Origin of the sequence: Desulfococcus sp. (genome assembly GCF_041737845.1) — a bacterium.
Taxonomy (GTDB): domain Bacteria; phylum Desulfobacterota; class Desulfobacteria; order Desulfobacterales; family Desulfococcaceae; genus Desulfococcus.
In genome coordinates, this window is record NZ_JBGSQX010000025.1 from 1 (window position 1) to 57,671 (window position 57,671).

At 60.2% G+C, this 57,671-nt stretch carries 51 protein-coding genes (1 of these 51 running past the window's edge); 13 read left to right on the forward strand and 38 right to left on the reverse strand.

The features are described from left to right. The 7 genes from ACEW8N_RS02945 to ACEW8N_RS02975 form a co-directional block, all read right to left on the reverse strand. A partial coding sequence (locus ACEW8N_RS02945) for an ATP-binding cassette domain-containing protein (protein ID WP_373498303.1) occupies positions 1-491 on the reverse strand: 491 nt, incomplete at its 3' end. Further along, positions 484-1,521, reverse strand: coding sequence for an ABC transporter ATP-binding protein (locus ACEW8N_RS02950; protein ID WP_373498304.1), 1,038 nt, complete (start codon positions 1,519-1,521; stop codon positions 484-486). The genes ACEW8N_RS02950 and ACEW8N_RS02945, both read right to left, overlap by 8 nt. Next, positions 1,518-2,519: an ABC transporter permease gene (locus tag ACEW8N_RS02955; RefSeq protein WP_373498305.1), complete on the reverse strand. Its 1,002-nt coding sequence runs from the start codon at positions 2,517-2,519 to the stop codon at positions 1,518-1,520. The genes ACEW8N_RS02950 and ACEW8N_RS02955 overlap by 4 nt, the downstream gene beginning before the upstream one ends. Position 2,520: 1 nt before the next feature. Continuing rightward, entirely contained in the window at positions 2,521-3,441 is a 921-nt protein-coding gene (locus tag ACEW8N_RS02960) for an ABC transporter permease (protein WP_373498306.1), read from the reverse strand. Between the two features lie 13 nt (positions 3,442-3,454). Next, the gene (locus tag ACEW8N_RS02965; RefSeq protein ID WP_373498307.1) at positions 3,455-4,939 is read right to left on the reverse strand and encodes an ABC transporter substrate-binding protein; all 1,485 of its coding nucleotides are present in this window, start codon (positions 4,937-4,939) and stop codon (positions 3,455-3,457) included. A 195-nt stretch (positions 4,940-5,134) separates the two neighbouring features. Then, entirely contained in the window at positions 5,135-6,418 is a 1,284-nt protein-coding gene (locus ACEW8N_RS02970) for an FAD-dependent oxidoreductase (protein WP_373498308.1), read from the reverse strand. Positions 6,419-6,644: 226 nt separating this feature from the next. After that, a complete protein-coding gene (locus ACEW8N_RS02975) occupies positions 6,645-6,857 on the reverse strand; it encodes a hypothetical protein (protein WP_373498309.1) in 213 nt (70 codons plus the stop codon). Between the two features lie 478 nt (positions 6,858-7,335). Here ACEW8N_RS02975 and ACEW8N_RS02980 point away from each other — a divergent pair, with 478 nt between their 5' ends. Beyond that, a complete protein-coding gene (locus tag ACEW8N_RS02980) occupies positions 7,336-7,548 on the forward strand; it encodes a dodecin family protein (protein WP_373498310.1) in 213 nt (70 codons plus the stop codon). Between the two features lie 156 nt (positions 7,549-7,704). On the opposite strand, the gene ACEW8N_RS02985 is transcribed toward ACEW8N_RS02980, so the two are convergent. Further along, positions 7,705-8,145 carry a flavodoxin domain-containing protein gene (locus tag ACEW8N_RS02985; RefSeq protein ID WP_373498311.1) on the reverse strand — a complete coding sequence of 147 codons (441 nt, stop codon included), beginning with the start codon at positions 8,143-8,145 and terminating at the stop codon, positions 7,705-7,707. Between the two features lie 417 nt (positions 8,146-8,562). Between ACEW8N_RS02985 and ACEW8N_RS02990 the strand changes: the two genes are divergently transcribed. From ACEW8N_RS02990 to ACEW8N_RS03010, 5 genes are all read left to right on the forward strand, one after another. Then, on the forward strand, positions 8,563-8,835 hold the full coding sequence (locus ACEW8N_RS02990) for an HU family DNA-binding protein (RefSeq protein ID WP_373498312.1): 273 nt from the start codon (positions 8,563-8,565) through the stop codon (positions 8,833-8,835). A gap of 40 nt (positions 8,836-8,875) precedes the next feature. Next, entirely contained in the window at positions 8,876-9,319 is a 444-nt protein-coding gene (locus tag ACEW8N_RS02995) for an Lrp/AsnC family transcriptional regulator (RefSeq protein WP_373498313.1), read from the forward strand. Positions 9,320-9,451: 132 nt separating this feature from the next. Continuing rightward, a complete protein-coding gene (gene lipB, locus ACEW8N_RS03000) occupies positions 9,452-10,171 on the forward strand; it encodes a lipoyl(octanoyl) transferase LipB (RefSeq protein ID WP_373498314.1) in 720 nt (239 codons plus the stop codon). Next, a complete protein-coding gene (gene lipA, locus ACEW8N_RS03005; protein WP_373498315.1) occupies positions 10,168-11,055 on the forward strand; it encodes a lipoyl synthase in 888 nt (295 codons plus the stop codon). The genes lipB and lipA overlap by 4 nt, the downstream gene beginning before the upstream one ends. 274 nt (positions 11,056-11,329) lie before the next feature. Then, a complete protein-coding gene (locus ACEW8N_RS03010; protein WP_373498316.1) occupies positions 11,330-15,001 on the forward strand; it encodes an AAA domain-containing protein in 3,672 nt (1,223 codons plus the stop codon). 74 nt (positions 15,002-15,075) lie between these two features. On the opposite strand, the gene ACEW8N_RS03015 is transcribed toward ACEW8N_RS03010, so the two are convergent. From ACEW8N_RS03015 to groES, 4 genes are all read right to left on the reverse strand, one after another. Beyond that, entirely contained in the window at positions 15,076-15,609 is a 534-nt protein-coding gene (locus tag ACEW8N_RS03015) for a hypothetical protein (protein WP_373498317.1), read from the reverse strand. Between the two features lie 158 nt (positions 15,610-15,767). After that, positions 15,768-16,166, reverse strand: a complete 399-nt coding sequence (locus ACEW8N_RS03020; protein ID WP_373498318.1) for a Rieske (2Fe-2S) protein — start codon at positions 16,164-16,166, stop codon at positions 15,768-15,770. A gap of 155 nt (positions 16,167-16,321) precedes the next feature. After that, the gene (gene groL / locus ACEW8N_RS03025) at positions 16,322-17,950 is read right to left on the reverse strand and encodes a chaperonin GroEL (protein ID WP_373498319.1); all 1,629 of its coding nucleotides are present in this window, start codon (positions 17,948-17,950) and stop codon (positions 16,322-16,324) included. A gap of 28 nt (positions 17,951-17,978) precedes the next feature. Next, a complete protein-coding gene (gene groES, locus ACEW8N_RS03030) occupies positions 17,979-18,266 on the reverse strand; it encodes a co-chaperone GroES (protein ID WP_373498320.1) in 288 nt (95 codons plus the stop codon). Positions 18,267-18,613: 347 nt separating this feature from the next. Between groES and ACEW8N_RS03035 the strand changes: the two genes are divergently transcribed. Next, positions 18,614-20,674, forward strand: a complete 2,061-nt coding sequence (locus ACEW8N_RS03035) for an AsmA family protein (RefSeq protein WP_373498321.1) — start codon at positions 18,614-18,616, stop codon at positions 20,672-20,674. 4 nt (positions 20,675-20,678) lie between these two features. Here ACEW8N_RS03035 and ACEW8N_RS03040 read toward each other — a convergent pair whose 3' ends face one another. The 4 genes from ACEW8N_RS03040 to ACEW8N_RS03055 form a co-directional block, all read right to left on the reverse strand. Then, entirely contained in the window at positions 20,679-21,203 is a 525-nt protein-coding gene (locus tag ACEW8N_RS03040) for a HyaD/HybD family hydrogenase maturation endopeptidase (RefSeq protein ID WP_373498322.1), read from the reverse strand. A 135-nt stretch (positions 21,204-21,338) separates the two neighbouring features. Next, entirely contained in the window at positions 21,339-23,636 is a 2,298-nt protein-coding gene (locus ACEW8N_RS03045; RefSeq protein WP_373498323.1) for a nickel-dependent hydrogenase large subunit, read from the reverse strand. Between the two features lie 78 nt (positions 23,637-23,714). Beyond that, positions 23,715-24,806, reverse strand: a complete 1,092-nt coding sequence (locus tag ACEW8N_RS03050) for a hydrogenase small subunit (protein WP_373498324.1) — start codon at positions 24,804-24,806, stop codon at positions 23,715-23,717. A 363-nt stretch (positions 24,807-25,169) separates the two neighbouring features. Then, a complete protein-coding gene (locus ACEW8N_RS03055) occupies positions 25,170-26,234 on the reverse strand; it encodes an ATP-binding protein (protein ID WP_373498325.1) in 1,065 nt (354 codons plus the stop codon). A gap of 330 nt (positions 26,235-26,564) precedes the next feature. On the opposite strand from ACEW8N_RS03055, the gene ACEW8N_RS03060 reads away from it, so the two are divergent. After that, positions 26,565-28,229 carry a DEAD/DEAH box helicase gene (locus ACEW8N_RS03060; protein ID WP_373498326.1) on the forward strand — a complete coding sequence of 555 codons (1,665 nt, stop codon included), beginning with the start codon at positions 26,565-26,567 and terminating at the stop codon, positions 28,227-28,229. A 19-nt stretch (positions 28,230-28,248) separates the two neighbouring features. Here the strand turns inward: ACEW8N_RS03060 and hisF are convergent, their stop codons facing one another. Further along, positions 28,249-29,823, reverse strand: a complete 1,575-nt coding sequence (gene hisF / locus ACEW8N_RS03065) for an imidazole glycerol phosphate synthase subunit HisF (RefSeq protein WP_373498327.1) — start codon at positions 29,821-29,823, stop codon at positions 28,249-28,251. Between the two features lie 196 nt (positions 29,824-30,019). Here hisF and ACEW8N_RS03070 point away from each other — a divergent pair, with 196 nt between their 5' ends. Next, on the forward strand, positions 30,020-30,490 hold the full coding sequence (locus ACEW8N_RS03070) for an MFS transporter permease (RefSeq protein ID WP_373498328.1): 471 nt from the start codon (positions 30,020-30,022) through the stop codon (positions 30,488-30,490). A 245-nt stretch (positions 30,491-30,735) separates the two neighbouring features. Continuing rightward, a complete protein-coding gene (locus ACEW8N_RS03075) occupies positions 30,736-32,088 on the forward strand; it encodes a GAF domain-containing sensor histidine kinase (RefSeq protein ID WP_373498329.1) in 1,353 nt (450 codons plus the stop codon). 56 nt (positions 32,089-32,144) lie between these two features. Here the strand turns inward: ACEW8N_RS03075 and ACEW8N_RS03080 are convergent, their stop codons facing one another. From ACEW8N_RS03080 to divK, 14 genes are all read right to left on the reverse strand, one after another. Beyond that, positions 32,145-32,801, reverse strand: a complete 657-nt coding sequence (locus ACEW8N_RS03080) for a response regulator (RefSeq protein WP_373498330.1) — start codon at positions 32,799-32,801, stop codon at positions 32,145-32,147. 61 nt (positions 32,802-32,862) lie between these two features. Then, positions 32,863-34,008: a sensor histidine kinase gene (locus ACEW8N_RS03085; RefSeq protein ID WP_373498331.1), complete on the reverse strand. Its 1,146-nt coding sequence runs from the start codon at positions 34,006-34,008 to the stop codon at positions 32,863-32,865. Continuing rightward, complete coding sequence (locus tag ACEW8N_RS03090) at positions 33,995-35,497, reverse strand: PAS domain S-box protein (protein ID WP_373498332.1); 1,503 nt, start codon at positions 35,495-35,497, stop codon at positions 33,995-33,997. Before ACEW8N_RS03090 ends, ACEW8N_RS03085 begins: the two co-directional genes overlap by 14 nt. A 72-nt stretch (positions 35,498-35,569) precedes the next feature. Further along, entirely contained in the window at positions 35,570-37,051 is a 1,482-nt protein-coding gene (locus tag ACEW8N_RS03095; protein ID WP_373498333.1) for a response regulator, read from the reverse strand. A gap of 254 nt (positions 37,052-37,305) precedes the next feature. Beyond that, positions 37,306-37,710, reverse strand: coding sequence for a response regulator transcription factor (locus ACEW8N_RS03100; RefSeq protein ID WP_373498334.1), 405 nt, complete (start codon positions 37,708-37,710; stop codon positions 37,306-37,308). Between the two features lie 43 nt (positions 37,711-37,753). Then, complete coding sequence (locus ACEW8N_RS03105) at positions 37,754-38,677, reverse strand: universal stress protein (RefSeq protein ID WP_373498335.1); 924 nt, start codon at positions 38,675-38,677, stop codon at positions 37,754-37,756. 3 nt (positions 38,678-38,680) lie between these two features. Continuing rightward, a complete protein-coding gene (locus tag ACEW8N_RS03110; RefSeq protein WP_373498336.1) occupies positions 38,681-39,220 on the reverse strand; it encodes a hypothetical protein in 540 nt (179 codons plus the stop codon). Between the two features lie 9 nt (positions 39,221-39,229). After that, positions 39,230-40,624 (reverse strand): sulfate respiration complex iron-sulfur protein HmcF, encoded by a 1,395-nt coding sequence (hmcF, locus tag ACEW8N_RS03115; protein ID WP_373498337.1) that lies wholly within the window; start codon positions 40,622-40,624, stop codon positions 39,230-39,232. Positions 40,625-40,702: 78 nt separating this feature from the next. Continuing rightward, positions 40,703-41,392 (reverse strand): sulfate respiration complex protein HmcE, encoded by a 690-nt coding sequence (hmcE, locus tag ACEW8N_RS03120; RefSeq protein ID WP_373498338.1) that lies wholly within the window; start codon positions 41,390-41,392, stop codon positions 40,703-40,705. Between the two features lie 25 nt (positions 41,393-41,417). Continuing rightward, the gene (hmcD, locus tag ACEW8N_RS03125; RefSeq protein WP_373498339.1) at positions 41,418-41,549 is read right to left on the reverse strand and encodes a sulfate respiration complex protein HmcD; all 132 of its coding nucleotides are present in this window, start codon (positions 41,547-41,549) and stop codon (positions 41,418-41,420) included. Between the two features lie 24 nt (positions 41,550-41,573). After that, positions 41,574-42,803 (reverse strand): sulfate respiration complex protein HmcC, encoded by a 1,230-nt coding sequence (gene hmcC / locus ACEW8N_RS03130; protein ID WP_373498340.1) that lies wholly within the window; start codon positions 42,801-42,803, stop codon positions 41,574-41,576. Continuing rightward, entirely contained in the window at positions 42,803-43,876 is a 1,074-nt protein-coding gene (gene hmcB / locus ACEW8N_RS03135; protein WP_373498341.1) for a sulfate respiration complex iron-sulfur protein HmcB, read from the reverse strand. The genes hmcC and hmcB overlap by 1 nt, the downstream gene beginning before the upstream one ends. Before the next feature lie 115 nt (positions 43,877-43,991). Next, positions 43,992-45,632 (reverse strand): sulfate respiration complex hexadecaheme cytochrome HmcA, encoded by a 1,641-nt coding sequence (hmcA, locus tag ACEW8N_RS03140; protein WP_373498342.1) that lies wholly within the window; start codon positions 45,630-45,632, stop codon positions 43,992-43,994. Between the two features lie 562 nt (positions 45,633-46,194). Continuing rightward, entirely contained in the window at positions 46,195-46,548 is a 354-nt protein-coding gene (gene divK / locus ACEW8N_RS03145; RefSeq protein WP_373498343.1) for a DVU0259 family response regulator domain-containing protein, read from the reverse strand. A 366-nt stretch (positions 46,549-46,914) separates the two neighbouring features. Between divK and ACEW8N_RS03150 the strand changes: the two genes are divergently transcribed. The 3 genes from ACEW8N_RS03150 to ACEW8N_RS03160 all read left to right on the forward strand — a co-directional run bounded on the left by ACEW8N_RS03150 (position 46,915) and on the right by ACEW8N_RS03160 (position 50,757). Next, the gene (locus tag ACEW8N_RS03150) at positions 46,915-48,828 is read left to right on the forward strand and encodes an MFS transporter (RefSeq protein WP_373498344.1); all 1,914 of its coding nucleotides are present in this window, start codon (positions 46,915-46,917) and stop codon (positions 48,826-48,828) included. Between the two features lie 76 nt (positions 48,829-48,904). After that, positions 48,905-49,792, forward strand: coding sequence for an NAD(+)/NADH kinase (locus tag ACEW8N_RS03155; protein ID WP_373498345.1), 888 nt, complete (start codon positions 48,905-48,907; stop codon positions 49,790-49,792). A gap of 8 nt (positions 49,793-49,800) precedes the next feature. Continuing rightward, on the forward strand, positions 49,801-50,757 hold the full coding sequence (locus ACEW8N_RS03160) for a hypothetical protein (protein ID WP_373498346.1): 957 nt from the start codon (positions 49,801-49,803) through the stop codon (positions 50,755-50,757). 36 nt (positions 50,758-50,793) lie between these two features. Here the strand turns inward: ACEW8N_RS03160 and ACEW8N_RS03165 are convergent, their stop codons facing one another. The 7 genes from ACEW8N_RS03165 to ACEW8N_RS03195 form a co-directional block, all read right to left on the reverse strand. Further along, on the reverse strand, positions 50,794-51,192 hold the full coding sequence (locus ACEW8N_RS03165) for an NINE protein (protein WP_373498347.1): 399 nt from the start codon (positions 51,190-51,192) through the stop codon (positions 50,794-50,796). A 129-nt stretch (positions 51,193-51,321) separates the two neighbouring features. Beyond that, the gene (tmcA, locus tag ACEW8N_RS03170) at positions 51,322-51,717 is read right to left on the reverse strand and encodes an acidic tetraheme cytochrome c3 TmcA (RefSeq protein WP_373498348.1); all 396 of its coding nucleotides are present in this window, start codon (positions 51,715-51,717) and stop codon (positions 51,322-51,324) included. 68 nt (positions 51,718-51,785) lie between these two features. Then, positions 51,786-53,123, reverse strand: a complete 1,338-nt coding sequence (gene tmcB / locus ACEW8N_RS03175) for an electron transfer complex ferredoxin TmcB (RefSeq protein ID WP_373498349.1) — start codon at positions 53,121-53,123, stop codon at positions 51,786-51,788. 44 nt (positions 53,124-53,167) lie between these two features. Then, positions 53,168-53,827 carry a TmcC family electron transfer complex membrane anchor subunit gene (gene tmcC, locus ACEW8N_RS03180; protein WP_373498350.1) on the reverse strand — a complete coding sequence of 220 codons (660 nt, stop codon included), beginning with the start codon at positions 53,825-53,827 and terminating at the stop codon, positions 53,168-53,170. Between the two features lie 14 nt (positions 53,828-53,841). After that, on the reverse strand, positions 53,842-55,119 hold the full coding sequence (gene tmcD, locus ACEW8N_RS03185; protein ID WP_373498351.1) for an electron transfer complex subunit TmcD: 1,278 nt from the start codon (positions 55,117-55,119) through the stop codon (positions 53,842-53,844). A gap of 839 nt (positions 55,120-55,958) precedes the next feature. Continuing rightward, positions 55,959-56,612 carry a class I SAM-dependent methyltransferase gene (locus ACEW8N_RS03190; protein WP_373498352.1) on the reverse strand — a complete coding sequence of 218 codons (654 nt, stop codon included), beginning with the start codon at positions 56,610-56,612 and terminating at the stop codon, positions 55,959-55,961. 132 nt (positions 56,613-56,744) lie between these two features. Further along, positions 56,745-57,671, reverse strand: the 3' portion of a protein-coding gene (locus ACEW8N_RS03195; RefSeq protein WP_373498353.1) for a DNA translocase FtsK. The gene runs 1,389 nt beyond the window's last position; the window shows 927 of its 2,316 coding nt (coding positions 1,390-2,316); its start codon lies beyond the right edge, outside the window; its stop codon occupies positions 56,745-56,747.

Below are 57,671 nucleotides of genomic sequence, written 5' to 3' on the forward strand. Positions count from 1 at the left end.
AATCCGACGAGTTCGAGCAGCAGGGCGACACGGTCCGCCGCATCGGCGGCGCCGGCGCAGATGCGGTGGACGATCAGGGGCTCGGCGATGATGTCGGCGATGCGCATCCGGGGGTTGAGGCTGGCGTAGGGGTCCTGGAAGACCAACTGCATGTGGCGGCGCATGGGCCGGAGGTCCTGTTTCCGGGCGTGGGTAATCTCCCGCCCCCGGAAAAAAATCCTGCCGGCCGCCAGGGGGACCCGCCGCAGGACGGCCCTTCCCGTGGTACTTTTGCCCGAACCCGACTCGCCCACCAGCCCCAGGGTCTCGCCAGGATAGATCTCGAAGGAGACCTGGTTGACGGCATGCACCACCCGCCGGCTCCGGCCCCAGAACCCGCCGCGGCCGCCGTCGAACCTGACGGTGAGCCCCTCGACGCGGACCAGGGGGTCGGGTGCCGCGGCCGGTCTCGCGTTTTCCTCCGCCAGGAAAACCGTCTCGGCACTATTCATGTCCGCCCTCCGCTCGATCCGGCGCCCCTGATTCTCCCGATTCCGACGGCTCCCCGGAGGTGCACCAGCAGGCCGCGTGGTGACCGTCGCCGTGGGGCCGGATCCGGGGCCGGTTCACGCAGCATTCCCCGGCCCGGGCGCACCTCGGGAAAAAGGCGCACCCCTCCGGCGGCGAGATCAGGTCGGGGGGCACCCCCTCGATGGTGATCATCCGCTCGGTGTAGTCCTCCAGGCTGGGCGTCGCCCTCAGGAGCCCCCGGGTGTAGGGATGGACGGGATGGTGGAAGATGGCGTCGACCGGGCCGACCTCGACGATCTCCCCGGCATACATCACCGCCACCCGGTTGCAGAGCTGGGCGACAACCCCCAGGTCGTGGGAGATCAGGATCACCGACAGGTTGAGCCGAGACTGGAGGTCGGCCATGAGTTCGAGGATCTGGGCCTGGATGGTGACGTCCAGGGCGGTGGTCGGCTCGTCTGCGATGAGAAGCTCCGGCTCGCAGGCCATGGCCATGGCGATCATGACCCGCTGGCGCATGCCGCCCGAGAATTCGTCGGGATACTGCTTCAGCCGCTTCTCCGGGGCGCTGATGTTCACGAGGGAGAGCAGCTCGACGGCCCGTGCCTTCGCCCGGGCGCCGCTCATCCCCAGGTGGTGCCGCAGCACCTCGCAGATCTGGGCGCCCACGGTGAAGACCGGGTTCAGGGAGGTCATGGGGTCCTGGAAGATCATGGAGATCTCTTTTCCCCTCACCTGCCTCAGATAGGCCGCCCCGCCCCGCCCGAAAAAGGAGCGCCCCTTCCAGCGGACGTCGCCCGCCACGATCTCGCCGGGGGTCTGGACGAGCCCCATGGCCGCCTGAACGGTGACGCTCTTCCCGGAGCCCGATTCCCCCACCAGCCCCAGGGTCTCGCCCGGCGCCACATGGAGGCTGACCCCCCGGACCGCCCGAACGACGCCGCTGCGGGTGGTGAAGCGGACCTTGAGCCCCTCGATCTCCAGCAGAGGCATCTGCGGTCCGCCGGTCATGGGGAAACCTCCGTCCGGCCCGCGCCGGCCCGCTCCAGGCGCTTCCGCTCGCGCCGCTTCCGGACGGCCTCCTTCCGGGCGAACTGCTTCTCGCGCTCCTGGGGATCTGAAATCAGGCGCATCCAGCTCGCCACCAGGTTGACGGCGAGCACCGTAACGGAGATGGCGATCCCCGGCATGGTGACGAGCCACCAGGCCCGGAAGATGTAGTCCTTGCCTGCGGCGACGTCCAGCCCCCATGAGGTTGCCGGCGGCTGGATCCCCAGGCCCAGGAAGGAAAGCGCCGCCTCGGCCAGGACGATGCGGGCGAATTCCAGGATGGCCAGGGTGATGAGGGGCGAGGTAAGGTTGGGGAGGATGTGCCGGAAGATCACCCGTGCCGCGCTGCAGCCCAGGATCTCGGCCGCCTCCACGTAGGGGGTCCTCCGGACCGATAGCACGCTGCTGCGGGTCATGCGGCCGAAAACCATCCAGCCGTTCAGGGCCAGAACCACGATGACCGTGGTCATGCTCGGGCCGATCACCGCCAGGATGATCAGGGCCAGGAGGAGCCCGGGAAAGGCCACCTGGGTATCGATCCACCGCATGATGAAGCTGTCGGTCCGTCCGCCGAAATACCCGGCGAGAAGGCCCATGACCACCCCGAAGCTCCCGGCCGTCAATACCACCATGACGCCCACCAGGAGGGAGACCCGGGAGCCCCAGATCACCCGGGACAGGACATCGCGGCCCAGGTGGTCGGTGCCCAGGAGATGGGACGACGACCCCTTTTCCGCCCACGCGGGCGGCTTGAGGCGGTTTCTCAGATCCTGGGCCGCGGGGTCGCGGGGGGCGACGGCGGGGGCCAGGAGCGCCATGAGTACCAGGGCGCCGATGAGGAGGACCCCGGCAAAGCCGGCCTTGTCCCGCCAGAGTTCGAGGGCCAGTGCCCGGAGCTTCCGACGCCGGTCGTCTCCCCTGCCGCCCGTCACGGGGCGTGGATCGCTGTTTTGTTCCATCCTACGCCAGCTTCAGTCTGGGATCGATGATCGTGTAGACCACGTCCATGGCAATGTTGATGAGGACCACCGTGACCGCCACGGTGAAGACGATGGCCTGGAGCAGGATGAGGTCCTCCCGCTCAATGGCCTGGATGGCGGTCAGACCGAGCCCCGGCCAGGCGAAAACGGTCTCCACCACGACCGAATACCCGGCGACGGCCCGGATCAGCTCCCACCCGCAGAGGGTGACCACCGGCAGCCCCGCGTTGCGGAGGGCATGGACCCCGACAACGCGGCGGAATGGAAGCCCTTTGGCCGTCGCGGTCTTGACGTACTGGCGGTTCAGTTCGTCGATCATGGCAGACCTCACGATCATCACCATCCTTGCCAGGGCCGGCAGGGCCAGGGTCACGGCCGGCATGATCATGTGGGCCGGGGTGGCGATGCCCGATGTGGGCAGCCACTTCAACTGGACGGCGAAGACGACGATGAGCAGCAGGCCGAGCCAGAACTGGGGGATGGACAGGCCGATGAGGCTGAAAAAAACCGTGAGCCGGTCGGATATCCCCCCCGGCCGGAGCGCGGCGATGATCCCCAGGGGGATCGAGAGCACGCAGGCCAGGCCGATTCCCAGGAAGGCCAGGTGAAGGGTCAGGGGCAGCTTTTCGAGGACGATCTCCATGGCCGGGCGGTGCTGCCACAGGGATTCCCCGAAATCGAGGCGGGCCAGGCCTGCCAGGAAATCGGCGAACTGGACCGGTATGGGTCGATCGAGGCCGAGCTGCCGCTCGAATGCCGCCCGCTGCTCGGCGGTGGCCTCGAGGGGCAGCATGACCTTCACCGGGTCCCCCACCATCCGGGTTACGACGAAGACGATCACCGTCACGCCGAAAATGACGACGGCGCCGTGCCAGATGCGCTTCAGGATGTATCGGCCCATGCAGGCGCGCTCCTTATTTTTTGAGCTTCATCTCGGCGACCAGGAGCTTGGCGTCTACCCGCCCCGGCCACGCAAGGCGGGTGCTCAGCCCGTAGATGTCCTCGATGTTGAGCAGCCAAACGAAATAGGCCTGGTCATGGGCGCGTTTGACCGCCTGGTGATAGAGCCCGGCGCGTTTGGCCGCGTCGGTTTCCGTCCGGGCCCGGTCGATGAGGGATGCCAGTAGGGCATCCGTGTTGGACGAGCCGATGCCGCCGGCCTTGTAGTAGGCGGAAAAGCTCTTGTCCGCGTCCAGCAGCTCGTTGGAGCTCACGACGAAGATCCCGTCCCCCCGGGTCTTGCGGTCGAAGAGGCGGTTCAGGTATTCGTTGAACTCGAAGATGCGGACCTTGGTCGTGAGCCCCACGGCGTCCCAGTAGGCGGAGACCGCCTCCACGAGTTCGCGGTCCTTGAGCCAGCGCCCCGCCGTGCCGATGAGCTCCACTTCGGCGCCGACCACACCGGCCTCCTTGAGCAGGGCGTGGGCCTTGGCCGGATCATAGGGATAGGGCCCCACATCTGTATTGAATCCGAAAAACGACGGGCTGAGGAGCTGCCCCTGGGCGACCTGGGCAAATCCCTCGAAGAGCCCCTCGGCCAGGGCCTGTTTGTCGACCGCGTAGTTGAGGGCCTGGCGCACCCGGGGGTCCTTGGTGATGCCGCCGTCGGCGTTGAGGATGATGATGGGGTGTTCAAGCCCCAGGATATTGATCTTCTGGGGCACCTGCGCGGTGAATTCGGGCATGAGGTTGGTGATGAGGTCGAACTCTCCCGCAGAGAGGCCGGCCAGGCGGGTTCCAGGCTCGGAGACGAACCGGTAGGTCACCTTTTCGATGGCGGGCGCGCCGCCCCAGTATACCCCGTTGCGCTCCAGAAGGATGTGCTGGCCCCGCCGCCATTCGACAAACCGGTAGGGCCCCGTGCCCACGGGCGCCTCGGCGAATTTGGCGTCCCTGGAATGGGCCACGGGGACCATCTTCATCCAGTACAGCCGCGACGGCAGGATCGGGTCCGGACCGTCGGTTGTGATCCGGACGGTGAGATCGTCCACCTTCACGGCCGTCTTGATGGTGTTGAAAAAGGACATCTGCTCCGAATTGAACTTCGGATCGATGGTCCGCAGGATGCTGTAGACCACGGTATCGGCGTTGAAAGGCTCACCGTTGTGGAAGGTGACGCCGGCCCTCAGCTTGACCTCCCAGATCGACGGTTCGACCAGGGAGGGCGGCGCCGCTGCCAGCCCCGCCACGAGCTCCCCGGCGGGCGTCCGCTGCAGGAGGGTCTCGTAGATGTTGTCGTTAACGGCCCGCTCGCCCCCATCCTCGCGGAGCTGAGGATCCAGGGTCGTCGGTTCGGAGCCCAGGGCGATGACGATGCCGTCGGCGCAGGCCGCCGCCGGCTGAAGGCAGACAGCCGCGGCGAGTATCCAAAGAAATACAATCCTCTTCAATCCTGTCATCTTCTCCTCCTCTTGCATCCTTGACGGTTCCGCAAAAAGGCCGATATCTGCGTTACGCCTATCCCTCATCACTGCGGCGTACTGCAAGTACGTCGCATTCCTCGGGATTCGCAAGCCTTGATCTCGGCCTTTTTGCGAAACCGTCTGAAAATTGACTTTTTACGAATGCATCAAGTATGATATGTGCGTTACGCTTCATCCCTTCCGCGGCGAGAACACCCCCAGGAGCCCGGAGCGGTCCACCCGCTCCGCAATCCGGTCCGGGCGGGTGGCGTAAAGCCCCCGCGCCTTCATCTCCTCGAAAAGAACCGACCCGGAAAAGGTGAATTTTTTGGCAAGTTCCCCCTTCTCCCGCATCTGGACGCGCACCTCGTGGATGGCATATCCGATGGCCAGGCTCTCGGGAAGCACCAGCGGGGTTTCGCCCCGGGCGTGCCGCACCGCGTTGTATCCGGCCAGGGTGCCGGTGCAGATCGCTTCGGTATGCCCCACCAGCAACCCCGCCTTTTCTCCGGCGCAGAACAGGTTCTCCAGGCCCGCCACCCGGAGGGCGTCATCCCGGGGGGACATGCCCAGGTAGCGGACGGAATTGCCCATGCCGCCCGCATACGGGTCTTCATACCGGGCGTTCTCGAAGCCGGGAATCTCCCGCAGGACGGCCAGGGGAAAAAACGGGCTCATGAGCTTGGCGTGGCCGGTGTCGAGCAGGATGACATTCTCTTCAAACGCCGCCATGGCGTATTGCTGGCAGGCCTTCATCGCCAGTTTTCCCGACAGCCGGAGTTCGGGGGGAAGGGGGACGACGACCACCCCATGGGTGTTGAGCCTCTGGAGAAGCCCGGGGGCCAGGGATTCCTTGTGCAGCTTGCACGAACCGCTCATGGCGCCGGTCTGGCCGCCCTTTTGGCCGTCCATCTCCAGGATCCCGGCCTTTGCCGCCACGCTCACCCGTCCGCCAAAGCTGTGGCACCGGAGCACGCACATGGCGCAGCCGTTGCCGTATCGGGTACAGTTGGCCGGCGGGCCGGCCGTTCCCGTGGTTTCCACGAATACGTCGCCCGGGATGCGGACGGTCTCGCCCCCTTTTTTCCCGGTGACGGCGACGATCCGGCCGCCGTCCCGCTCGACGCCGGTGATCCGCGTCTCGAACCGGAGATCGATAGCGTTGGCCGCGAGCAGGCGGCGCACAATGGGCTCCATGGTGCCCACATTGTAAAGGGAGGCGTGGGCATGGCCGGGAAACTCGACCTCCCGGTGCAGCAGGTTCCCGTCAATGGCCGTAAAAAGGCCCCCTCCGCCCAGGGCGATCATCTCCTCGGTCGCCGTGAACCTGCCGTTGTTGCGCATGATGCCGCCCACCAGGCCGGTGCCCAGAAGCATATCGGTGCGCTCGATCAGCACCGCCCCGGCGCCCTGGGATCCGGCGGCCAGCGCGGCGGCGCATCCCGCCCATCCGCCGCCGATAATGACGACCTTCACTGTTGTGGCTCCTTGTAAAAGGTTCCGAAGCATCCCCGACAGGATCGGAAGATACCATGAGACATCCGCATGGAACAATGGATTTTCGTATATAGAGTGCAGGGGGGTGTCAAGACTTTTCCAAGCGGGAGAGGACGCGGGCGGAGAAACGCCAGGCGTTCCGGCCGGCCCCCGCCGGGACGGGATCAGCCCTTCGGGCAATGACCCGTCCCGGCGGGCGGGCGGATTATTCCTTTTTCGCCGACAGCAGACGGCATGCCTTGCTGTCGGGCGCGAAGACAAAAAATCCCGCCATGATGATCAGCGGCAGGGCGAAAAAAAAGCCGAAGACCGGCAGAACGATCGTCCCGACGATCGCAAGCAGCAGGCTGAAGATGAAGACCACCGCCCCCACCGACCGGCTGGAGACCTTGTCGTAAAAACATTCTGTTTTGCTCATATCAAATCTCCTCTGTAAGGGGTGCACGACCGTCAGGGATGATGCCCCGCGGACGCGAAGGGCAAAACCGCCTTTTACTTATCTATTGTTAATAGTGATCATGAACGGCCGTATTTCAATAGGGGCATGATTGGGGCATAAACGGGGCTTTTTCCTGCTATCGGCCCGGGTTCGGGAGACGCCCCCGGATGCCGTCATCCATCTCGACGGAATTTCGTGAAAAGAATCCCCTTCCCCCAGCCAAAAGCCTACTTGACGAAAACGCCCCTATCGGGGTAGTATGTGTCCAAGATGATCTGTGCCAGTTGACTTCTCCAGAGCCAGGCGGTTCAATTTCGCATGCGACGCTCGCAATTCGCACGATGCGGCATCCGGCGGAAACCGAATCCATCGATGTCAGCATGGCGCATCTCATACCGTGTCCGCCAGAACCGGAGGACGTTCTTTTCTCAACCCATCAGCCTAAAAGGAGGATATCATGGGCGAAAGTGTCTACAAGGTCATCGAACTGGTAGGAACCAGCACCGAATCATGGGAAGACGCCGCGAAGAAAGCGGTGGACACCGCATCGAAATCCCTCAAGGAGCTCAGGGTCGCGGAAATCACCAAGCTCGACATGAAAGTGGAAAACGGAAAAGTGACGGCCTATCGGGCACGGGTAAATCTGTCGTTCAAGTACGTCGGCGACTGATCCCGGCGCATAACCCCAGCATCGGCGAAACGCCCCTCACGGCGGCGTTTCGCGTTTCTCCTCCCATGAGCCGGAAGAAGGGCGGCATCCGGATCAGCACGATCACGATCACCCAGATCTGCAATCCGCGGTCCACCCGGCCCGATCCGTGCAGATCTATTTCCCCTGGAGCTTCTTCGCGATCGATTTTCCGTAGTCCTGGGCCATCTGGATTCCCCCGCCCAGGGAGGCGTTTTTTAACATCAGGGGATCCCCCACCATGTCCATCTTGAAGATATTGGCCATGGTGCCGTAAATACGCTCCGGCGCCTCACCGCTCCAGCCGAAGGCGCCGAACGCCCCGCCCACCTTGCCATCCAGGTTGGCCTTTTCCGCCAGGAAGAGGAGGGTCTTCATTTTTTCGAGCATCTCTCCGTGATAGGTGGACGATCCGAGAACCAGGGCGTCATACCCCTCCAGATCCGCCTCTTTCTTGATCTGCTTGATGTCCAGGACTTCGGCTTCCAGCCCCGAAATCCGAACACCTTCGCCGATCAGTCGGGCGATCTTTTCCGTGTCTCCGGTTCTTGTGGCATAAACGATCAGTACTTTCGGCATGGCATCTCCTCCCCTTCGCGATTCACAGGCCAGCGTGATTGGCGCGGTTACGTTGAATTTTCTGGAACAATACAGAATACTGCTTGGATTTACAGAAAAACCTTATTTCCCGTCAATCGAATTTTTCAAGGATTCCCGGTTCCGGGTCCGGACATTCCCCGGCAGGAGAGCCGGCCCCCGGTTCGGGTTTCAGTGAAAACACTGCAATAATGAGGTTTTATGTTGACAACGAAGAAATATTTCTGCATTGATCTTTTTAAATGGCCATCAGCAGATGAACCATCGGACATATCATGATCAAGAATCACGATGGACATGCCTTTTGGCGCAGCCTCATGGCCGGTTTTTGGGTATGGATGAACCATCCGGCAGCCGATTATTAGGGAGCAAAAACCAACGGAAAAGGAGAAAAGACAGATGAAGAAAGCCGATTTAGTCGACAAGCTGGCGGAAGATGTGGGCGTCTCGAAAACCATCGCGGCGAAGGCCATCGATTCCATCACCGACGGCATCACCCAGGCCCTCAAGAAAAAGGACGGCAAAGTCACCCTGGTCGGATTCGGATCCTTTACCAAGGTGCGCCGGAAAGCCAGAAAAGGAAGAAACCCGCAGACCGGCGAAGAAATCAAGATCAAGGCCTGCAATGTGGTCAAATTCTCCCCGGGAAAGAAACTGAAGGAATCCGTCTGACGGACGCGGTCCGGACCATGACCCCAGAGATCCACCCACCATGAAAATCGACGACATCAACATGACCATCATCAAACATCTCCGCGATGGAAGGAGATCTTTCAAGAATATCGCCGACACGCTCAGCCTCACGGAGAATACGGTCAGGGCACGGGTCAAGAAGCTGGTCGACAGCGGTATCCTGGAGATCACGGGCCTGGTGAACCCGGAGTCGATCCCCCGGCATCATGCCGTAATCATCGGCGTGAAGCTGGGCACCGCCGATATGTTCAAAAAAGCCGAACTCTTCAGCAAGCTTCGGGGGATTGTGTCGGTGGCGGTGGTGACGGGGCGGTACGACCTGCTGGTAACGGTACTGTTCAACGACGATTACAGCCTGGAGGATTTTTACACCGAAGAGGTCTCCAGGATTGACGGCGTCCAGTCCATGGAGACCTTCGTCATCTACAAGAACTTCAACCTGAAGGTGCCGTATATCCTCTAGGCCGCCTGAAACAGCCGCTCCGATTCCGCCGAAACCCCGCACGCCCGGAAGCCCCCCCGGCGTTCCGGAAACCATGGCTTCGTTCCGTCAGCGGATCAAGGACGACGGCTGCAATGCCATGAAAGAAAAAAGATGAAAGCGACCCGATGCCTCTACCTGGACCTGCCGCTGACGGGGTATCCGGAGGCGCTCCGCCTTCAACGGGAGATCACGGCGTCCAGAATGGAAAACCGGCTGGAGGACGACGTCATCCTGTGCCTGGAGCACCCGCCGGTTTTCACCCTGGGCCGCAACGGCGGCCGGGAAAACCTGGTGGTGCCGGAGGACTTTCTCCGCCGGATGGACATCGCCGTCGTCCAGATCGAACGGGGCGGCAATATCACCTACCACGGCCCGGGGCAGTTGGTGGCCTACCCCATCCTGGACCTCAACGCCTCCGGCATCGGCATCCGGGACTATGTCGGCCGCCTTGAGGAGGCCATGGTCCGGACAGCGGCGGATTGGGGGGTGGCAGCGGCAGGCCACCCAAAGAACCGGGGCGTCTGGGTCGGGGAGCGAAAACTGGGCAGCATCGGCGTCAGTGTCACCCGAGGCATCTGTTTTCACGGCCTGGCATTGAACGTCAACACCGACCTCGCGCCCTTTGACTGGATCCACCCCTGCGGATTCCAGAACATCCGCATGACATCCCTTAGCACCGAACTGGGGCGGGAGGTTCCCCTGGATCGGGTTCGACGAGGGTTGAAACGTCACCTGGCGGCGGTGCTGAACAAGGCCTTCACGGATGCGGATCTGCCGCTGCTGATGACAGGCTTGATGAAAGAACGAGAGGCAACAGCGGAGAGATCATGACCATGGAAAACGAACGAACACCCCGGAAAAGCAGGAAACCGCCCTGGCTCACCCGCAGGCTGCCCACCGCCCCCGAGTACGAACAGGTCAGGGCCCTCATCAGCAAGGGCCGCCTCCATACGGTTTGCGAGGAGGCCAAGTGCCCCAACCAGTTCGAGTGCTTCTCCCGGCGGACCGCAACATTTCTGATCCTGGGGTCGCGATGCACCCGCAATTGCCGGTTCTGCAACGTGGCCCACGGCCCCACGGCCCCTCCCGATCCGGAAGAGCCCTCCCGCGTGGCGGAAGCCGCCTTTCGGATGGGGCTCCGGTACGTGGTGGTCACATCGGTGACCCGGGACGATCTCCCGGACGGCGGCGCGGGCCTCTTCGCCGAAACGGTCACCCGGATCCGGAGTCGGCTGCCCTCGGCCCGGGTGGAGGTCCTGATCCCCGATTTCAAGGGAGACAGGGCGGCCCTGACGACCGTCCTGGACGCGCGACCCGACGTGCTGAACCACAATATCGAAACCGTGCCGCGCCTCTACGCCCGGGTCCGTCCCGAGGCGGTATACGAGCGGTCCCTGGCGCTGCTGGAGCGGGTGGCCGACACGGCTCCCGGCATTCCGACAAAATCCGGCATCATGCTGGGCCTGGGCGAAGCCGACGCCGAGGTCCGGGAAACCCTGGGTGACCTGCGGCGCGTTCAATGCCGGTTTCTCACCATCGGCCAGTACCTTCAGCCCTCCGGAAATCATCTGCCGGTCGAGCGCTTCGTCCCGCCCGATGAATTCGACGCCTGGCGCCGGACCGCACTGGACATGGGATTCACGGAGGTGGCCAGCGGCCCCTTTGTCCGGAGTTCCTATCACGCCGAGGATCTATACCAGACCGCACGCCCGTGATCCGCGGGGCCGGGCCGCCCCCCGGCACTCACGGCATTCGCTTTCTTCCATTGACGTTTCCCCATCGATTTGCTTAATATGACCATCTGCAGCCGTGCATTGCTTTCGACCTTCACGATTCTTAACTGTTTTCTTGTGCTGGCGTACCCATGAATTCAATCCCGAAGACGACCCCTGAAATGCGATATCGCCGCCGAATCCGCAGGCAGCACGGCGCCTCCGCGCAGGCGATTCCCGGCCCGACCCGGGGTCGCGCGGGCATCGAGGGCGACGGATGAGGCATCCGATCCCGGAACCGCAGGCGATTCCTGCACACGGGGACGGCGATTTGCCGGCCGATATCCTGTCGGAATACCAGTCGGCGCTTCAGGAGGAGATCCGGGCCGTCCGCCGGAACGGGCTTTTGGCATCCCTGCGCCTGAAAAACGGTCGTTTCATCGATCGCATCGGAAGCCGCTTTCACTATGCATTCGAGATGGAGGCGGCGCCGGATCTTTTCTGGGATGGGCCGGCGGACCTGGTCATCCCCGACCAGCCTTCGATGGTCATCACCCTCGTGTCCACGAGCGGCCTGACCCTCACCGCAAGCCTCCCCGAGCACAAGGGCGACCGGATCGGCAGGGCGCGCCTTCATTACAACCTGACCGATATCCTCGAAAAATGGATCGAACGGCTTGAGGGCTTCAAGGCCATGCCCAATCCAGCGGGCGAACGGATCCGGGGGGCGCTCCCCGTTTCCGGCGCCCCCGCGGATGTGACGGTCGCAGAAGACCTCGACCCGCACCAGGCCCGCGCCGTTCTGTCGGCGCTGGGGCACGACGCCGCCTTCATCCTGAGCCCCCCGGGGTCCGGAAAAACGAGGACGATCGCTGAAATCGTCCGCCTTCTCCGCCAACGGAACCAGTCCGTTTTGGTCGCATCGCGCAGCGCGCGGGCCGCGGACCGGATCATCCTGAGCATATCCCGCCGCATGCCGGCATCCGCGCGGGAAAACGGACAGATCATTCGCCTGGGCGACCCCGATTTGCCGCTCCTCAAGCGCCACCCGAACCTCCTTCTGGAAACCCGGGCCGCCCTGAAGGCCGAAGCGCCCATGATCCGCAAAACCCATCTTGCGGAAAAGCTCCGTGCGGCGAAGGCCCGGGCCGCCAGGGTCTCCCGGATGATCGATATCCTGGAATGGGTTGCCCGCGGGGAGCGCGATCTCGAAGTGGTCGAACAAGCGTTCATGGACCTTCAGGCGAAAAAGCGACAGCTCGAAAAGCGGCGCCGGGCCCTGAAGGAGATGCAGCGCACGGTGATCCTCTGGCGGGAGGCCGCCGAAGCCGCCAAAAAACACCGAAAGGCGGAGGCGGACCTGATCCAGTTGACCGAAAGCATGGCCACGCTCAAGGGCGAGATTTCGGATCTTGCCGGGAAGTTGGCGGAGACGGCCGACCGGCTCGCGGAAGCCCGGCAGATCTACGGCAGGACGTCTTCCGCAGGCTGGCTGACCCGCCAGCTCCGCCAGATCCCCCCCCCGGAACAGCAGAAGGAGGCGATCGAAAGACTTGAAACCGAAGCGGCGCAGATGGGCGAGCGGATCGACGCCAAGCGTTCGCTTCTCAGGATCATCCAGAACAACAAAACCCAGCTTGAAGCCGAGGCGGAGCGCCTCAGCCAGGCATACCCCGCCGGCCGGGACGACATTCTGAAGCAGAAGTCCCTCTTCCAGACACGGTTTGAACCGCTGGATCGGGAAACGAAACGCCTCAACAAGGGCTACCACGACAGCCGGATCCGCCTGGCGGGGCTGTTGAGCGCACAACTCAAATCCTTGAACCAGCAGGGCTTCAGCCAGGTTTCCGGCGGGACCCCCGAGGTCGTTCTGAACGCCATCAAAGCAGGGTACGCCAATGCAAAAGCCGAAACCAGGGGTCTCCATGTCGATTCCCTCCGCCTTGAACTAACGCGGCTCGGCGAGGAGATCGCCGCATACCGGGCCGATCTGGGGGCAGCGGCCCGCAACACCGGGTCATCCGACCACGAGACCGAGATCGGCGGAATGGAAAGGCGCATCGTCGCCGAAGCGGACGTCGTCGTGACGACCCTCTCGAACGCCTGCCTGCATGACGCCGTCCATTCCCGGCGGTTTGACGCGGTGATTTTGGACGAGGTCTCCATGGCCCCGGTTCCGGCCGTGTGGATCGCGGCGGGCCTGGCGGCATCCCGCATCATCGTTCTGGGAGATCCCGGACGGCTCCCGCCCGCCGTCATGTCCGACGGCGACCTGGCCCGGAAATGGCTGGGGAGGGACGTTTTCGAAACCGCGGGATTCACCCGGGAAGAGGCGAATCACCCCAACAGGGTCATGCTCCGCCGGCGATACCTCACGCATCCCCGCATCAGCGCTCTGGCCGCCGAGATGATGCCGCAACGGGAGGCCCCGGACGGAAAACCGCAGCCCGACGCCATCGCCCGGTTCGAGACCGCCGGCGGCCGGAGCGACGACGCCCTGGCCGGATGGTACAGCGCCCCATGGGGGAACATCAGCCCCGTTCTCATGGTCGATACCGGGCCGTCGAGGGCCTGGATCACCCGGCTGGCCGGGCCGGACCCGTCCGACGGGCTCAATTTCATGTCCGCCGCGCTGTGCGTGTCGGCAGCCAAGGCCTTCCTGCGCAAGGATCGGCCGCCGCTCGCCGTCGGAGACGACCCACGGGTGCTCATCATCGCCCCCTATGTTTCCCATGCGGCCCTGGTGGATCTGCTGATCCGGCAGGAGGGCCTGGAAGACGACATCCATGCAGGAACGCCGGAGAGCCTCTACGATCTGCGCGCGCCGGTCGTGATCCTGGACATGGTGGAAGATGATCCGTTTTCCGGCGCCCCCGTGTACAGGCCCAACGCCGACGCCGTGACCCGGCGCCGGATCAGCGACTGCCTTGCCCGGGCGCAATCGCGCCTCGTCGTCGTGGGTGATTTCGAGCACCTTGAAAAAAGGGCCCACGGGGCATTCACCGGCAGCCGGTTCATCCCGGCCCTCCGGAAGAAATCGGCCGTTATCCAGGCGCCCGACCTGATTCGGGACAGGGGCCAAAATCCGCCGGCCGCTGGTCCGGACAATTTGTCACTCGAAGGGGGAGAGGCGGATTCGCCGCGCACCGGGGTAACCCGGGAGGCGTTCATCGAAGCCCTCAACCAGGACATCGACGGCGCGTCGGAACGGGTGATCGTCTATTCCCCGGCCCTGGACGCGGGCCGCCTCTCCGAGGTCGAGCGCGCCCTGCGGGCCGCCGCAGGCAAACGTGTCCGGGTCTATGTCATCACCCGGACCGCCCAGGAGAGGCGGAAAAGCGAGGTCGAGCCCTATGGAGAAATGGCGCGGCGCATTGAAGACTGGGGGGCAATGGTGATCCACCGGATGCGGCTGGCTGAAAAGCTGGTGGTGATCGATGACCGGATCCTCTGGTTCGGCTCCTTCGATCCATTGGGCCCCCCGGATCCGGCGGATCGGGGAGACTTCCACGGGTCCATGGAGCGGCGCTCCGGACGGACCCTGATCGAATTCGCAGGCCGGCGGCTGCGATGGAACGAACTGGTCGAGGCCAGGGATGCCGAGCGGCACCCCCGCTGCCCGATCTGCGGCCGGGAGATCGTCGCCGCCGCGGGCAGGCACTGGCCCTATTACTGGCGATGCATCGAAGCGGGATGCTACCACCGCACCATCGATCAGCCGCCTCCGGCGCCCATGGAAAAAGACGCGCTCCGCTGCGCCAGGTGCGGGGGCGATGTAGAATTCGGCTACTGGGGCGGAAACCCGTGCTGGCGATGCAGGGTCAACCGAAAGCACCGGCAGCCTGTCGTCAGGACCCACCTCACGACGCCCGAAGCGGCGCACCGCATCCCGCCCCGGGAGCTTGTCCGGCTGAGAAAAACCTTCGATATCAAACCGCCATCCGCCTGAGGCGGCGGTCCTCGGGAAATGCTCCGGGGAAAGGGCGTCTTGCCGCTCCGACCGCCCTTTCCCTTCCGGGCCGGTTATCCTTGGATCACGTCCATCAGATCCTGAAGTTTTTTCAACCCCTTGAGTGTTCCGGCCTTGCTCGAGTTGATCAGCTTGGCGCCGATGGGGCTGCTGTTGTCGATGGTGGCGAGGAGGGCCACATTTCCCATGTCCCCCGTGTCCAGCGTCACATTGTGGCTGGTGCCCGTATCATCCAGGATCGAAAGCGTGACGTCGCTGTCTTTGAACCGGGCCGCGGATCCGTCCTTCACCCTGCCGTAGTCCCAGCATATGATCCAGACATATTTCATATCGTCCACCTTGGTGATCCGCATGATCTCCTCGTTTTTCCCGGCCGTGTCCCCCACCCCCTCGTCTCCGCTCAACTGCATGAAGGGGAAGGTGTTCAGATCGCCTTTTTCGCCGAAATAGATCAGCCCCTGCTTGCCGTCCTTGCCTTCATACGCCGCGGCAAGGTCGAAGTCGGCCGCGGTGCTCCACCGCATGGCGACCATAAGCTGCTTGAATCCGCCGACATTGGCCTCACTGCCTTTCTGTTTAAGCTCCATGATGAATCTCCTTGTAAGGGTATTGAATTGGGCGCCGTCCGAAGCGTCGCCGTTGAAATCGTCAGGTACCGCCGGCACTGAAAGATGCCCCCGAGCCGGTAAGGATGCCGCGGGAGCGCCCCCGCCCCGATGCGGCGGCGGTTGACGCGTCCCGAACCCTAGCCGAGACGGATCCTCAGTTCATCCCCCTCGGCGTCGACGGGAAAGGTTTCGACAGGGGCCTTTGCCGCGCCTGAAACCGGATCGCCTGCATAGGTGAAGGTGGATCTGGAAACGCTGCAGCACTCCATGCGGTCATTTCCAGGAAGCGGATCCAGCCTTCGGCCCATGTGAGTGCACCGGTTGGCGAATGCGTGAAACCGCCCGTCCGTGCCGTGAACCAGAAGGACCTTTCGGGGAAGCCCCCCGCCCTCCAGGCGAACCGCCCCGCCCGGACGGCGAAGCTCCGGCATCCGGCTGAGCCGGACCGTGATCCGGAGGTCTTCGTAGCGCCAACTGTCCACCACGGAGGGCAACCGGGTTTCACAGATACCCAAAATGCGCTTGAGCAGTTTCATGTGCCTCTCCCATCTTGCCCATATCCGGCTTCCGAACGAAACCCGCGCGTTTAGAAACATAGGGGGCGGGGGGGCTCCGCCAATCGGGAGCCTGCCCGCCCTCCTGGTTCAGGAGACGTTGATGCGTCTGTTCGGTACATCCCGGCCGGACGCCATCAATACATGTCGTCTTCCATGTCGCCCCCGGACGCCGACTCGTTTTTCTTCTTTTTCGGTTTTTCCGTGATCATGGCTTCCGTCGTGAGCATCAGGCCCGCCACGGAAGCGGCATTCTGAAGGCCGAAACGTACCACTTTGGTGGGATCCATGATGCCTGCTGCCAGAAGATTCTCGAAGACGCCGGTGGCGGCATTGAAGCCGAAATCATCCTTGCCCTCCAGCACCTCCTTCACAACGACGGAGCCGTCATGGCCGGCATTCTGGGCGATCTGGAAGAGCGGCGCCTTGAGGGCCCGTTTCAGCAGGGTGACCCCGCTCATTTCATCGTCATCCAGCTTCAACGTCCCTAATGCATCGAGACATCGGATGAGCGCCACGCCGCCGCCGGGGACGATTCCCTCCTCAACGGCCGCCCTTGTGGCGTTCAGGGCGTTCTCCACCCGGGGCTTCTTCTCCTTCATCTCGGTTTCCGTGGCCGCCCCCATATTGATCACCGCGACCCCCCCGGCCAGCTTGGCCAGCCGCTCCTGGAGCTTTTCGCGATCGTAGTCGGATGTCGTCTCCTCGATCTGGCTTTTAATCTGCCGGATTCGGCCGTCCAGGGCGTCTTTAGAGCCTGCGCCGCCCACGATGGTGGTGTTGTCCTTGTCGATCCGAACAGATTTGCACCGGCCCAGGTCGTTCAGGCCGATGCTTTCCAGTTTGATGCCCAGCTCTTCCGAGATCACCTGTCCGCCGGCGAGAATGGCGATATCCTGGAGCATGGCTTTTCTGCGATCGCCGAAACCCGGCGCCTTGACGGCGGCCACCTTCAGGGTGCCGCGCAGCTTGTTCACGATCAGGGTCGCCAGGGCCTCACCCTCCACGTCTTCTGCGATCACGAGCAGGGGTTTGCCGGACCGGGCGATCGCCTCCAAGAGCTTCAACAGGTCTTTCAGGCTGGAGATCTTTTTTTCCTGGATCAGAATGTAGGGTTCTTCAAGATGGACCTCGAGCTTTTCCGCGTCGGTCACGAAGTAGGGGGAGATATAGCCCCGGTCGAACTGCATGCCCTCGACCATGTCCAGGGTGGTGGCCATGCTTTTGGCCTCCTCCACCGTGATCACCCCCTCCTTGCCGACCTTTTCCATGGCATCCGATATCAATCGCCCGATCTCTTCGTCGTTGTTGGCGGATATGGCGGCCACCTGTGAAATCTCGCTCTTGCCCTTGATCTCCTTGGACAATGCCTTGAGCTGCCCAATCACGGCGGCGACCCCGCGATCGAGACCCCGCTTCAGGGCCATGGGATTGACACCGGCCGTCACCAGCTTGTGGCCTTCCGCACAGAGGGCCTGGGCCAGGACCGTGGCGGTCGTGGTGCCGTCTCCAGCGGTATCGGAGGTCTTCTTGGCAACCTCCTTGACCATCTGGGCACCCATGTTCTCGAACTTGCCTTCCAGTTCGATCTCCTTGGCAACACTGACACCGTCCTTCGTGACGGTGGGGCTGCCGAAGCTCCTTTCGAGGACGACGTTTTTGCCTTTCGGGCCCAGGGTGACCTTCACCGCATCGGCCAGGCTGTTCACCCCCGCGAGCATTTTTTCACGGGCATTCGCACCATAAACGATCATCTTTGCAGGCATCTTCAATTTCCTCCCGTACCATTAAATTTTATTCGAACACCGCCAGGATATCACTCTCCCGCATGAAGATCTGTTCTTCTCCCCCGACCTTGATCTCGGTCCCGGAATACTTGGCAAACAGGACCCGGTCTCCGGCCTTGACATCCATCGGAATGCGGGTGCCGTCGTCGTTCAGCCTGCCTGAACCCACCGACAGGACCTCGCCCTCTTGCGGCTTTTCCTTGGCCGTATCCGGGATAATGATCCCGCCGGCGGTTTTCTGTGCGGCATCGAGTCTCTTCACCAACACCCTGTCATTCAACGGTCTCACCTTCATTTTTCTGATTTACCTCCGTAATATGGTTGACACTTGAAACTGAACTGGGTCACTACCGATCGATTGGGCATCCGGCCTCTTTGCGCCGGATAATTCTTGGAACAGGCGTATCCCGCAAGGATACCCTGCCGGAAGCCGATTGTTTTGCAAAATAATAAGGGACAGGCCGGCCTTGTCAAGGTCTGCCCCCGTAATTTTTGTTAAAATATTATCTTTCTATTTCGAATAGATAGATCCAAAGCATCTGGCGGGCGGGTCCCCGGGGCCGTATGCTTCCATGGTTGAGAATGATCGCGCGGATGTCTATTGTTAAAATGATCGACCCATTTCACCAGCCATGGGGGTGTATGATGCACTGGAAAAAAACAGCGGCTTGGCTCGGGTGCTTGGCGGCCGTGGCCGGTCTTGCCGCGGCCGTCGCCCTCATCGATGTAAACCGATTCAAACCCGTCATCGCGGATGCCGTCCGGAAGACCACGGGCAGGGAAATAGCGATATCCGGCGATCTCAGCCTCGTGTTCGGGCTCCGGCCTACCCTTGCGGCCGAGGATGTGCGCATCGCCAACGCGGAATGGGGGTCGCGGCCCGGGCTTGCGACGATCCGAAGGCTGGAGATTCAGGTATCGCTCATTCCGCTTCTGGTTCAAAAAATCGAAATCGTCCGTCTCGTGATGATCGAACCGGACATTCTCCTGGAGACGGACCCGAGCGGCGCCGCCAACCTCAATTTCTCCCCGGGGGGACAAGAACCCCGTCTCCCGACCGGAGCGCCGTCTGAAAAACGCCCGGCATCCCCGCCGGCCCTCACCGTCCACAACCTCGACATCCGGAACGGCCGGATCGCCTATCGCGACGGGCGGACCGGCGCATCCCATGCCGTGTCTGTCGAAACCTTCACGGCGGCGAAAGCTGCGGGGGAAAACCGCCTGACCGTTTCTCTGAAGGGGGTCTGGAACAGCCTGCCCTTCGAATTCACCGGCATCCTTCTGGATACGGCGCCGGGTCTTTTCCATCTGGACGACATCCGGTTCAGCGCCCGGGCCGCGGGGGCCGCCTTGACGGCCACGGGCCGCATCAGCGACCTCATGGCCCGAAAGGCAAGCCTGAACGTCCACCTGTCGGCCCCTTCCCTGCCCCGGCTGATGGCGCTGGGGGGGATGCACGGTCTGCCCGACGTCGGTCCAGTCACCATTGACGCCGAACTGGAGATCCCTGACGCCGAGACTTTCCAGGCGACAACCCTGAACGCCGTTTTCGGGGAAAGCGATCTCCGTGGATCGGCGACCCTGGCTCTTTCGGGAAAGCGGCCGAAGCTTTCGGCGGAGCTCTCCTCCCGGCGGCTGGATCTCCGCCTTCCCGCCGAACGATCCTCAGCACCGTCCGCGAAGCCGACATCCGGCGGGGGGCGCATCTTCCCGAAAAAGCCCCTTCCCCTGGACAAGCTCAATCATATCGATGCCGACCTCCGGCTCCGGCTGGCCCAGGTCCTGACGGAAAGAGCCTCCGTGACGGAGATCGAGACGGATATCCGCCTTGAATCGGGCAGGCTCAGGATGACGCCCATCCGGGCGGCTTCGGGCGGATCGACGTTGGCCGCGTCCCTGGAGATCAACGCGGCGGAAAAGATCCCCGCAATCGCCATGACGCTTCGGGGCAATCAGTTGAATCTCGGGAAGATATTCTCGCAGCCTGGGGCCGGGAAGACACTCTCCGGAAGGGCCGACGTCGACGCAAACCTGACCGGCCGCGGCAGGTCCGTCGCGGAGGTGATGGGCAACCTGAACGGCAGGATGGTTTTCGCCGTTCAAAACGGCCGCGTCGCGCGGCGCTTCATCGATCGGTTCCCCCTGTATGTCACCAGGGGCCTGATTGAGCAGATCTTCTTCCTTCTGGGCACCCCGGCCGGGGGGATGGCCGATATCCGATGCCTCTTTGCAAACCTCGACATCCGCAACGGGATGGTCGACGTTTCGCCTCTGGTCATCAATACCCCGACAATGACGGTTTTCAGTGCTGGCGATATAGATCTCAAAACAGAACAGATAGACCTTTCGGTCAGCACGGAGCCGACCCGGGAGACGAATATGATCCAGCTCGGCATGGGGCAGCTGACGAAGATTTTCAAACTCACCGGCACCCTGGCCCGCCCAAGCCTGAGCGTCGATCCGGTTGAAACGGCAATCCTCCTCGCCAAAGTATTCGGCGGCATGACCATCGCCGGGACGCTCGTGGCTGCGGAGGCCCTGTTGGGGAGCAGGGACGCAAAGGAGAATCCCTGCCTTCAGATCACGGCATCGCCTCAAAAAGAATACCCGGCATCGAAAGCGCTCCGCAAGACCGGTGAAGTCATGAAGCGGGCTGTTGAGGATGCGCAAAAATCGATTCTGAATCTTTTCAAAAACCCCTGAAGCGCTACGGCGCGGCGCATCCGACGCCCCTTTTCGGTCTGTAATGCCCCCCCAGGCGCAGTACTTCGTCCAGCACCCGCTGGACCATTTCCATTACCCTGGCCTGGATGAGGGGGGTCAATTCATCCCTGTAGGCCGCGATGCTCTGGGGCTCCACCCCCAGGATTACGGTGCCGGGCATACGGTCCAACCCATGGTGACAGTAAGTCATCGCTTCGAGAAAATCGAGCTGGTGGAGGGAGTTCTTCCGGCGAATGCGCTCTGGAATCTCTTCGCCTTCAATGCGGTGGAGGGTGCCGGGCTTGCTGTTACCGCAGACGGCATCGACTACGACCAAATGGTCGGCCTCGCTGATGAGGCCGAGCAGATGAATGCCCCGCACCCCCCCGTCGACGACGGAAACATTCTCGGAAAAGTCATAGTCCATTTCAAGCGCCTGAATGACGCGGATCCCGAAGCCCTCATCGGTGAGCAGGATATTCCCGATGCCTAAAATAACGATATTGGGGAGTGCCGTGGCGATTTTCATTGTCGAAAATATGTTTCGTGATTCCGATCGGCAACAATATGCCTGGAGACCGAAGATTCATGAGATGGTCCGGTATTCATCGAGATCATGGCCGCAGGTTCCACCCAAGGCAGATCCCCAAGCCGAACTTCCGGATCAGCAACCGACCTTCACCGAAAAGGTTTTGTTATTCTCTGCATCAATAACGTGTACCCCGCACGCGATACAGGGGTCGTAAGAATGGATCACCCGCAGCACCTCCACGGGATTTTCCGGGTCGGCCACGGGAACACCGACCAGCGCATTCTCGAGCGGCCCCCGGAGATCGTCAGAGCAGCGGGGACTCAGGTTCCAAGTCGTCGGCACCACCATCTGATAGGCGCCGATCTTGTTGTTCTGAAAATGGATCCAGTGCCCCAGGGCGCCGCGGGGTGCTTCGAGGAACCCGACCCCCTGCCCGCCGGTCAGACTGTAGTTCTCGTAGATCCGCTGATCGCCGTTGCTCAGATTGGTTTCCAGTTCATTGAGCCATGCCGCCATGCCCTTGCCGATGATGACGGTTTCGATGGCACGGGCGGCGGTCCGGCCCAGGGTCGAAAAAAGATCCCCTTCACTCAGGTTGGCCTCGGCAAGAAAATTGGTGACGGCATCGACAAAGACGGGCTTGCCTTTTCCATACCCCACCAGCACGCGGGCCAGGGGTCCCACTTCCATGGGTGCATCTCCATAACGGGGCGCCTTGAGCCAGCTGTAGCGGGCATCCTTGTCCAGGCCGGTATAGTTGGGGACCGTCTCGCCGTTTTCCGGGTGCCGGTCTGCGGATCCGACGTACCAGGAATGGGCAACGTGCTCGGAGATCAGGGTCGAATCCAGCGGCTGGACATTTGCAACATCACCATTGAAGATCACGCCTTCGGGCATGAACAAATCGTCGGGCCAGCGGGGTCCTTGGGGAAACTCGCCGCACACCATGAAATTGCCGAAGCGGCCGATCCGGGTCCACTCGGGATATCTTCCAACTACCACCTTGAGGTCCGGGATATAGGCCGCATCGATAAAAACACGGACCGCCTCCAGATAGGCCCTGAAATCACCAAGACGGCCGCTTGTCAGCTCACCGCCGCACGTGACACCCCCCACAATGGTCGACTGAGGGTGGGGGTTTTTCCCGCCCAGGACGGCCATCATCTTGGCCGCGGAGACCTGCATCTTGAGGGCCTCCAGGTAATGGGCCGTCACCAGGAGGTTCTCCTCGCTGGTCAACCGGTAGGCCGAGTGCCCCCAATAGGCGTTGGCGAAGGGGCCAAGGTTTCCGGTCGCCACCAATCCCTTCAGGCGGGCCTGGACCGCTGCGAAATCAATCTGTACCGGCTCGTTCTGGGGTGCGATTTCCCAGGCCAGGTCCGCTGTTTTCTTCAGGTCGGCCCCGAGAGCGCTGGTGATGTCCACCCAGTCGAGGCCGTGGAGGTGGTAGAAATGGACCAGGTGGTCGTGGAGAAACTGGGCTCCCAGCATGAGGTTCCGGACGATCCGGGCGTTATCGGGGATGGCCACGCCGACGGCGTTCTCGATGGCCCGGACGGAGCAGAGGTCGTGGACATAAGTGCACACTCCGCAAAGCCGCTGGGTGATCAACGGGGCATCCAGTGGGTCCCGTCCGGTGAGGATGGTCTCGATGCCGCGGAACAGGGTGGCGGTGGACCAGGCATTGGTTACCTTCCCGCCCGACACTGTCACCTCTATGCGGAGGTGACCCTCGATGCGGCTGATGGGGTCGATGACCACGTTGATGGGGGCGGTGGTGGTGATCTCTTCCCTGGCGGTCACGAAAATCGTTTCAGTATCCGGGGCGGTGAGGCTGAAGGTGGCCGTCCGGGAATCGACTTCCACGCGGTCATCCGCCGAGAGGATCACAGTCTGGTAAGTATCCCAGTTTACCAAATCGAAATCCAGGGGCGACCTCGACGCCACGGTGATGCCGGTATCGCCCCCGGCATGTCCGATGGTCACCGACACCGGTCGTTTCGGGTCTGCGGTCAGCTTGGTTTGGAATGTGGCCGAGCCGCCCTGAGGGATTGCGACGTCCGCCGTGTCGATGGCGATCTGGTATGCCGGGAACGCAGGGTCACGGTCGATTTCGACGGCCCGTACACGGGCGGTCGTCACGTACCTCCCGGAAAGAGCAACAGTGGCTTCACCGCCCACGGTATCGCTGTCCAGGGCGGCCGCAAGGGTGACCGTGTACCATCTGTTATAATTCTTTTTGCTGATTTTAAGTTTTGCGCCCGAAACAATACGGATATCGGCATCCCCTTCCGCAATGACAACATTGATCTCGATATCTTCCCCGGGCATTGCGGCAAGTTTTACGTTGAAGCTGGCTTGGCCGCCTTCCGGGATTTCTATTGTGGAGATGCTTGTGATAATGGAAACGGGCTGGATATTATCTCCCATATTCTCAAATCCTTTCTTGAACAGCCGGCATCCCGTGGAAGGATCGTCCGCCGATGGTCTTCAAAGAGGCTTCGAACCTCATCTTTTTGCAGGCAGCTTCGTAGCGCCGGGCGCTTCGGGATGACAACTCGAACATCCCTGCACTGTCTGAACATTGACTTTGTGCTTCTTATGCATCGAAAGCTGAAATTTCCCGGGCTCGTTCTCTTTCGCCTCCTGCCTGTCGAACATGTCGCTCGAATGGCAGGGCGTGCAGGATGCGTTGTCCATCTCTTTGTGGAGAAGGGCATCCGGGCGATAGGCGCCAAACATGGAGGCCCACATGGGATTGTAGAACGGCGCGTTGTTGTCCCAGAACCCGGGTTCCGAGCAGCCGATGCACTGATGTTCAACCTGAATGCACCAGGATTCGGCGTTGTAGAGCTGCTTATGGCAGTTGTTGTAGGTCTTGGGCCCCTTGCAATTGTATCCCTGCATGCACCCGTGGGGGACCGTGCAGGAGGAATGGATGGTTTCGCCGTGGCAGAAGGTCGGCCTGCCGTCGGGGCGGCGGTCCGGCATCTGGTTGTTCAGCAGGTAGCTGGTGATCAGCGCCACCAGATTCATGGGGTGGGGTGGGCAACCGGTGATGTTGATGGTGTCGATGCCGACGGCATCCTTGACGCCCTTGGCACCGGTGGGGTTGGGTGCGGCAGCCGGCAAGCCGCCATAAGCCGAACAGGTCCCGAAACAAATGGTATGCTTGGCCCGGGGAATAACGGACCGGGCGATCTCCAGCATGGTCTTGCCGCCGACCATCCCGTAGACGCCGCCGTCTTTAGTGGGAATGGCCCCCTCCACGACGCAGATGAATTGGCCGTCATAATCCTGGACGGTTTTATCCCGGTTGTATTCGGCTTTTTCGCCGCAGGCCACCTGGATGGTTTCATGGTAGGTGATGTTCAGAACATCGAAGAGGATGTCCGCCACGTGGGGATCGGTGGCACGGAGAAAGGATTCGCTGCATCCGGTGCATTCGGCAAAATGAAGCCAGACCACCGGGAGCCGTGTATCCGCGCTCGTAAGGGCTTCTGCGATTCTCGGGATCATGGAAGCGCTCAACCCCAGCGTTGCTGCGATTCCGCCGCAGTATTTCAGGAACGATCTCCGTGTGATCAGGGCTTCGACCATTTTTCTTTCCTTTCATGCCTTGCATTCATTCCATTCCCTGGAAGCGGTTGCCAATTATCGACAGCGCCGCCCGCCAGGCTGCAACTATCTTGCCGCCGGGGCAAATCCCAGCGATCCGGCTCGATATCCGGAAAGTAACCCGGTGGGATGCCGATTCGTTCATACGTCGGTCGACGGCATCCAAAAAAAACCACACCGTGGTACGATCATACAGACCTTCAATTTGATTAATCTGTGAAAAAATGCCGGAAAGACAACGAAGAAAAAAAAGGATATAAATATTTTTATCTCTTAAAAAATGCAAGGGAGTGAAGGACCGGCGAACGGTGCGATCCGGATTCGCCGGTCATGCGGGAGGGGATGTCAATCGGCAATCTTCCCCCGCTCGCGGGCCATGTTGAGGTAGGTTTCAAAGGGATTCCGGGGCGGCACGTAACGGTCCGCCGCGTCTTTCTGCCTGAGGGAAATGGCCTCCGACGGGCACGCCGGCACGCAGATCCCGCACCCGATGCACCGATTGAGATCGACCTCGGCCGCGTCGGCCACCGTGATGGCGTCCATCTGGCATTCCGCCGCGCAGGCGCCGCAGGCCGTGCAGCTCTCGGCGGTCACCGCGGCGAAGTAGTTCGTGTGGACCGCTTTCGCGGGCTGGTCAAGGGATTTGAGATTCTTCAGGACCTGGCAGCAGCATCCGCAGCACATGCAGATGTTGGCGGGCTTCTGAGCATTGCCCGGCTGGAGAACCAGGCCGGCCGAAAGGCCGGTTTTCAGGACCTCCAGGGCCTCCTCCCGGGAGATGGCACGCCCCAGTCCGTTTTCCTCGTAGAAGGCCGCCCCCGCGCCGAAGGAGAGGCAGACCTCCAGGGGCTTGCCGCATCCCTTGCCCACCATCTCGTGCTCCCGCCGGCAGATGCACGGAGAGACCACAATCCTGGACTGTTTCCCGATAATCTCCTCGGCCGCCTCATAGGGCATGACGGACATCCCGGCCGCAATGCTTTTGGCAATGGGGATGACCCGAAGCTGCTTCGTCTCTTTCCGGACCCATTCCTTTTTCATCAGCACCGGGAGGTATTCGTTGACATCCCGGATCAGGGCCTCGTCAAGGTCGTTGAGGTGATACTCCCAGATGCCGATCACGAACTGGGCGGCCATGTAATGCTTCAGCCCGTTCTTGGTCGAACGGAAAATGAGCCCTTTTTTCGACATGCGCTCCAGCGTCGGCTCCAGGGCGGCCGCATCCCGACCGGTTCTCGCGGCAATGGCCGCCGCCGGCTCCGGCATCAGGATGAGCTGGGCGGCGATCTCCGCCTCCGCCTCCGTGAACAGCCGTTTCAGAATTCGAAGCTCGACGCCGGACGCCGTCGCCGGGAAGCCCGCCGGCAGGTTGTCCAGGTGATGGGCCAGCCGGGTGTAAACATCCGTCATGGTTTCGTCTCTCCTGTCTGGTGGTGTTTTCCGCCGCCGGGTCGCGCGACCCATGCGAAAGCGGACCAAAGGCAACACTTTTAGCAGAAAGCCCGGGGAATGCCAACAGATCGGATTTAAATGCTTGAAAAATTCAGCCAAAGGGCATATAAGCTACAGGCTTGACAGCAGCGCCGGCCTGCTTCCGCCATGGCATGGGGAAAACCGGCGCGCGCAGCACAACATGGGATGCCGTCCGGAGTGCGCCGGGCGGCTTTTTTTATGACACACTGCGGCCGGAAAAATCGATTGCGTCGTTTTCCGGCCCACTTTTACATGAGAGACCAGCAAATGAATTTCAGTACACTCGGGCTGACCGAGGCATTGGCCGCAGCAGCGGCCGATATGGGTTTCGAAACCCCCACGACGATCCAGGCGCGCGCCATACCCGCCCTGCTTGCAGGAGAACAGGATTTTGTGGGGCTTGCCGAGACGGGAACCGGAAAAACCGGCGCATTCGGGCTGCCGCTGATTCAGCGCATCCATCCGGCCGAGACCCGGCCCCAGGCGGTGGTGATCTGCCCGACGCGGGAGCTGTGCCTGCAGATCACGGAAGACCTGAAAAATTTCGCCCGGCACATGAGGGATATCCGCATCATCGCCGTCTACGGCGGCGCCAGCATCGCGGGTCAGATCCATCTGCTCAAGAGGGGACCCCAGATCATCGTGGCAACCCCGGGGCGGCTGCTCGACCTCCTCAACCGGAAGGCCGTCGCCCTGTCCCATGTCTCCTGTGCGGTCCTGGACGAAGCCGACGAGATGCTCAACATGGGCTTTAAGGAGGATATCGACAGCATCCTGGGCCAGATGCCCGAAGAACGGCGCATCTGGCTGTTTTCCGCAACCATGGCGGACGGCGTGGCCGCCATCGCCAGGAATTACCTGAAAGATCCGGTGGAGGTGCGGGTGGGCGGCCGGAAACAGAGCCCCAAGGCCATCCACCACAGCTGCTACATGCTCCAGGAGAAACACCGGTACCAGGGGCTCAAAAGAATCATCGATTTCACCCCGGAGATCTTCGGTCTCGTCTTCTGCCGGACCCGCCTGGAAACCCAGACCGTGGCCGAGGCGCTCATGCAGGACGGATATCTGGCCGAAGCGCTTCACGGCGATCTGTCCCAGGCCCAGCGCGACTATGTCATGCGAAAATTCAGGCAGCAGGCCGTCCGGATCCTCGTTGCAACGGATGTGGCGGCCCGGGGCTTAGACGTGGACGACATCACCCACATTATCCACTACCGCCTGCCGGACGAGACGGAGATCTACACCCACCGCAGCGGCAGAACCGCCCGAGCAGGAAAATCCGGAGAATCCATCGCCCTCATCAATACACGGGAGATGCCCCGGATCCGGGAACTGGAAGCCCGTCGGAACATCCGGTTCACCTTTTCAAAACTGCCCGACGGTCGGGCCATCTGTGAGAAGCGGGTCTTCGGGCTGGTGGAGAAGATCGTCCGGACGGACGTCGACGAGGCCGGGATGGCCCACTACCTGCCCGCCATCCGAACGGCATTGGAACCATTCGACAAGGAAGAGATCATCAAGCGGTTCATCTCGGCGGAATTCAACCGGTTTAACGAATATTACCGGACGGCCGAAGACATTCATGTAACGGCCCCGCCCAACAAGACCGCCGCGCCGAAACCCGAGGCCCCGAAAAAAAGCCGCCCGAAAATCAACCCGAAAATCAACCCGAAAATCAAAAAGACCCGGCGGTTTTTCATCAACATCGGCCGGCTCGACAAGATTACCGAAAAGACCATCACCCGCCTGATCTCTTCAAAAGCGGGCATCGGCACAAACATGATCGGCGCCGTCGACCTGAAACGGGAATTTTCATTCTTTGAAGTGGAACGAAGCGCTGCGGGAAAGCTCCGGAACTCCTTTGAAAACGTCGTCGTCGACGGCCGCCGGGTCGAGGTGCGGGAGGCCGAAAGGGACAAAAAGGCCGCCTGAGCGGTTTCTCCACCCGGGTCTACCCCCGGATTTCGACCTTTCCCCGGAGGTAGCGCTTGACCTCCCCGATGGGGACTTCTTCCCGGTGGAAAATACCTGCGGCAAGCGCCGATTCCGCCCCGGTGCGGGTAAAAACCTCATGGAAATGCGCAGCGCTTCCCGCGCCGCTGGAGGCGATGACGGGGATGGTCACCGCCGCCTTGACCGCATTGATCAGCTCGATGTCGAACCCCGCCCGGGTGCCGTCCCGGTCGATGCAGTTGAGCAGGATCTCCCCCGCCCCCAGGGTTTCACAGACCCGGGCCAGGGTCACGGCATCCACGTCCCGCCCTTCGCGGCCGCCCTTGACGGTGCACTGGTACCAGCAGTACCGCTCCCCGGAAGGCCCCGGGATCTCCGTTTCGATGACGGGGTGTCCTTGGGCGGCATCGGGCGACGGGACATAGACCCGCCTGGGGTCCACGGAGATGACCACCGCCTGGTTGCCGTAGACCCTTGCAATCGCCTCGATGGCGCTTGCGCCGGTCCGCATGCCGGTCTTGAGATAGGCCTCAACGATATAGACCGCGTCGCTGCCGATGGAGATCTTGTCGGCGCCGGACCGGAAATACCCTGCCGCCACCTCCAGGGCCGTGTAGGTCCGGCCGTCCGTGTCGGTGTAGTCCCGGATGCCGCCGCCGATGGTCAGGGGAACAAAAACATGGCGGGAGGTCTGTTTGAGCACCGCCATCATCGGCATGTCCTCCAGGGGGAAATCCCTGAAACCGGTGATGTTGAGAAAGGTGATCTCGTCGGCACCTTCCCGGTAGTACCTTCCGGCGAGGTCCACCGGCTTGCCCAGGTTCCTCACATCCCCCGCCTCCCGGACATCATACTGATCCCCCTTGGTGACCACCAGGTCCCCCCGGTCGTTGGACCGGACGTCCAGGCATGCAATGATCCGCTTGGCCAGGCGGGTCTGTGTGGACACCCGGGGAGGCAGGCAGGGCGCCACGCCGGGGCGGATAAAATTGCCCAGGATGCGAAGCCCGGTTTCGCCGCTCTTTTCAGGATGGAACTGGGTGGCGACCACCCGCCCCTTCTGGATGGCGCTGACAAAGGGATAGCCGTAATCGGTGGTTGTCAAAACAACGGACGGGTCGTCGGTATCCACATGGTAGGAGTGGACGAAATAGACCTTCTCGTCGCCCGCAAGCCCGTTGAAGATCGCCGAGGGCTGCTTCACGTTGAAGCCGTTCCACCCGATGTGGGGAACGGAAAGATCGGTATGGAAGCGCTTCACGGTCCCGGAGATGAATCCCAGGCCTCTCGCGCCGGGGGCTTCCTCGCTGCCGTCGAACAGCGCCTGCAGCCCCAGGCAGATGCCCAGGAAAGGACGGTCCGCGGCAAGGTAGGCCCGGAGCGGGGCGACAAAACCCCTCTCGCCCAGGATCCGCATCATGTTGCCAAACGCCCCCACACCGGGAAAAATCAGCCGTTCGGCGGCCAGAATGTCCTCCCGGGTGCAAGCGATCCGAACCGTCTCGCCCAGGCTCTCGACGGCATTGATGACGCTCCGCACATTCCCGGCGCCATAGTCTAAAAGAGTAATCATTTTTTTCCGTCCATCGCGGTTGTGCTGTAAAGAGTTGAGGATGCTTACACAATTTGGCTCTGGGAGTCAAACGCTGTTTGGTGGATAAGGGTTGCGGCGGAAGGCGCCGTGAGGTATTCTCTCATGGATCCGCGGGGGACGCGATCAAGCTCCCCCGAAGAAACGACGGCAAGAGACCGTTCCAACAGGAGGCCGCTTGGGGGACAAACCGACGGAGATCGTCATTCCGAAAGAGAACGCCCTGTTCCGGATGGACGCACGGGGGTACTGGCACAATGCCCACGGACGGTTCCGGAAAAAAAGCATCATCGACCACTTCAACCGGTCCATCCGGAAAGACGAGGCCGGGTACTACGTGAGTCAGGTCAACGGAGACCGCATCGAAAAGGTCTATTTCCCCTGCGAGGATACGGCCCTCTTCGTCACGGAGGTGCACGGCGAAGACACCCTTCTCCTGACCCTGAACACCGGAGAGCATCTCCCTCTTTCCCTCGAATCGCTCTTCATCCAGGACGACAATCTCTACCTGACACGGGGAGACGAACGGATCAAATTCAACGAAAGAAGCCTTCTGCAAATGGCGGACAGGATCGAAGGCGACGACGACGCCTGGGTTCTCCGCGTCGGCGGACGAAGGCACCCGATTCGAATCCTTTCCCGGAATTGACCCGGCCTGGCCGCCGCGTTCCGCCGCATTGCCGGCACCCTGAAACAGCGGCGGCGCCCCGCCCGCACCCGATTTCTTTTCCCCCGCAGGCAGTCTGGCAGGACGGTAGGATGGGTACAGGCTATTGGCTTCGGGCTGTTGAGGATCACCGGCCGCTGTCCCCGCAAAAGCAGGTTGTATTTTTTGGGTAGACATTATACAGTATATTTTTAAAAATACCCCATTCACTTCAACCTGATCATACTATGAACGAAACCTCAATCTACGACGAATGCTTAGATTTGGTCGACCGGGTCGAGGGACTGAAAAACCGGATCGCCCAGCGCAACCAGGAAAAAGACAAGATCAGCCACCTCAATGCGGTGTTGAGTTCCATCCGCGACGTCAGCCGGCTGATCATCAAAGAGAAAGACCCCCAGTCCCTGATCCGGGGCGTCTGCGCGAGCCTCATCGAAAAACGCAGCTTCCACAATGCCTGGATCGTTCTGATCGACGACCGGTGCAGCATCACCGCAAGCGCAGAAGCCGGTCTCGGCGACGACTTCCATGAGATCCTCAAGAGCATCGAAACCGGGAGAATGCCCCGCTGCTGCAATCTCGTGCTCAACCGCAACCGGTTTCTGGTGACCAAAAACCCCTCGCAGGAATGCATCAACTGCCCGGTATCCTACATGTACGACGGCAGGGGCTCCATCTCGGCCCGGCTCGAGCACGACGGCCGCGCCTACGGCATCCTGACGGTCTCGGTCCCCATCGCCTACAGCCAGGACCCGGAGGAGCACGAGCTGTTCAATGACGTGGCCGATGACATCGCCTACGCCCTGCACAGCATCGAGGTGGAAAAAGACCGCATGCGAAAGGAGGCCGCCCTGCGGGAGGCCAGGGACAAGCTCGAACGTCGGGTCAAGGAGCGGACCCGGGACCTGGAGGTCTTGTCCAGCCGGCTGCTGAATGCCCAGGAAGAGGAACGCAAGCGGATCGCCGTGGACCTCCACGACGGGATCGGGCAGTGCCTCTCGGCCGTCAAATTCATGGTGGAAACCGTGATCGAGCAGCTCAAGGGAAAGGTGGACCGCCTGGAGATCAAATCGTTGGATGCCCTGGTGCCCCTTCTTCAGGAAAGCTCGGAGGAGATCCGCAACATCATCATGAACCTCCGCCCCTCCATCCTCGACGACCTGGGCATTCTGGCCACCATCGGATGGTTCTGCAGGCAGTTCACCTCGGTCTATTCCCACATCCACCTGACAAAGTCACTCGAGATCGAGGAAGACCAGGTGCCCGACGCCCTCAAAACCATTATTTTCAGGATCATCCAGGAGGCCATGAACAATATCGCCAAGCACTCCGGGGCCGAGGAGGCCTCCCTCTACCTGGGAAAAAACGGGAACACCCTCGAATTGCGGATTGAAGACAACGGATGCGGATTCAACTCGGCGCGGCTCATGTCCTCGGGATCTTCCATCCAGGCCTTCGGCCTCACCGGCATGAAGGAGCGGGTCGAACTCTCGGGGGGCCGGTTCGCCATTTTCTCCTCACCCGGGGAGGGCGCCCGGATCGAGGCCCGGTGGGCGTACACCTGCGCCCGCACCTTCTGAAACACAGCCCGCCCGCGAACGGACCGCCACAACGGGCCGCGGACGCAACATCGCCATCACTGGGCGATCAGCCCGTTTTCAATGGCATATGCGGTAAGTTCCGAGGCATTGTGAAGGTCGAGCTTCTTCATGAGGTTGGATCGGTGCTTTTCCACGGTCTTGACGCTGATGCAGAGATATGTCCCTATTTTCCGGTTTTTATGGCCCTCGGCGATCAGCTTGAGGATCTGCCGCTCCCGCTGGGTCAGGGCATCCAGCGAGGATTCGCTCTGGGGAGGTTTTTTGCCTTCCAGGTACGAGGCCACCAGCTTCTCCGAAACACCCGGGCTGAGGTAGGTCCGCCCGGCCAGCACGTTTTCGATGGCGAGCTTGAGTTCAGTGTAGGTGCTGTCCTTCAGCAGATAGCCGTTCGCGCCGGCCTTGAGGGCCGCGAACACATATTCCTCGGCCTTGTGCACGGTGAGCACCAGAAGTTTGACCTCGGGAAACTCGCTCTTGATCTCCCGGATGGCGTCCAGTCCGTCCATCTTGGGCATGGACAGATCGATCAGGACCATATCCGGCATCAGCTCCCGGACGCGGCGTATGGCTTCCAGCCCGTTTTCGGCCTCTCCGACGATATTGAAGTCCGGATTCTGGGAAAGGAGGGAACGCAGTCCTTCCCGAAGAATCCGGTGGTCTTCGACAATGACGATGCTGTATACTTGCTCCATAATCGGCACTCATCCTCCACGTTCTTGACCTGATGCCAAATTCTGAATCATTTTTTGCAGGTTACTCCATGCGCCGGGTCTGCGGAAGGCGAACAGAAAACATGGTTCCCACCCCTTTTTCGGACCGTACGTCGATGGTTCCGCCATGCTCGGCGATGATTTTCTTGGTGATCATCAGCCCGAGTCCGGTCCCGTCATATCCTTTCGTGCTGAAAAAGTTACGGAAAAGCTTGTTTTTGACATCTTCGTCCATCCCGCAGCCGGTGTCTTCCACCTGGTATTCGACGGCCCACCCCTTGGGCCGCAGGGTTCGAAGATGAATGTCCTTTTCTTTGAGGGTGCACCGAATGTCCATGCACGCATACATGGCATTGGTGACAAGGTTCAGCAGGGCGCGGTGCATCCCCTCGGGATCGAGCCATATGTAGGGGAGATTCTCGTCAACGCTCAAATTGAAGGTGATGCCGTATTCCCGCGCCTGGGGTTTGATGAGTTCGTAAATCTCCCGCGCCGGGCCGTTGGGGTCGCAGTGCTGGTAATTGGGGGTCCGTTCGCTGGCGAAATTCAGCAGCTCGACGGCGACATTGTTGATCTTTTTGACATTCTTCTTGACGATTTTCCAGCCCTTCCGAATGTACTGCTTGTTTCCCAGCTCGAACCCCTTGTCCAGCACGAACACGCCCCCGGCCAGCGCCCCGGTGATGTTCTTGATGGCATGAGACAACCCGGCCGCCGTCTGCCCGACGGCCGCCAGACGCTCCGCCTCCAGCAGCTTCCGGGTTTTTTCCTCGACCAGCCGCTCCAGGTTCTCGGTGTACATTTTGAGCTGCTTTTTCATGAGGATCCGCTCGTTGGCGCGCCTGATGGCGATCTCCAGGATATCGTCATTGATGGGTTTGGTGATGAAATCCGTTGCCTCGTATTTCAGGCTTTTCACGGCAAGCTCCATATCCCCGTGCCCGGTGATCATGATCACCTCGGTGTCGGGGGCCCGCCGCTTGATCTCCCGCAGAAGCTCTATGCCGTCCAGGCCCGGCATTTTGATGTCGGTCAGCACCAGGGGCGGAAGCTCCCGGTCAAACATCTCCAGGGCGTCCTGGCCGTCTTTCGCGGAAAAGATCTGATACCCCATATCCGTCAGGACAATGCCCAGAATATCCCGGATATCCTCTTCGTCATCGACCAGCAATATCTTATTTTTTTCCATAACCCGTTTCTTGCGTCAGTTGATGGATGGGGAATTCGAGATGGAAACACGCCCCGCCGTGAGAGGAGTTTCCCAATCGTATATCCCCTTGAAAATCCTTGACGATTCCGTAACTGATCGATAGCCCCAGCCCGGTGCCCTTGCCCACGGCCTTGGTCGTGAAAAAGGGTTCGAAAATCTTATCCTGAATCCCCTGGGGGATGCCCGTCCCGGTGTCCTCCACCTCGACGACGACCTTCTTGCCTTTCAAGGCCGTTCTCAAGAAAATCTTCTTGTCGGGGGGGCCGATCGGCGCCTCTTCGGTCCACCGCGCCTCGATGCCGTCCCGGGCATTGACCAGAAGATTGATCATCACCTGCTCCAGCCTGCCGGCATCCGCCATGATGACGGGAAGGTTCTTCTGAATCTCCCAAACCATCTCTATCTGCCTCAGCTTCAACTGCTGGCTGAAGATTTCATAGGCCCTCTCCAGGACATCGTTGATCTGCACCTTCTCGAGACGCATATCGGACTTCCGGGCAAACTCCCTCATATGATTGATGATCCGATTTGCCCGATCGATGTTGTTGCTGATCTTTTCGGACATGTTATGGAGGATTTCCGTCGGGATGGGCTCCTTCTGACCGACCTTCTTCATGAAGAAGTTGCTGGCCATCTTGATGACGGTGAGCGGCTGATTCAGTTCGTGGGCCACGCCGGTCGCCATCTCCCCCAGGGTGGCCAGCTTGCTGGCCTGGGAAAGCTGCTGTTCGGCTTCAAGCCGCTTGGTGATGTCGTTCAGCGTCACCAGCAGCACATGCTGGCCCAGGAATTCGGTGGGGGAAATCCGGATGTTGACGAAGCGGACAGCCCCGTTCTTGCCCATTTGCTTGACCTGGTTGATCTCCTTGGCCTTGTTGAGATTAAACTCGTAATGTGATTTGTCTTCGTCCATGAAAAAATCGAGGAACGACCGGCTGATCATCTCCGATTGGGCGTATCCGTAAACCGCCTCGACGCTCTGGTTGCAGTCCAGGATCCGGTGGGAATCCGGATCGAGGACGAAAACAGGATTGGGGATATTGTTGAAAATGGCATAATATTTCTTTTCAGACCGGGCCAGTTCCTCCTCAAGCTCCTTGCGGTGGGTCACATCCAGGCACATCTCAATGGCGCCCGTGATTTCCCCCTTGGCATTCCGGAGGGGCGCAGTCTTGACAATCCAGAATTTTTTCGACCCGTCCCTGTTGGTGCGCTCCTCTTCGCTGTAATGGTCCTTGCCGTCCTTGAAGGTTCTGGCAACCGGGCAGGCGACACATTTCTCGTGACGCCCCTTGTAGACGGTATAGCAGTATTTCCCCTGGGTAATATCGAAGGACTCGGCAAATTCCCGGTTGTATTGAATGATCTCGTAATTCTTGTTCTGTATGGAGATGGTGCACGGAACACTTTCGAAGAGGATGCGATATTCCTGCCGCTGCCGGATCAGCTTGAGAATCAGGATGAACAAAACAGATCCAACTGCTAAAAAAAACGATACAATTAGAATGGTAATCTTCACGGCGACTCCTCGCTCAAACGATCACCGCGGCGTTTCCGGCTGAACCCTCGGGAGCCTGATCCGGAACCGGCTCCCCTTTCCCGGTTCCGATTCCACGGAAATCCGCCCGCCATGCTGATCGACCATTTTTTGGGCGATGAACAGCCCGAGGCCCGTGCCCTTGTTTCCCTTGCTGGAGAAAAAGAGGGTGAACATCTTTTCCCGGGCTTCCCTGTCCATGCCGATGCCGTCGTCCTGGACCTCGAACAGGACCACGTCCGGCTCCCCCTTGACGGTAAACACGACCTGGTGGGAGGTTTTGTCCGGGTGCTCGCTGCAGGCATCGACGGCGTTTTCGAGAATATTGACCAAGGCCGCCGTCGCCACATCCGGATCGATTTCCATCAACCCCGGATCAGGATCGAACATCCGCACGAAATGAACCCCCGCGCTTTCGGCTTTGGGGACGACCGTGTTTGCGACGCCCTCGGCAAAGGAGAGCACCTCGACCTGCTCGGTGTGCAGTTCACGGGTTTTGGCGTAGTAGAGGATGTCGAGGACCTGCTTGCGGAGCCGGATCCCCATCTGCCTGATGATGTCCATCCCCTCCTCGACCAATGCCGTGTCTTCCTTCCGGAGGCCCGACCGGAGCATGTATATGCCTCCGTCTATACCGGTCAGGAGACCTTTCACACCGTGGGACACAGAGCTGATCAGAAGGCCCAGACTGGTGAGCTGATCCTGAAGCTGGCGGATCTGGGTGATGTCGACGGACATCTCCATGACATGGGTGATCCGGCCGTCGGCGTCCCGCAGGGGCGCCGTGGTGATGAGCACGTTGTACTGACGGCCGTCCTTCGCCGTCACGACAGTCTCGGAGCGGTGCGTCAGACCGTCCTCGAAGGTCATGAGCACCGGACAGTCGGCGCAGGGCTCCGTCCGGTGCTTGTAGGTGCTGTAACAGCTCAGTCCGCCGGCGTCGCCGAAGTGGGATTTAAAAAGGCGGTTGCTCTCGGTGATTCTGAGGTCATGATCCTGGACGGTGATGTAGCAGGGCGCCGCCTCGAAAAGTTGGTGGAATTTGTGCCGGGTGGCCCGAAGCTCCTCCTGGACCAGGCGGTGAAGGTGCTCCGTGTGTTCCCGGATCTGCCCGCGCATCACGATTTTTTCCCAGGCGCGGTTGACGGCCATATCGAGAAAGTCATGATTGATGGGCTTGGTGATGAAATCGGTGGCCTCGAACTTCAAGCTCTTGATGGCCAGATCAAGGTCGCCGTGACCGGTGATCATGATGACCTCGGTGCCGGGCTCCTCTTTTTTGATCTCCCTCAGGAGATCGATGCCGTCGATGCCCGGCATCTTGATGTCCGTGATCACCAGGGGGGGACGCGACCGGCGGAACAGGTCCAGGGCCTCCACTCCGTCCGCGGCCAACTGGACCGCATACCCCGAATCGGCGAGATAAATGGAAAGAATTTCCCGGATATCGTCTTCGTCATCTACCAGCAAAAGCCGTTTTTCCATACAACACCACCCGCTAGAATGTTTAGGCATCGGAGCCGCGGCAAGAAACCGCTGATCGAGATTGCATCGGATACCGGTTCGCCTGCAGGACGCATCGGCGAACCCGTGTCAGGGGCCATGCCGGTGGATGCAGCGAGGTATGGAGCTGCAAAAGTGCAAGATAAGCGATGGGGTCTTGCCGCCCCCCTTATACCCTGAAGGGATCGCTGAAGGCAACGTGGAAGAGACGATTGGATACCGTGGAAAGGAATGAATCAAGCCGCCGGCCGAATCAGGGTTTCTGCGATTTCCAGCAGTTCATCCGGGTTGGGCGGCTTTTCGACATAGGCTTCGGGTTCGGGGATGGCATCGTCCGGCTGGATGTTCATCATCTTCAAATAGTGAAAAAAGGTCTGCTTCCCTACCCCGGAGAGCATCAGAACGGGGATATGCTTCAGATCCGCATCGGATTTCAGGTGCCGGTACATCAGGACACCCCCTTCGCCCGGCATCATGATATCCAGGACGATCAGGTCCGGAAGCAGCTTCCTGGCTTTGGCCAGCCCGTCTTTTCCGTCCCTCGCCGCGAAAGCTTCGTATCCACCCGTCTCGAACACCGTGGAGATAAAGATTCTCATGTCCAGTTCATCGTCTACAACCAGAACCTTCTTCTTGTCCATGCATACCCCGCGATGTAAGCCGTTTCCCCGATACCGTGGCAGATCAGTCAGAAACCTTGTCCGGACGGTTCACGCTCGCCACCGGGCAGGAGGCCCTCAGCACGACCTGCTCCACGGTGCTCCCCAGAAGGGCCAGCTCCGGATCGATCTCCCGGGTGTGATGGGCCATGACGATAAGATCCCCGTTTTTCTCGCGGGCATACTTCAATACCTCGACATAGGGGATACCCTCCCAGATCTCTATTTCATAGTTGTCGTAGCCGTCCATCTGGGATTCGTATTTCAGTTCCATCTTTCTCCGGGCGGCCTTGATCATCCCTTCGATCTCCGACTGTTCAAGGACGGTTCCCGACTGTACGCTGCTGAGATCCAAGGCATGGAACATGTAGAGCTTGGCCCCGATCTCCTTGCAGAGCTTGAGCGCGAATTTGAAGGCGGAATCGGAGGCCTTGGTAAAATCCGTTCCGAAGATGATGTTGGAGAAGTACCAGAGGCAGGTGGTGCAGGGACGGCTGACGATCAGGACCGGGGACCGCGAGGATTTGGCCACCTTCTGCATGGTGCTGCCCACGATGCTTCGATAGCGCGTGGCACCGGGGTCTTCCTGCCGGGAATGCGCCCCCATGACGACCAGATCGACATCCTCTTTCCGCATATACCGAAGAATCTCGGTATGGGGTACCCCCACCACGGGCAACATCTTGCCCTCCACGCCCGATGCCTTGATCTGGTCGGCATAATAGGTCTTCATTTCATCCCTGACCCACTCCACGTAGTCCCCGTCCACATTGTCTTCCTCACCGGTCCTGCTGTCGGTGACCGTGGCGCTGAACCCGCGCGACGGACGACCGAAAACATGGAGGACGGTCAGTTCAGACTGATATTTTTTGGCCAGATCGAAGGCGACATGGGCCGCGTTGTCACATGCGGGCGTGGCCGTCGTTGCAAATAATATTTTCTTAAACATTGTTTACCTCCTCAATTCACAGGCCATCAGCGTCCCCTGAAAGCCAAGTTCCCATAGAATCCCGTCAATCAATTCAAAGAGATTGAAAACCGTGTCAAACGCCAGCACATCCACCCGATCGCCGAAAACGATATGCTTCAGGCGACCCAGCTTGACCGGCATATCCAGCAGGTTCTCCAGAGGGACGGACCTGAGCATCACCGCCTCCCCGCCGTCAGCCACGCCGTAAAAGGAGTTGTAGATTTCCACACGGGGCTTTCCCGGAAATCCGATCATCTCGACGTTCTTTGCAAACTCAAGAAACCTGAACCCGTCGTAGACACATCCCGATTCCGGGCTCTTGCGGCACTGTTCCAGATAGGAAGATAAAAACGCATTCAATTTCTGGTAGACCGTATACCGCTCCAGCATCCGGAAAACACTTCTGAGCGTGCATCCGTCCTCGAGAACCACCTGGCAGCCAAGGTACATCAGGGGGTCGGCTTCCGCCGTTTTGCCCCCTTCCGCCAGGGCACCGTCACCTTTCAGCGTGACCTGATCCATGTTTTGAGATTATTCCTCCTCAGGCGGCTTCATATGTTCCGGAACGATGACCATTTTCAGCAGGAGCGGCTTGAGGAAGCTCCATCGGATGCCGACCTCGAAGACCTCCTCCAGGTCGCGGATGGCATCCCAGCAGTTGTGACACGGCGAGATGACCAGCTTTGCGCCGGTGGCCAGAATCTGATCCTTCTTGACCACCAACCCGATGTTCCGCTCTTTGCGGTACCGGCCGATACCGTTGAATCCGCCGCCGCCGCCGCAGCAGAAATTGTGCTCACGGTTGGGGGTCATTTCCCGGAAATCCTCGGCAATATAGCTCATGATCTCCCGGGCGCATTCGGCCAGACCGGCGTTGCGGATATAGTTGCAGGAGTCCTGGTAGGTGACCGGCTCCTTGATCCGCTTGGCCGGATCGATTTTGAGCTTGCCGGTCCGGAGGGCCTCGGCCACCCATTCGACGTAATGGAAGCTCGGAATGGGGGTCTGCCCGTCCTTCAGGCCGGCCCAGTAGGGCCCTTCGATGACCGTCGCGCGATAGGCGTGGCCGCACTCCGTAACGACCATCCGCTTGGGATTCAGGCGCTTCATGGCGTCGTAGACCGACTGGACCTGCAGCTTGCAGCCTTCCCAGTCGCCGGCGAACATGGCGAGACTGGTCTCTTCCCACCCTTCGCTGGGAACCGTCCAGTCCTCACCGGCGATGTGGAAGAGAATGGCGGCCTCCGCTAAATCTTCCGGGTAGTGCTTGGGTTCCCGGGCGTTGACCGTATAGAGGATCTCCGCGTTCTCCTTGTCGATGGGGATTTCCAGGCCCGGCCAGTCTTCACCGTATTCGTCGGCCATCCAGGTGCAGGTGTCGACCCAGTCCTCGGTGGTGACGTCCATCTGGGCGCGGAATATCCGGTGCATGCCGGAGCCGATCTTCATCTCCCAGGGGATGAACCCCTGCTGAAAACACAGGCCCCGGACATAGCCGAACATGACGCCCATATCGATGCCGAAGGGACAGTAGAGACCGCACCGGTTGCAGCAGGTGCATTTGGACCATGCGGTATCCATGACCATCTGCATGAAGGCGTTGTCGACCTTCCCCTTTCGTTTGACGATCTCCCCGAGGGTCGACTGGATCTTGTAGGACGGCACCTGTTTGGGGTCTTTTTTGTTGGCCAGGTAGAGGAAACAGCTGTCGGAACACAGGCCGCAGTGGGCGCAGATCTCAAGCCAGGTCTTGATGCGCGACTTGGCGTTGATGGTTTTCTGGATGGTATTCCACAGCAGCGCCTGATCGACATCCAGACTCTTCATTTCCTCATAATATTGTTTACCGCCCTTATCATTGAGGAGCTCTTGAAGCTGCTCCAGGGTATTGACGGGTTCTCTATTGCAGAGCTTGCCTAATGCCATAATGGATACCTCGTTATCTCTGTAATCCGTTTCAGGCGGCCCGTGACGCCCGAGCGCCGTCCGCCGTTATTCGCCATGCTACCACGCCATCCCCTTGCTTTTCATGCCGCCGCGCTTGATGCCATAATCCATGCCGATCTGCATTCTGGTCATGAAGAAAAGAACGAAATGGGAAAGTTTGGTGAAGGGTATGGCCACCAGCAGGATCTCGCTACTGATAATATGGGAGATGAGCCAGAAATTGTAGTTCCCGATCCGGTGGGCCGCCAGAAATCCTGTCAGGAAGGGCGCCACGGCGATGGCGAGAACCAGGTAGTCATACCAGGTCGTGATGATCCGCACCTCGGGGAGCGCCAGACGCCTCAGAACGAGTAAGACCGCGGCCACCATCACACCGATGGTCAGCATGTCGGCGCTGAAATCGGATATGGTGGGAAGACTGAAGCCGAACCGTTCATTGAGCAGGATCGAATGCCCCTGCAAAAAGATGGGCACGACCAGGAGCCCGATGTGGAAGGTGAAAAAGATGATCGTAAAAAACGGATAAAACCGCCAGCTGTGCGTTCCGAAGGGTATCAGCCACGAGACGATCGACCGAACGGCGCCCCGGATGCCTTGTTTTCGATGAGCGGTATATGCGACACGGTCCAGTTGCCAGTCCAGTCCTTTGACATAGAGGACGGCCCGTGCAATGACCCCGATGAAGAAGATGCCGAATGCCACCCACGCCACCGGACCGGTTACCAGTTTGTATATATCCATCTCCATTATTATCTCCTTTTATGCCGACGCGTTAATCGTCATCTCTGTCGGTTAGGAAACGCCAGAACGCCATGATGCTGATCAGCGCCAACACCATGATGATATAGACGACCCCTTTGGTGTGGGTCATGAAATCCTGAAGCGTAAAATAAATATTTTCCATAACATGGTCCTCCAAGGTCCGTTATCAATGATGCGCCTTGCGATGCGCCGCGGGTTCGACGGGTTCATGCGCCCTGTAATCGGGATGCTCGTAAAAAATGGGCTGCTTGGTAACGATGAACTTGAACACCAGCACGCCGAAGGTCAGCATGGCGAGCGTAAGCAGCACCTCCCCCCAGTGGGGGATGTACTTCTGGCTCCAGGGCAGATACCAGTTGAAGGCGATGAGGCAGATGTTCAGCCGGTTCAGCACGATGCCCAGCACCGCGATGATGGATGTTCTCTGAATCAGCTTCAAATTCTTGTCCCGGGCGCCCACGGCATAGAGGTAGCACGGCAGGGCCACAAAGCCGACCAGTTCCAGGAGGAACCAGAGCCCGTAGGGGGTTCCCAGCAGATGCCACTGGTTTTCGACGGCGATGCCGACGATCTTGATGATCAGATAGCCTGCCATGACAAAAGAAGCCGCCTTGGCGAAGCCGAGCACGAGCCCGTCGTGCTCCGCCAGATAGGTCTCATCCATCTTGTCGTGGAAATATTTATGGGACAGGCTTCCCTCGAAGATCACCATGGAGAGCCCTGCGATGATGCTGGAAATAAAGAAATAGACCGGTATGTAGGTGGAATACCAGAGCGGATGAAGCTTGGAGGGCGCGATCAGGAAAAGGGCTCCCAGGGACGACTGGTGCAGGGTCGAAAGCACCACGCCGAAAATGGTCAGCACCATGGTGATCTTGACCAGGACGTTCCTCAATTTCTTGAGACCGAGCCACTCCAGGGCCGCCGGGGAGTATTCCAGGAACAGCACCGTCAGGTAGAGGGCGACGCACGCGGCCACTTCGAAGAGCAGCGACGTGGTGCCCCGCTGCATGATGAAGGGATACGGCAGGCGCCAGGGTCGGCCGACATCGTAGTTCAGGGAGATCACGACCAGGGCGTAGCCCAGGAAACCGGTCAGGATCGCCGGGCGCACCGCGGAATGGAACCGCTTCATCCCGAAGATGTAGCAGGCGGCGGAAGTGGTGTATCCGCCGGCTGCAAGTGCGACACCGGCCATCAGGTCAAAACCGATCCACAACCCCCAGGGATAGTTGTCATCCAGATTGGTCACCGCGGCGAGCCCGCCGGTGAACCGCAGCACCGTTAAAAGTAGACCGACGACCAGAATGACGCCGCACACCACATTGAAGGGCGTATACAGGGACCGGTCCGTCGGAAAAAACGATTTTTTTACGACGACGCTTTGCTCAGACATCAGACATCCTCCTCCTTCTCGCCTGCACCCTCCTCCTTGGCCTTTGCAGCCTTATCAAGGGCCGTTTTCACTTCTTTTTTGACGGCGGCTTCCTGGTCCTTCTTTGCCTTGTCCAACGCCTTGGCCAGGGCCGCTTTGGCCGCGGATTCGGCCTCGGCCACGGCTTCATTCACCGCCTGGTGCTTTTCCTCGGTCGAAATCTTTTCCTTGCGTTTGGTCATGGCCCAGATGCCGGTCAGCAACACCGGCCAGAGGCCGACGACGATAGGAACGGCCCCGAGGGCCCCCGCCGTCAGTTCGGGCGCGGATGTGGTTCCGAGATCCTCGCGCATGCCGATCTGCTCGAAAGGGGTGCTGGTGACATAGAGCCAGTTGGTCCCGCCCATTTCGTATTCGCCGTAAATGTGGTTGACATATTTATCCGGATGCTTCCGGATGCGCTCCCGGGCGATCTTGATGAGGTCTTCACGCTTGCCGTAAGTGAGGGCCTCGACGGGGCATACCTCCACACAGCCGGGAAGCTTGCCCTCCTTGATCCGCGGATAACACAGGGTGCATTTCATCACCTTGGGGTCAAGGGCCTTCCCATACTCGTACGTCGGGATGTTAAAGGGGCAGGCCACCATGCAATACCGGCATCCGACGCAGACCGAGGCATCGTAGACCACGGCCCCCTCGGGTGTTTTCTTGAACGCCTTGACGAAGCAGGCCGATGCGCAGGCCGGCTCCTTGCAGTGGTTGCACTGAATTTTCCGGAAGGTGACCCCTCCGGGCTGGTTGGCGTCCGCGTACTTGTTGACGACGGTGTACGTTTTGTCGGTGGTCCTGCGCTCCTGGTTCAGGACCGACTCGTCCTTGAAGGAGACGTCCGGGGCCGGGAGCTCATTGACCTTGTTGCAGGCCTCTTCACAGCGCCTGCAGCCGACGCACAGCGTCGTGTCATGCAGAACCCCCATACTGTCTGGATATCCTTTGAACTCTTTCTGCGCTCCGGCATAAGCTTTTCGGCCAATGGCTGTGCCCAAGCTCGCGCCGCCCATCCATGTTAGAAATCTTCTACGGGATACGGACATATTCAGTTCCTCAGTCAGTTTGACGTATCTCCGCCGCAGGGCCAGGCCCGCGCCGCCCCGCCGCCCGACCGGCGCCGGTCCATCCGGGGAGCTGGAGATAGGGAAATTGATATAGTTACTGCTGTTTCTCTTTATGACAACCGGTACATCCGGCAGGCTTTTCGATCTTCATCTCTTTATGACAGGTCATGCACTGCTGGTGGTAGGCCCCCATCAACCCGGGCCTCAGCGGTTCCCGATCATCGAAAGGCTTGCCATGGCATGTCACGCATTTCGGCGGTTTTTTCGACACGGGGCTGTTGTGATGGCATCCCTGACAAAGGGTGCCCTTCTCCCTGTGAAAATAAGCAGCCAGTTTGTTTTCTTTGACGTTCGCCATGAGTTTGTCGACGATCTTGCGGTGGGGAAGATCGACCGCCTCGTAGCGGTCATCGGGGGTCGCCATGACGTTGATGACCACTTTCTCGGGGATGTCTTCCTTGTCGTAGGTTTCCGTGGTGTAGGTCCGGGCGCCGACCATCATCTCCGCCACCCGCTTGTCGTCTTCCTTGGCCAGGGCCTGCAGATCTGCATTCATTTCCTCATGACATTTGAGGCAGGCCTCGTCGGCCTGTTTCCGGCGCTTCTCCATGAAGACATGGCAGCCCGAGCACTTGGGGTCGGACTTTTTGATTTCATGGCACCCCATGCAGCTTTTTTCGGAGTTGATCAGGTGATATGCCTGGGCCAGATTGACATACCCGCCATCTTTGCTGCCGGCCATGGTATGGCACTTGCTGCAGGTTTCCATGCTGGCGTGATGGCAGACGCGGCAGGTGTCACTGTAGGTCTCGTGGGATTTGTGGTCATAGCTGACCGCGTTCATCCGCACATCGCCGGGTTTGCCCGCTTCATCTGGCTTGACCTCGCCGACCTTGACGAGGACCATGTCCGGCTGTTTCCGCTCCATCCGGGGGACGTTTTCGATCTTCTGAAATTTCTTCTGGGAAGCCGGATCATGGCAGCCGCCGCAGTAGATCGGGCCTGCGGTCTCTTTCTTGACCAAGCGTTTCCGGTGGCAGCTGATGCAGTCCAGATGGGAGGCCTCCCTCATGGAGATCCGGTTCTCTTCGGTCTGGGCCTTGTGGCAGTAGCGGCAGGTGCCCTCCTTGTCCTTGGCGTAGAAGAGGACTTTTTTCTCGGCGTCATATTCGTGATGGCAGGTTTCGCATTTCTTTTCGTGGGCGGCGACATGCCGGTAATGCAGGGTCTTGTCGAGGCCGATCAGGGCGCGGCTGGACTGGATCTCCGTCTCTTTATGGCATTCACCGCAGGTCACGGGGCCGGACTTGTCGCCCTCGGCCGCCATCTCGTTATGGCAACTGATGCAGAAGGTGTGGTAGACATCCATCACCTCTTTTCGAGCCGTGTCTTCCAGACGCTTGAATTTGGGCGAGAGGGGATCGATGCCGTTGACGGCCGCCTTGAAGGTCCCTGGTATCTTGTTGGACTTTTCCTGCGCCAGATGGCAGGCGGAACAATCCTTGTCTTTTTTCTTCAGGGCTTCGGTGTGCGCGTCGTGAAAAAACACCACGGGCGGCTTCTCAAGATACCCGAAAACCTTGAGCGAATCGATGGTTATCATATCCGCCCGGGCCTCTTTATCGGATGGTGCGCCAACCTCCTGCGCTCCGATACAAACCGCTGTAATCATAAAGATTGCGGCTGTGACTCCAACCCACCAGTACTTCATCTTTCCCTTCACCATGATTGACATCCTTAAAAGAGCGTTTAGTTTTTAAAAGGATTCTCAGATTCTGACACGAATGTTGCGGTACTTTACAGAACTTGCCCTCGGCGGGTAAATAAGGTCTATACTGTATATTACATACAAAAAGACCTTATTTTTCAGGGCGCCAGTATATGAATTTTCGGATTGCATGGGGTAGAAACCTCCGATTTTTCTCGAGCGGCGAGATACCTATCCCATATCCCGGGTGCCATTCAGGACGACCCGACAAAAAAATTCCCTCCCCTGCCAATTCGGACACCCCGAACTCCAATACGTCCAGGGCCGCCCGCAGGGCTTCATCCGGTCCGGGCAGGGAATATGATGCTCTGCGGAACACCCAGAAACGGCCTGACCCAGGCCTCCCGGGCTTGAAATCGGATGCTTGCGGCCTTCTGGGTGCGGCGCTGCCTTGGATACCGGTGGGAGGGAGAGAATGACGACACGGCGGCATGGCAAAGCCTTGAGCCACCGTCAGGCGAAGTGGATCGATGCCCGGCATGCGGAATCGTTTGGACTGGGTCCGTTCCGATGTCATGCTTCGGGAAGGCTATCCGACGGCTTTTTTGACGAGTTCCAGGACTTTTTCGGGGTCAAAGGGCTTGGCAAGGTATCCAACCGCATCCCGGACGGACAGATGGCGTGAGGGCATACCGCTGATGATCAGCACCGGCGTGTTCTTGAGTTCATCGTCTTTCTTGAATTTCCGGTAAAACCGCGTTCCCCATTCCTCCGGCATTTCAAGGTCGAGGGTGACAAGGTCCGGCTTTTCGGCCTTTATAACCTTCATGGCCTCAAGACCATTTCCCGCCGTACAGGTTTGATATCCGTTATCCTCCAGCAGACTGACCAAATATTTCACCACCACCGGATCATCATCGATCACCAGGATTTTTTTTGCCATTCGACACCTCTTTCTTGGTTTTGGATTATACAGGGCCTTTATCTGGGGTCTGACTGCGCTTAATGAGATGATCTTACCCCGATAAATACATTTTGGCAAGTAGTTCTGGTGAATTCATACCCTACTTGATCCTTTCGATTACCCTACGATGCCGTTCCGCCCGGGGAAGCCGGAAACGGGTTGCGGCCCTGCAGGCCCCCCCTGGCGGGGCGAAAACCCTTCCGCGCCTCCCGTCCTCCGGCCCATGGCGGATTCCGCAGCCCCATGACCATCCCTGCTTGACATGCTCCCCTTAAAAAAATAGAGTGATGACGATATCCAGGCAGGCTTTTCTCTCACTCCCATGGTGCGACGGAACCTTATCCAATGAACACGACCGCTCAAGAAAATGAAGTAAAAATCGTCCGAAGCCAGTTCGGACTGCTCCGGGTCCGGCGCTTCGCGCCGTTTTTCTGGACCCAGTTCTTAGGCGCCTTCAACGACAACGTCTTCAAGAACGCCCTCATCATCCTGATCGCCTACAAGGGCGGACATGCGATTCAGATGGACTCGAACATCCTGATCAACCTCTCTGCAGGGCTCTTCATTCTGCCGTTTTTTCTTTTCTCCGCCACCGCGGGCCAGCTCTCGGACAAATACGAAAAGGCCCTGATGATCCGGCGCATCAAGTTCATGGAGATCGTCATCATGGGGGCCGCGGCGGTCGCCTTTGCCGCAGACAGCATGATCGCCCTCATGGCCATCCTGTTTTTCATGGGCGCCCAGTCAGCCTTTTTCGGTCCCGTCAAATACAGCATCATTCCCCAGCACCTCGCCCCCGACGAACTGGTCGGCGGCAATGCCATGGTCGGCATGGGCACCTTCGTCTCCATCCTCCTGGGCACCATCACCGGCGGAGTCCTGGTGCAGATTGAAAACGGGGCCCTCTGGATCGGACTCACCGTATGCGCCATCGCGCTGGCCGGATATAGCGCATCCCTGTTCATCCCCAAGGCTCCGGCCCTGGCGCAGCGGATCACGATCCGCATCAATCCGTTCACCCAGACCTGGAAGACCATCGGGTACGCCCGGCGGATTCATTCCGTGTTCCTCTCCGTATTAGGAATCTCCTGGTTCTGGTTTCTGGGATCGGCCTATCTGACCCAGATCCCCAACTTCACCCGGTTCATCCTGAAGAGCGGCGAAAGCGTGGTCACCCTGCTCCTGACCATGTTCTCCATCGGCATCGGCGTCGGCTCCCTCCTGTGCGAAAAGCTCTCCGGAAAAAAGGTGGAGCTGGGCCTGGTCCCGCTGGGCTCCCTGGGGCTGAGCCTTTTCGGCATCGACCTGTTCCTGGCCTACGATCCCCCCGAGGTCGCCTCGCTGATGGACATCTCCGGCTTCATGGGCACCCCGGGAAGCCTGCGCGTCCTGTGCGACCTCGTGCTGATCGGCATTTTCGGGGGGTTCTACATCGTCCCCCTCAATGCCTTTGTCCAGCTTCGGACGGAGCCTGAATACCGGGCCCGGGTCATCTCGGCGAACAACATCCTGAACGCCCTGTTCATGGTTTTGTCGACAGGGGCGGGCGTCCTCCTGCTGGGTTTCGTAAAGCTGTCCATCCCCCAGTTTTTTCTGATCATCGCCATAGGCAATATTCTGGTGGCCGTATACATCTATTCCGTCGTTCCCGAATTCACCATGCGTTTCCTGATCTGGATGCTGACCCACACCCTTTACCGGGTCCGGCACGAGGGGCTTTCCCACGTTCCGGATGAGGGCGCCGCCTTGCTGGTCTGCAATCATGTCTCCTATGTCGACGGCCTGATCATCGCGGGCGCCCTGCGGCGGCCCGTACGCTTCGTCGTTTTCGAACCCATCTACCGCATGCCGGTGCTCAATTTCATTTTTCGCACCGGGGGGGCCATCCCCATCACCTCCGAAAAAACGAATCCCGGCACCTACCGCCACGCCCTTGACGCCATCGACAGGGCCCTGGCCGACGGGGAGGCTGTCTGCCTCTTCCCGGAGGGGAAATTGACCAGCGACGGCGAGATCGACCGGTTTCGGCCAGGCCTTGAAAGCATCCTCCGACGCAGGCCGGTCCCCGTGATTCCCATGGCCCTGAGAGGGCTGTGGGGAAGTTTTTTCAGTCACAGGGGGGGCCCGGCCATGACAAGGCGCCCGGCGCGATTCTGGTCGGAGGTGACAATCGCCTGCGGGTCGCCGGTGCCGCCGGCGCAGGCGACCGCCGAGGGTCTCCGGGAGACGGTGGCGGTTCTGCGCGGAAATTACCCATAACTTTATTTATTTTTTTCTTTATGCAGGGTCTAACCCTGTGGTAGATATAAACGATACTTTCAGGACGGAGATATCCATGATCCCGCATGAAGAAAACAGGGCATGCGCCCTCATGAAGGTCGGCCTTTTCGTCAAGCCGCAGCACGAAGCCATTCAAAAAGCGGACGCGTTCGAACGATGGCTCGCAGCCCGGCAGATTCCCGTCGTCCGGAAGCAGGGCACCCCCTCCAACCGGAAGATTGCATTAAACTCGAGAGAGTATGCGCCGCGGGACCTCTTTTGCGTCTTCGTCCTCGGGGGGGACGGCACGTTTCTGAGCGCCGCCAGGTGGATCGGAGACGCTCCCATCCCCATCATCGGCGTCAAGTTCGGAGAGGTGGGGTTTTTGGCGGAGACCGTCGAGGACGGCCTTTTCTCGGCGGCGGAGACCATCCTGAAAAAAGAATTCACGACCATGGCCCGAATGCGGCTGCTCGTTCGGGTCCTCCGGGAAGGCGAAGAGATCGTCCGGGAGCCGGTGTTGAACGACATCGTCATCAACAAGGGCGCGCTGGCCCGCCTGGCCCGCATCAAAACCTACATCAACGACCGGTACCTGACGACCTTCAGGGCCGACGGGCTCATCGTGGCGACCCCGACCGGATCCACGGGCTATTCCCTGGCGGCGGGCGGCCCCATCATCCACCCGACGGTGCCGGGCATCGTGATCACCCCCATCTGCCCGTTCACCCTGACCAACCGGCCGATCATCATGCCGGATTCCGTGTGCATCGAGCTCCGGCTCGACAAGAGCGCTTCGGACATCATGCTGACCTTCGACGGCCAGGCCGGACTTGAAATCACGGAAAAGGACACCATTATCGTCCGAAAAGGGTGCCAGCCCATCCAGATGATCACCCTGCCCGACCGCCACTATTTCGACGTGCTCAAAACCAAACTCCGCTGGAGCGGAGAAAGAATCTGACAGGAGCCATGCCGCGCGCCTACGCAAACCGTTTTTTCTGTGCCAAATGCGGGTACACCGGCGCACTCTCCCGGGAAAACCGGTGCCCCAACTGCGGAAAAATCCCGGGGTGGTGGCGCTTCTCCGGAAAAGGGGCCGCCATGCCGGCCGCGGGCATGCTTGTGCTGGCGGCCGGCCTGATCTATTTCCACCTCTTCCATCCCCGGGCAGCCGCCGAACTTTCGCGGCTGTTTCAGCCCCACCCGAAGCATTTCCACGTAGGTCTCGACGTATCCGCCAGCATCAACCAGGATGCTCTCGAAAAAATCAAAGACCACCTGGGGATCTGCCTCAGAGGGTTTGTGGGCGACACATCGATCTCCTATCAGATATCGACCTTCGGCAACCCCGGCTGCGGAAAGGAATCGATCGCAGCCCTGGTGGCCACGGCATCCCCCCGGCACCACGCGGCCTTCGACGGCTCCGTTGGCAAAACCCTTGCAGCCGTTGCCGCCACCCCGGTCGCCCCTCGGGAGGTGACGCCGCTGACGACCCCCTTTTACGGTTTTCTCGAGTCCGCCCTCTCTTCCGCTTCGGGAAAACGCGTCATCATCTTCTCCGATCTGATGAACGACGACGGCGACTGCAGGGAGCGGTACGCCTTTCCCGCGGAGGCCATAGAGCGTTTCGGGGCCGACGGAAGCAGCGACCTCGTCTTCCTCTACACGGCCCCTCGCGCCGGCGGGGATGTTCAACTCAAGCGCGCCCTGCAGGACCAGCAGCAGGCATTCATCGACCGGATGAACGCCCTCGCGGAGGCCGGCAAGGTGCGGGTGGTTTTCCGCCGCATTCCCGATGATCCGCTGGAGAGCCTTCCGTTCATCCGGAGCGAGCTGAGAAAAAGCCTTCCATCGACGCTCCGGGACGGCATTCGCGACCGCCTCTCCAGGATTTTCGACGCCGTTTTCGCGGCCAGCGCCTCATGAACCCCGGCGGCACGGCCTTCTCCGGATGGGGCGGCGTCACCCCCGGGCGTTGATCTCGTCGATCTGCTCGTTGAGGGTCCAGTAGTCATAGACGTATCCCACCAGAAACAGCCCGCCGGTCAGGAAATAGACGATCCCCGTGATCCATTTGCGCATATAAAAGCGGTGGATGCCGAGGATACCGAGAAATGTCAGGAGGATCCATGCGATGTTGTAGTCCAGCAGGCCTTCTTTGAAGCGGATATCCGCATCGCGATCCATGCCGGGAATCAGGAAAAAGTCGACGATCCATCCGATGATGAGGAGTCCCAGGGTAAAGAAATAGATCGTTCCGGAGACCGGCCTGCCGTAATAAAACCGGTGGGCGCCGGTGAATCCGAATATCCATAGAATGTAGCCGATGGTCTTGCTGTGGGTGTTTTCCCGTTTTGCCATATTGCCCCTTCCTTTTCCCGGGCCAAATGCCGTCCATAAAAAAGCGCACGGGAACCCATCGCTCCCGCGCGCTTTTGATGATATCAGACTGTTCGAAAATGTATAAGGGCTGCGCCCGCTCAGCTTCCGTTATGATTTCTGGTGGCACTCCCCGCACATGACCGGGCCTGCCTTCTGATCCTCGTGGCAGCCCTTGCAGTTGAGATGATATGCCCGCATCAGGTCCATTTTGGTTTTTCCATCGGCCATATGGCATTCGGAGCATTCCAGGTTCTCGGTGGATTCGCCCTCCACCTTGACGCCGCTCTCATCGAAGCTGTGGTGGCATTCCGCGCAGTCTTCGATGGCGGCCTTTTCGTTGTGCTCGTCGTGATTGAACGCAACCGCGGTCCGCATCCGCACCCCGAAGGCGCTGTCCCGGACGCCGGCGATCTCCCCGGTGTCCCGGGAGAAGCCGGATAGGGCCGCAACTGCGGAAACGATAAACGCGACGACGATATATGCTGCCAGAGCCTTTCTATTCATTTGGCACACTCCTCTTTGTCCGGTGGTTCCGGTTTGGCATGCGTTTTTTTCCTGGGCCGGCGCCCTGCCTATTCCGGTTTCTCCATGATTTCATAAATGATGTCCCCCAGGAATTTCAGCTCCAGCCCCACATGATAGTGGTGGATGATATCCTCGAGTCCGCCGTGGCAGTTGTGGCAGGGCGCGATACAGACCTCGACGCCTTTTTTCTTGACGGCCAGGAGCTGTTCGGCCTTGATCCGGTTGCTGTGAACCCGCTTGTCCCGGAAGGGCGGACCGCAGTTGATCACCCCGCCCCCGGCGCAGCAGCAGTAGTTGTGTTCGCGGTTGGGCGTCATTTCGGTGAAATTGCTGCAGGTCTTGTTGACCACGTACCGGGCCATCTCGTGGAGCCCCCGTCCCCGGATCACGTTGCAGGGGTCATGGAGGGTCACGGGTTTGTCGTATTTATGCTTGATCTTGATCCGGTCCGCCTTGAACAGGTCATAGTAGAACTCGAGGGCGTGAACCATCTGGACCGGCGGCATCTTCCACCCCAGGGCGCGGTTGCCCATGTCGTAGACCGATCGGAAGGCGTGGCCGCACTCGCCCATGACGATTTTCTTGACCTTGAGGCGCATGGCGGTTTCAAAATGCTCTTTCTTGAGCCGCGCCATCATCTCGTTGTCGCCCGTATACATGGCCATGTCGCTGTTGTCCCATCCGGGGGTCGCGGGCATGGTCCAGTCGACGCCGGCCACGTTCAGGATCACCGCCGCCTGGTAGATCAACTGGGCCCGGAACTTGGGCTCGGGACCGATGACCGAATACATGACCTCGGCCCCCTCCTTCTCGAGGGGGATCCTGAGGTTTTCAATCTCTTCGCCGGCCTCTTCCTCCTGCCAGAACAGGGTGTCGATCCACTCATCTTCCTTGACCCACATCTGGTTCATGGTGGCGGAATGGCTGTGGGCCGTGTCCTGGATATACTGGGGGGTCACGCCCAGCTTGTGGCAGATGCGCCGCATGATCAGCATCATGTAGGCCACATCGATGCCGAAGGGGCAGTACATGGCGCACCGCCGGCAGAGGTTGCACTCCGTATAGCAGAGTTCCGCGGCCCGGCGGATGAACTCGGGGCTGACCTTCCCTTTTTTTTCGACGATCTCCCAGAGGGTCTGCTTGACCTTGGCGGCCGGCGAAAAGACCGGATTTTTATCCTGCGAAAGGTAATAATGGCACGCCTCGGAACATAGCCCGCAATGGACGCAGGTATCGACATAAACCTTCAATCGGGCGCCGGTCTCCCTGTCGATCACCTCGTTGACCACCTTCTCGATCTTCTCGGGCGTCAGCTTGGCCGCGCCCCCGTCCAGGCCCATATCCTTGATATTTTTCACTTCGATTTTGGATGCAGGTTCACCCATTCTCTTGCTCCCTTTATCGTATAGGGTAAAAGTCAAAAAAACCGTTACCAGTCCCTCGCGTGGCGCACCGCGCCGAACTCGGATCCAATGTATCCCCGCGTAAAAAACGCATAGAGCATGTGGCTGAGACGGGTAAAGGGGATGGCGGCCAGGACGATCTCACCCGACAGCATGTGCAGGATGAAGACCATCTGGTAGCCCGGCCACTGGTGGTAGGCCCAGAATCCGGTGAAAAACGGCGCCGCCACCATCAGGAGGATCAGATAGTCGGATGTTGAGGTCAGGTACTTGACATCGGGCCGCAGGATCCGCCGGGCGGCGAAATAGATGCAGGAGCCGAGGACGATGATCGTCATCACGTCCGCAAGGCCGTCTGGAATATACCACCAGTTGATGTCAAAGACCTCCTTCCACAGCAGGGCATGGGCGCACAGGAAGAGCGGGACGATGATGAGGGAGATGTGAAAGGCGAAGGTCACGAGGGTCATGACCGGGTTCTTCCGCCAGTTCGTCGTGGCGAAAGGGATGCTCCAATGGGCGATGGACCGCAGCGCAAACCCCATGTCCCAGTATTCATAAACCGACGGGTCCTTCTTTTTGGCAAGCCTCGCCATGGTCACCAGTTTGTAGACGCTCCCCCCGATAAACACGATGAAGGCAAGCCACGCCAGGGGACCACTGACAAAATTGTATATCGTATGCATCGTCACTCTCCTTATCAACCGGAAATTTCAGTTACCGGCAACACCTGGCGGACATACCTTTCCTTGTCCCCCGCGCCCTCGATCGCCCGGATCAATATATGCTGCCCGTCCGGGCTGAATGACGGACTCCAGACGGCCTTGTACTGGGCCTTCATCGGTTTGCCGTTGACCGCCACCGTATACCGGCCGTTTTTCTCGATCTTGGCCGCGACGTGCTGCTCATCGGGGCTGAAGACCGGCGCCCACGCCATGTCGCATTTGAGGTCCCACGCGGCGCCGTCCACGGCGACGGTATAGTCGTTGTTCTCTTTTCCGACGCACGCCACCCGCTTGCCGCTGGGCGAGATGACCAGGTCCGTTACGAGGTCGCCGAAGGTTTTTTTCCAGGGGTTTCCGTCCACGGCGACGGTCCAGCGGCCGTATTTCGGCGCGACGATGGCGGCGATGCTCATCCCGTTCGGGCTGTAAGCGTGGTGCCAGAGCTGGGTGAACCGCTGCCCCCAGAGGATCTGGCCGTCCCGGGCCAGGGCCCATCCCTCCTGGGTCTTGACCGGCGCGGTCACGGACCCGTCCACAGGTGAAAAAGCGGCCTTCCATACCGTGGGATAGTTGACGGACCAGGGCTCGCCGTCCACCGCGATGGTGTAGTCATACAGGGTGGTTCTCACCTGGGCGGCCACATGGGCATTGTCCGCGCTGAAGACGGGTTCGTAGACATTGACAAAATTCCTGTCCCAAACCGTTCCCTCCACCGCGACCGTGTAACAGCCTTTCTGGAAGGCGTAGATGTCGCCCTCGCTGAATTTGATGGTCTGAACCACGGCGGCGGCCCTGGTGCCGTCGACGCTTCCGGCAAAATTGGTCATGTACGGGAAGACCTCTTCCCAGGGGGTGTCGTTGATGAGGACGGAATATTCACCGTCCGCCTGGGTCATGATCATCATGTTTTCGCCGTCTTCGCCGAACTTGGTGTTCCAGGCGAAGTCGTATTTGTTTTCCCAGGCCTCTCCGTCGATGGCGAGGGTCCATTCCCCGCCGTCCGACACGATACCGGTAAGACGGTTGTCCGGCGAATATCGGAGATACCATACCTTGTCGAAGGTGTTTTCCCAGGCTACGCCGTTTTCGCAGGCGCTGAATTCCTTATCCTCCGTCTTTACGACGGCGGCTATTTTTTCACCGTCCGGACTGACATACGGCTCCTGCACATAGGCGAACTCGGCTTTCCACTGGGTGATGTCCGCGATCTGCCGTTTGCCGATGCTCCAGTCCCAGCTAGTTGAATCTGTCATGTCCCTTTCTCCTTTGAAGATGATGCCTAAATCCTTTCCCGCACTCCGGCCTTCCGCCCGCCGTGGGGAATGTACACCTCAAAACCGAAGCGCGGTAGCGCGCCGTATCACCGAATTGAAACGCAGGGAGGGCTGACCCCCCTGCCCCGCGATTTTCCGCCTTAATTCCGGATCACCCCAAAAATAATGGCAACGCCACTATTCATGCCGATTCCCGCAACGTTATAGCTCTATACCGTAAAGTGTTTTTTGTAAAGTTTAATGTTTTGATACCCTATTCAAGGGGAAAAAACAAAGTAGTTTCCGTCTAAGGGGAATTGCCGGGCAGGACGGGGGCCGGGGGCGGGCTGCGGCCGCCTTATTCCGGCCATACCGCATGCGATGTGCAGCCACTGCAGGGGGTACAGCCATGCCCGCTCATCCGGACGGTTTCGGAAAAACCCGATATCTGCGTTACGCAACCGCCCGCTTCGCTGCGCCGTACTGCAGCCGCCCATCTTTCCAGGGGATTCGCAGGCCGCATCTCGAACTTTTACGAAACCGTTTGCAAACCGAATTCCCCGTTCATCAATAATAGCACCAGATGGTCTCATAGGGCCTTGCATCCTCTCCCATCCGCTGCAGCCGCCTGAGATGCTCATATATGGACACATCCCTATAGACGCAGGTGTCCACAAGGGAAAGCTTCTTCTCCCAGGGATGGAATTCATAGACCCGTCTGCCGTCGGGCAGGATCGAGAATACGCAGTCGATTGCAGCCGGCAGAGGGGTGCGAAAGATGCAAGATTAAGGTTCGCGGCATATGGGCCGATCCCGGGGAAAGGCCGCCCCGCCCGCCGTCAATAGGAGGCGTCGAGCGCCTCCCCGCAGGATCTCCGCTGGAGCACCCCCAGCGACCGCGTCATGGGCAGGGGCTTGAAAAGTCCCCCGGCCAGGGCGATCCGGTAGACGAGGTAGGGTGCCTGCCCCCCGTCTTCAGGGTGCTCGAAGATATCGTGCAGGAGGAGGTATCCGCCGGGCATCACGTGGCCGGCCCATGCGCAGTAATCCGCGTAAACCGTTTCAAAGGCGTGGCCCCCGTCGATGAAGACGAGGCTCAGGAGAATGGACCAGACCCGGGCCGCCGTGCAGGAACGACAAACCATCGGGACCACCGTATCCTCGAGGCCCGAAAGCGCAAGCGTCTTCCGGAAGGCCCGGAAGGTGTCGACCCGGCCCGCCTCGTGGTCGTAGAGCGCCGGGTCGAAATAGGTCTCGCCCGGCTGCTGCTCCTCGGAGCCGCCATGGTGGTCGATGGAGAAGAGTGTCCCCCCGTTGGCCCGGCAGGCCGAGCCGATGTAGACGGCGGACCTGCCGCAGTAGCTGCCGATCTCGAGGCAGGGGCCCATCCTGCTCGCCTCAAGGGCGACGTCATGGAGGCGGCGCCCCTCCTCCTCGTCGAGAAAGCCTTTGACCTCCTCCGGCGCAAGAGTCTTCCGGGATGTCGGGTGCATGCTCAAATTATTTCCAATTTTCTTATAATAAAAAAAATAATGCCGTATTCGGGAAAAAGCAGCCCCCATGTTTCCCGTCCGCCGGCGGCCGATCGGCTCCAATCCGGGATCTTTCCGGATGGCGCGCGGGACTCAAGCCATTTCGTCATACCCCTGGACCAGCACCTCCCGGGGTTTGGCGCCGTCTGCAGGCCCCACGATGCCCTCCTTCTCCATCACCTCGATGATCCGGGCCGCGCGGTTGTACCCGATGCGCAGATGGCGCTGGACCATGGAGATGGAGGCCTGGCGCGTCTGGGTCACGAGGGCCACGGCATCGTCGTACCGGTCGTCGTATTCGGTGTCGCCGTCTCCGGCCTCCTTCTCGACGGCCTGGGCCTCGACGACGGCGGCGTCGTACTCCGGCGGGCGCTGCTCTTTGAGGAACTCGGTGATCCGGGAAAGCTCCTTCTCGGAGACATAGGCCCCGTGGATCCGCTGGAGCTTGGCCGTCCCCGGCGGCAGGAAGAGCATGTCCCCGTTTCCCAGGAGCGTCTCCGCGCCGTTGGTATCCAGGATGGTGCGGGAATCGGTCTTGGACGACACCTGGAAGGTCAGGCGGGTGGGGAAATTGGCCTTGATGATGCCGGTCAGGACGTCGACCGACGGGCGCTGGGTCGCGAGGATGAGATGGATGCCGGCGGCCCGGGCCATCTGGGCCAGGCGCATCAGCGCCACCTCGACATCCCGGGAGGCCACCATCATGAGATCGGCCAGCTCGTCGATGATGACGACGATCAGCGGCAGCTTGTCGGCCGGGGTTTCGTCATCGGGCGACGGATCGGCCAGGGCCCTTTCGACCTTCTGGTTGTACTGGGTGATGTTCCGGACCTTCTGCTGCGACAGCAGCTCATACCGCCGCTCCATCTCGGACACGGCCCAGAACAGGGCGTTTGTCGCCTTCTTCACGTCGGTGACCACCGGCGTGATCAGGTGCGGAATGCCGTCGTACAGGGAAAGCTCGATCCGCTTGGGGTCGACCATGATGAGCTTGACCTCGTCGGGGGTGGCCTTGTAGAG

What these genes read in the sequence shown, in the direction of transcription:
- ACEW8N_RS02950 (WP_373498304.1), bottom strand. Translation starts at nt 1,521, where the DNA reads ATGACCGGCGGACCGCAGATGCCTCTGCTGGAGATCGAGGGGCTCAAG.
- ACEW8N_RS02955 (WP_373498305.1), bottom strand. Translation starts at nt 2,519, where the DNA reads ATGGAACAAAACAGCGATCCACGCCCCGTGACGGGCGGCAGGGGAGAC.
- ACEW8N_RS02960 (WP_373498306.1), bottom strand. Translation starts at nt 3,441, where the DNA reads ATGGGCCGATACATCCTGAAGCGCATCTGGCACGGCGCCGTCGTCATT.
- ACEW8N_RS02965 (WP_373498307.1), bottom strand. Translation starts at nt 4,939, where the DNA reads ATGACAGGATTGAAGAGGATTGTATTTCTTTGGATACTCGCCGCGGCT.
- ACEW8N_RS02975 (WP_373498309.1), bottom strand. Translation starts at nt 6,857, where the DNA reads ATGAGCAAAACAGAATGTTTTTACGACAAGGTCTCCAGCCGGTCGGTG.
- ACEW8N_RS02980 (WP_373498310.1), top strand. Translation starts at nt 7,336, where the DNA reads ATGGGCGAAAGTGTCTACAAGGTCATCGAACTGGTAGGAACCAGCACC.
- ACEW8N_RS02985 (WP_373498311.1), bottom strand. Translation starts at nt 8,145, where the DNA reads ATGCCGAAAGTACTGATCGTTTATGCCACAAGAACCGGAGACACGGAA.
- ACEW8N_RS02990 (WP_373498312.1), top strand. Translation starts at nt 8,563, where the DNA reads ATGAAGAAAGCCGATTTAGTCGACAAGCTGGCGGAAGATGTGGGCGTC.
- ACEW8N_RS02995 (WP_373498313.1), top strand. Translation starts at nt 8,876, where the DNA reads ATGAAAATCGACGACATCAACATGACCATCATCAAACATCTCCGCGAT.
- lipB (WP_373498314.1), top strand. Translation starts at nt 9,452, where the DNA reads ATGAAAGCGACCCGATGCCTCTACCTGGACCTGCCGCTGACGGGGTAT.
- lipA (WP_373498315.1), top strand. Translation starts at nt 10,168, where the DNA reads ATGACCATGGAAAACGAACGAACACCCCGGAAAAGCAGGAAACCGCCC.
- ACEW8N_RS03010 (WP_373498316.1), top strand. Translation starts at nt 11,330, where the DNA reads ATGAGGCATCCGATCCCGGAACCGCAGGCGATTCCTGCACACGGGGAC.
- ACEW8N_RS03015 (WP_373498317.1), bottom strand. Translation starts at nt 15,609, where the DNA reads ATGGAGCTTAAACAGAAAGGCAGTGAGGCCAATGTCGGCGGATTCAAG.
- ACEW8N_RS03020 (WP_373498318.1), bottom strand. Translation starts at nt 16,166, where the DNA reads ATGAAACTGCTCAAGCGCATTTTGGGTATCTGTGAAACCCGGTTGCCC.
- groL (WP_373498319.1), bottom strand. Translation starts at nt 17,950, where the DNA reads ATGCCTGCAAAGATGATCGTTTATGGTGCGAATGCCCGTGAAAAAATG.
- groES (WP_373498320.1), bottom strand. Translation starts at nt 18,266, where the DNA reads ATGAAGGTGAGACCGTTGAATGACAGGGTGTTGGTGAAGAGACTCGAT.
- ACEW8N_RS03035 (WP_373498321.1), top strand. Translation starts at nt 18,614, where the DNA reads ATGATGCACTGGAAAAAAACAGCGGCTTGGCTCGGGTGCTTGGCGGCC.
- ACEW8N_RS03040 (WP_373498322.1), bottom strand. Translation starts at nt 21,203, where the DNA reads ATGAAAATCGCCACGGCACTCCCCAATATCGTTATTTTAGGCATCGGG.
- ACEW8N_RS03045 (WP_373498323.1), bottom strand. Translation starts at nt 23,636, where the DNA reads ATGGGAGATAATATCCAGCCCGTTTCCATTATCACAAGCATCTCCACA.
- ACEW8N_RS03050 (WP_373498324.1), bottom strand. Translation starts at nt 24,806, where the DNA reads ATGGTCGAAGCCCTGATCACACGGAGATCGTTCCTGAAATACTGCGGC.
- ACEW8N_RS03055 (WP_373498325.1), bottom strand. Translation starts at nt 26,234, where the DNA reads ATGACGGATGTTTACACCCGGCTGGCCCATCACCTGGACAACCTGCCG.
- ACEW8N_RS03060 (WP_373498326.1), top strand. Translation starts at nt 26,565, where the DNA reads ATGAATTTCAGTACACTCGGGCTGACCGAGGCATTGGCCGCAGCAGCG.
- hisF (WP_373498327.1), bottom strand. Translation starts at nt 29,823, where the DNA reads ATGATTACTCTTTTAGACTATGGCGCCGGGAATGTGCGGAGCGTCATC.
- ACEW8N_RS03075 (WP_373498329.1), top strand. Translation starts at nt 30,736, where the DNA reads ATGAACGAAACCTCAATCTACGACGAATGCTTAGATTTGGTCGACCGG.
- ACEW8N_RS03080 (WP_373498330.1), bottom strand. Translation starts at nt 32,801, where the DNA reads ATGGAGCAAGTATACAGCATCGTCATTGTCGAAGACCACCGGATTCTT.
- ACEW8N_RS03085 (WP_373498331.1), bottom strand. Translation starts at nt 34,008, where the DNA reads ATGGAAAAAAATAAGATATTGCTGGTCGATGACGAAGAGGATATCCGG.
- ACEW8N_RS03095 (WP_373498333.1), bottom strand. Translation starts at nt 37,051, where the DNA reads ATGGAAAAACGGCTTTTGCTGGTAGATGACGAAGACGATATCCGGGAA.
- ACEW8N_RS03100 (WP_373498334.1), bottom strand. Translation starts at nt 37,710, where the DNA reads ATGGACAAGAAGAAGGTTCTGGTTGTAGACGATGAACTGGACATGAGA.
- ACEW8N_RS03105 (WP_373498335.1), bottom strand. Translation starts at nt 38,677, where the DNA reads ATGTTTAAGAAAATATTATTTGCAACGACGGCCACGCCCGCATGTGAC.
- ACEW8N_RS03110 (WP_373498336.1), bottom strand. Translation starts at nt 39,220, where the DNA reads ATGGATCAGGTCACGCTGAAAGGTGACGGTGCCCTGGCGGAAGGGGGC.
- hmcF (WP_373498337.1), bottom strand. Translation starts at nt 40,624, where the DNA reads ATGGCATTAGGCAAGCTCTGCAATAGAGAACCCGTCAATACCCTGGAG.
- hmcE (WP_373498338.1), bottom strand. Translation starts at nt 41,392, where the DNA reads ATGGAGATGGATATATACAAACTGGTAACCGGTCCGGTGGCGTGGGTG.
- hmcD (WP_373498339.1), bottom strand. Translation starts at nt 41,549, where the DNA reads ATGGAAAATATTTATTTTACGCTTCAGGATTTCATGACCCACACCAAA.
- hmcC (WP_373498340.1), bottom strand. Translation starts at nt 42,803, where the DNA reads ATGTCTGAGCAAAGCGTCGTCGTAAAAAAATCGTTTTTTCCGACGGAC.
- hmcB (WP_373498341.1), bottom strand. Translation starts at nt 43,876, where the DNA reads ATGTCCGTATCCCGTAGAAGATTTCTAACATGGATGGGCGGCGCGAGC.
- hmcA (WP_373498342.1), bottom strand. Translation starts at nt 45,632, where the DNA reads ATGTCAATCATGGTGAAGGGAAAGATGAAGTACTGGTGGGTTGGAGTC.
- divK (WP_373498343.1), bottom strand. Translation starts at nt 46,548, where the DNA reads ATGGCAAAAAAAATCCTGGTGATCGATGATGATCCGGTGGTGGTGAAA.
- ACEW8N_RS03150 (WP_373498344.1), top strand. Translation starts at nt 46,915, where the DNA reads ATGAACACGACCGCTCAAGAAAATGAAGTAAAAATCGTCCGAAGCCAG.
- ACEW8N_RS03155 (WP_373498345.1), top strand. Translation starts at nt 48,905, where the DNA reads ATGATCCCGCATGAAGAAAACAGGGCATGCGCCCTCATGAAGGTCGGC.
- ACEW8N_RS03160 (WP_373498346.1), top strand. Translation starts at nt 49,801, where the DNA reads ATGCCGCGCGCCTACGCAAACCGTTTTTTCTGTGCCAAATGCGGGTAC.
- ACEW8N_RS03165 (WP_373498347.1), bottom strand. Translation starts at nt 51,192, where the DNA reads ATGGCAAAACGGGAAAACACCCACAGCAAGACCATCGGCTACATTCTA.
- tmcA (WP_373498348.1), bottom strand. Translation starts at nt 51,717, where the DNA reads ATGAATAGAAAGGCTCTGGCAGCATATATCGTCGTCGCGTTTATCGTT.
- tmcB (WP_373498349.1), bottom strand. Translation starts at nt 53,123, where the DNA reads ATGGGTGAACCTGCATCCAAAATCGAAGTGAAAAATATCAAGGATATG.
- tmcC (WP_373498350.1), bottom strand. Translation starts at nt 53,827, where the DNA reads ATGCATACGATATACAATTTTGTCAGTGGTCCCCTGGCGTGGCTTGCC.
- tmcD (WP_373498351.1), bottom strand. Translation starts at nt 55,119, where the DNA reads ATGACAGATTCAACTAGCTGGGACTGGAGCATCGGCAAACGGCAGATC.
- ACEW8N_RS03190 (WP_373498352.1), bottom strand. Translation starts at nt 56,612, where the DNA reads ATGCACCCGACATCCCGGAAGACTCTTGCGCCGGAGGAGGTCAAAGGC.